This is a genomic window from Streptomyces sp. NPDC012888, from assembly GCF_042900645.1.
GTDB lineage: Bacteria > Actinomycetota > Actinomycetes > Streptomycetales > Streptomycetaceae > Streptomyces.
The window spans coordinates 112175-169845 of sequence record NZ_JBIBBM010000010.1 but is presented as its reverse complement, the minus strand read 5'-3'; the positions used below and the strand labels follow the sequence as shown (position 1 = coordinate 169845).

Annotated in this window: 40 protein-coding genes and 3 pseudogenes (2 of these 43 running past the window's edge); 21 read left to right on the top strand and 22 right to left on the bottom strand. The window is 71.5% G+C overall.

Annotated features, from left to right (window positions below; translation table 11 throughout):
- On the top strand, positions 1-612 hold the 3' portion of the coding sequence (locus ACFY61_RS19445) for an alpha/beta fold hydrolase (RefSeq protein ID WP_389473484.1). The gene continues 321 nt to the left of window position 1, outside the view; only the last 612 of its 933 coding nucleotides appear in the window; its start codon lies off the left edge, out of view; its stop codon occupies positions 610-612.
- A 209-nt stretch (positions 613-821) separates the two neighbouring features.
- Here the strand turns inward: ACFY61_RS19445 and ACFY61_RS19440 are convergent, their stop codons facing one another.
- Positions 822-1262, bottom strand: a complete 441-nt coding sequence (locus tag ACFY61_RS19440) for a pyridoxamine 5'-phosphate oxidase family protein (protein ID WP_389473482.1) — start codon at positions 1260-1262, stop codon at positions 822-824.
- A 328-nt stretch (positions 1263-1590) separates the two neighbouring features.
- On the opposite strand from ACFY61_RS19440, the gene ACFY61_RS19435 reads away from it, so the two are divergent.
- The 4 genes from ACFY61_RS19435 (at position 1591) to ACFY61_RS19420 (ending at position 5415) form a co-directional block, all read left to right on the top strand.
- Positions 1591-2820: a DUF418 domain-containing protein gene (locus ACFY61_RS19435; RefSeq protein ID WP_389473480.1), complete on the top strand. Its 1230-nt coding sequence runs from the start codon at positions 1591-1593 to the stop codon at positions 2818-2820.
- A gap of 184 nt (positions 2821-3004) precedes the next feature.
- Positions 3005-3550, top strand: coding sequence for a YbhB/YbcL family Raf kinase inhibitor-like protein (locus ACFY61_RS19430; RefSeq protein ID WP_389473478.1), 546 nt, complete (start codon positions 3005-3007; stop codon positions 3548-3550).
- Between the two features lie 147 nt (positions 3551-3697).
- Positions 3698-4603, top strand: a complete 906-nt coding sequence (locus tag ACFY61_RS19425; RefSeq protein ID WP_389473477.1) for an AraC family transcriptional regulator N-terminal domain-containing protein — start codon at positions 3698-3700, stop codon at positions 4601-4603.
- Between the two features lie 239 nt (positions 4604-4842).
- The gene (locus ACFY61_RS19420; protein WP_389473475.1) at positions 4843-5415 is read left to right on the top strand and encodes a snapalysin family zinc-dependent metalloprotease; all 573 of its coding nucleotides are present in this window, start codon (positions 4843-4845) and stop codon (positions 5413-5415) included.
- 137 nt (positions 5416-5552) lie between these two features.
- Here ACFY61_RS19420 and ACFY61_RS19415 read toward each other — a convergent pair whose 3' ends face one another.
- From ACFY61_RS19415 to ACFY61_RS19405, 3 genes are read right to left on the bottom strand one after another with little or no spacing between them, the layout of a single operon-like run.
- Entirely contained in the window at positions 5553-6089 is a 537-nt protein-coding gene (locus ACFY61_RS19415) for an Imm21 family immunity protein (RefSeq protein WP_389473474.1), read from the bottom strand.
- 58 nt (positions 6090-6147) lie between these two features.
- The gene (locus ACFY61_RS19410; protein ID WP_389473473.1) at positions 6148-6816 is read right to left on the bottom strand and encodes a response regulator; all 669 of its coding nucleotides are present in this window, start codon (positions 6814-6816) and stop codon (positions 6148-6150) included.
- Positions 6813-8054, bottom strand: coding sequence for a sensor histidine kinase (locus tag ACFY61_RS19405; RefSeq protein WP_389473472.1), 1242 nt, complete (start codon positions 8052-8054; stop codon positions 6813-6815). The genes ACFY61_RS19410 and ACFY61_RS19405 overlap by 4 nt, the downstream gene beginning before the upstream one ends.
- A gap of 326 nt (positions 8055-8380) precedes the next feature.
- On the opposite strand from ACFY61_RS19405, the gene ACFY61_RS19400 reads away from it, so the two are divergent.
- From ACFY61_RS19400 to ACFY61_RS19390, 3 genes are all read left to right on the top strand, one after another.
- A complete protein-coding gene (locus tag ACFY61_RS19400) occupies positions 8381-10540 on the top strand; it encodes an MMPL family transporter (RefSeq protein WP_389473470.1) in 2160 nt (719 codons plus the stop codon).
- A gap of 238 nt (positions 10541-10778) precedes the next feature.
- Entirely contained in the window at positions 10779-11324 is a 546-nt protein-coding gene (locus ACFY61_RS19395; protein ID WP_389473468.1) for a hypothetical protein, read from the top strand.
- Positions 11321-15997, top strand: coding sequence for a hypothetical protein (locus ACFY61_RS19390; RefSeq protein WP_389473466.1), 4677 nt, complete (start codon positions 11321-11323; stop codon positions 15995-15997). The genes ACFY61_RS19395 and ACFY61_RS19390 overlap by 4 nt, the downstream gene beginning before the upstream one ends.
- A gap of 45 nt (positions 15998-16042) precedes the next feature.
- Here the strand turns inward: ACFY61_RS19390 and ACFY61_RS19385 are convergent, their stop codons facing one another.
- On the bottom strand, positions 16043-16216 hold the full coding sequence (locus tag ACFY61_RS19385; RefSeq protein WP_389473464.1) for a hypothetical protein: 174 nt from the start codon (positions 16214-16216) through the stop codon (positions 16043-16045).
- Between the two features lie 254 nt (positions 16217-16470).
- On the opposite strand from ACFY61_RS19385, the gene ACFY61_RS19380 reads away from it, so the two are divergent.
- Positions 16471-17643 carry a phosphatidylserine/phosphatidylglycerophosphate/cardiolipin synthase family protein gene (locus ACFY61_RS19380; RefSeq protein ID WP_389473463.1) on the top strand — a complete coding sequence of 391 codons (1173 nt, stop codon included), beginning with the start codon at positions 16471-16473 and terminating at the stop codon, positions 17641-17643.
- Between the two features lie 195 nt (positions 17644-17838).
- Here ACFY61_RS19380 and ACFY61_RS19375 read toward each other — a convergent pair whose 3' ends face one another.
- The 7 genes from ACFY61_RS19375 to ACFY61_RS19345 all read right to left on the bottom strand — a co-directional run bounded on the left by ACFY61_RS19375 (position 17839) and on the right by ACFY61_RS19345 (position 32959).
- The gene (locus ACFY61_RS19375; RefSeq protein WP_389473461.1) at positions 17839-20232 is read right to left on the bottom strand and encodes a bifunctional serine/threonine protein kinase/MFS transporter; all 2394 of its coding nucleotides are present in this window, start codon (positions 20230-20232) and stop codon (positions 17839-17841) included.
- Between the two features lie 726 nt (positions 20233-20958).
- Positions 20959-21828, bottom strand: coding sequence for an alpha/beta fold hydrolase (locus ACFY61_RS19370; RefSeq protein ID WP_389473459.1), 870 nt, complete (start codon positions 21826-21828; stop codon positions 20959-20961).
- Between the two features lie 829 nt (positions 21829-22657).
- The gene (locus tag ACFY61_RS19365; RefSeq protein WP_389473457.1) at positions 22658-22861 is read right to left on the bottom strand and encodes an EF-hand domain-containing protein; all 204 of its coding nucleotides are present in this window, start codon (positions 22859-22861) and stop codon (positions 22658-22660) included.
- A gap of 492 nt (positions 22862-23353) precedes the next feature.
- A complete protein-coding gene (locus ACFY61_RS19360; RefSeq protein ID WP_389473456.1) occupies positions 23354-23551 on the bottom strand; it encodes a hypothetical protein in 198 nt (65 codons plus the stop codon).
- 22 nt (positions 23552-23573) lie between these two features.
- Entirely contained in the window at positions 23574-24416 is an 843-nt protein-coding gene (locus ACFY61_RS19355; RefSeq protein ID WP_389473454.1) for a DUF4253 domain-containing protein, read from the bottom strand.
- Positions 24417-24441: 25 nt separating this feature from the next.
- Positions 24442-30423 carry an RHS repeat domain-containing protein gene (locus ACFY61_RS19350; RefSeq protein ID WP_389473452.1) on the bottom strand — a complete coding sequence of 1994 codons (5982 nt, stop codon included), beginning with the start codon at positions 30421-30423 and terminating at the stop codon, positions 24442-24444.
- 1606 nt (positions 30424-32029) lie between these two features.
- Positions 32030-32959: an AraC family transcriptional regulator gene (locus tag ACFY61_RS19345; protein WP_389473450.1), complete on the bottom strand. Its 930-nt coding sequence runs from the start codon at positions 32957-32959 to the stop codon at positions 32030-32032.
- 112 nt (positions 32960-33071) lie between these two features.
- Between ACFY61_RS19345 and ACFY61_RS19340 the strand changes: the two genes are divergently transcribed.
- A complete protein-coding gene (locus tag ACFY61_RS19340) occupies positions 33072-33749 on the top strand; it encodes an NAD(P)H oxidoreductase (RefSeq protein ID WP_389473449.1) in 678 nt (225 codons plus the stop codon).
- 365 nt (positions 33750-34114) lie between these two features.
- Here ACFY61_RS19340 and ACFY61_RS19335 read toward each other — a convergent pair whose 3' ends face one another.
- Positions 34115-34396 carry a hypothetical protein gene (locus ACFY61_RS19335; protein ID WP_389473447.1) on the bottom strand — a complete coding sequence of 94 codons (282 nt, stop codon included), beginning with the start codon at positions 34394-34396 and terminating at the stop codon, positions 34115-34117.
- A gap of 193 nt (positions 34397-34589) precedes the next feature.
- Here ACFY61_RS19335 and ACFY61_RS19330 point away from each other — a divergent pair, with 193 nt between their 5' ends.
- The 5 genes from ACFY61_RS19330 to ACFY61_RS19310 all read left to right on the top strand — a co-directional run bounded on the left by ACFY61_RS19330 (position 34590) and on the right by ACFY61_RS19310 (position 41216).
- A complete protein-coding gene (locus ACFY61_RS19330; RefSeq protein ID WP_389473445.1) occupies positions 34590-35837 on the top strand; it encodes a hypothetical protein in 1248 nt (415 codons plus the stop codon).
- 2 nt (positions 35838-35839) lie between these two features.
- Entirely contained in the window at positions 35840-37063 is a 1224-nt protein-coding gene (locus tag ACFY61_RS19325; protein WP_389473444.1) for a Dyp-type peroxidase, read from the top strand.
- Between the two features lie 323 nt (positions 37064-37386).
- Complete coding sequence (locus ACFY61_RS19320) at positions 37387-37833, top strand: hypothetical protein (protein WP_389473443.1); 447 nt, start codon at positions 37387-37389, stop codon at positions 37831-37833.
- 213 nt (positions 37834-38046) lie between these two features.
- Entirely contained in the window at positions 38047-40434 is a 2388-nt protein-coding gene (locus ACFY61_RS19315; protein ID WP_389473441.1) for a macro domain-containing protein, read from the top strand.
- Positions 40435-40664: 230 nt separating this feature from the next.
- A complete protein-coding gene (locus ACFY61_RS19310) occupies positions 40665-41216 on the top strand; it encodes a CAP domain-containing protein (RefSeq protein WP_389473440.1) in 552 nt (183 codons plus the stop codon).
- Between the two features lie 892 nt (positions 41217-42108).
- Here the strand turns inward: ACFY61_RS19310 and ACFY61_RS19305 are convergent.
- On the bottom strand, positions 42109-42858 hold the full coding sequence (locus ACFY61_RS19305) for a ZIP family metal transporter (protein WP_389473439.1): 750 nt from the start codon (positions 42856-42858) through the stop codon (positions 42109-42111).
- A gap of 438 nt (positions 42859-43296) precedes the next feature.
- Here ACFY61_RS19305 and ACFY61_RS19300 point away from each other — a divergent pair, with 438 nt between their 5' ends.
- Entirely contained in the window at positions 43297-45138 is a 1842-nt protein-coding gene (locus tag ACFY61_RS19300) for an FG-GAP-like repeat-containing protein (RefSeq protein ID WP_389473437.1), read from the top strand.
- A gap of 308 nt (positions 45139-45446) precedes the next feature.
- On the opposite strand, the gene ACFY61_RS19295 is transcribed toward ACFY61_RS19300, so the two are convergent.
- Both ACFY61_RS19295 and ACFY61_RS19290 read right to left on the bottom strand, forming a co-directional pair.
- Complete coding sequence (locus ACFY61_RS19295; protein WP_389473435.1) at positions 45447-46445, bottom strand: endonuclease/exonuclease/phosphatase family protein; 999 nt, start codon at positions 46443-46445, stop codon at positions 45447-45449.
- Between the two features lie 503 nt (positions 46446-46948).
- Positions 46949-47905, bottom strand: a complete 957-nt coding sequence (locus ACFY61_RS19290) for a hypothetical protein (protein ID WP_389473433.1) — start codon at positions 47903-47905, stop codon at positions 46949-46951.
- Between the two features lie 270 nt (positions 47906-48175).
- Between ACFY61_RS19290 and ACFY61_RS19285 the strand changes: the two genes are divergently transcribed.
- From ACFY61_RS19285 to ACFY61_RS19275, 3 genes and pseudogenes are all read left to right on the top strand, one after another.
- On the top strand, positions 48176-48682 hold the full coding sequence (locus ACFY61_RS19285) for a hypothetical protein (protein WP_389473431.1): 507 nt from the start codon (positions 48176-48178) through the stop codon (positions 48680-48682).
- 21 nt (positions 48683-48703) lie between these two features.
- Complete coding sequence (locus ACFY61_RS19280) at positions 48704-49429, top strand: HU family DNA-binding protein (protein ID WP_389473429.1); 726 nt, start codon at positions 48704-48706, stop codon at positions 49427-49429.
- An 888-nt stretch (positions 49430-50317) separates the two neighbouring features.
- Positions 50318-51007: pseudogene (locus tag ACFY61_RS19275) on the top strand (IS5 family transposase); the annotation flags it as partial.
- Positions 51008-51307: 300 nt separating this feature from the next.
- On the opposite strand, the gene ACFY61_RS19270 reads toward ACFY61_RS19275, so the two are convergent.
- A complete protein-coding gene (locus tag ACFY61_RS19270; RefSeq protein WP_389473675.1) occupies positions 51308-51739 on the bottom strand; it encodes a hypothetical protein in 432 nt (143 codons plus the stop codon).
- 203 nt (positions 51740-51942) lie between these two features.
- On the opposite strand from ACFY61_RS19270, the pseudogene ACFY61_RS19265 reads away from it, so the two are divergent.
- A pseudogene (locus ACFY61_RS19265) lies at positions 51943-52649 on the top strand (glycosyltransferase family 2 protein); the annotation flags it as partial.
- A 304-nt stretch (positions 52650-52953) separates the two neighbouring features.
- Here the strand turns inward: ACFY61_RS19265 and ACFY61_RS19260 are convergent.
- Positions 52954-53112, bottom strand: a complete 159-nt coding sequence (locus tag ACFY61_RS19260) for a hypothetical protein (protein WP_389473673.1) — start codon at positions 53110-53112, stop codon at positions 52954-52956.
- A 743-nt stretch (positions 53113-53855) separates the two neighbouring features.
- Between ACFY61_RS19260 and ACFY61_RS19255 the strand changes: the two genes are divergently transcribed.
- Positions 53856-54197, top strand: coding sequence for a VOC family protein (locus ACFY61_RS19255; RefSeq protein ID WP_389473658.1), 342 nt, complete (start codon positions 53856-53858; stop codon positions 54195-54197).
- Positions 54198-54300: 103 nt separating this feature from the next.
- Here the strand turns inward: ACFY61_RS19255 and ACFY61_RS19250 are convergent.
- The 4 genes and pseudogenes from ACFY61_RS19250 to ACFY61_RS19235 form a co-directional block, all read right to left on the bottom strand.
- A pseudogene (locus tag ACFY61_RS19250) lies at positions 54301-54771 on the bottom strand (ATP-binding protein); the annotation flags it as partial.
- 131 nt (positions 54772-54902) lie between these two features.
- Positions 54903-55430 carry a GNAT family N-acetyltransferase gene (locus ACFY61_RS19245; RefSeq protein ID WP_389473427.1) on the bottom strand — a complete coding sequence of 176 codons (528 nt, stop codon included), beginning with the start codon at positions 55428-55430 and terminating at the stop codon, positions 54903-54905.
- 290 nt (positions 55431-55720) lie between these two features.
- Positions 55721-56545 (bottom strand): hypothetical protein, encoded by an 825-nt coding sequence (locus ACFY61_RS19240; protein ID WP_389473425.1) that lies wholly within the window; start codon positions 56543-56545, stop codon positions 55721-55723.
- 15 nt (positions 56546-56560) lie between these two features.
- Positions 56561-57671: the 3' portion of an Hsp70 family protein gene (locus tag ACFY61_RS19235; protein WP_389473423.1), read on the bottom strand. The gene runs 677 nt beyond the window's last position; only the last 1111 of its 1788 coding nucleotides appear in the window; the start codon falls outside the window, past its right edge; its stop codon occupies positions 56561-56563.

Here is a 57671-nt window from a genome sequence, read left to right as displayed (position 1 = left end):
CAGCTGCTCATGGCCGACCACCCCGACCGGGTGGCCAGCGCCGTCCTGATCGGAACCTGCGCCCTGAGCACCCGCCCGCTGACCGGCCCCGACGGCAGCAGCACCCCCGCCGACCAACTCCCGGGCATCGCCCCGGAGATCCTCGACATGTGGGCGCAGCCCTGGGAGGACCACGGCCTCGAAGCGGAACTCGACCGCAGGGTCGAGCACTGGCGGGCGCTCAACGGACCCCGGACCCCCTTCGACCCCGAGGAGTTCCGTGCGCTGGAACGCCGGATCATCGAGCACGCCGGACGGTACGACTCGCCGATGGCCCACGGGCGCGCCGACCACTCCGGCATGGACCGCACCGAGCAGCTGGCCCGCAACCAGGTGCCCACGCTGATCACATCCGCCCCCGCCGAACCCGTGTTCCCCTCGGCGCACGCCCGCCACCTCGGCCAGGCCATCGCCAACTCCCGCATCGTCGACATGCCCGGAATGGGCCACGCCCTCCCGCGGACACTGCTGCCCGGGCTGGCCGACGCGATCCTCACGCACACCGCCCGGGCCGCCGGAGCGGCACACCTCGGCAACCCGCCTGTCGTACCCGGCGACCACCCGCCCCGCTGAGCACGAGCTCGGCCGCCCACCCCCGCCCCAGGTCGGGAGAAGGCGGAAACGGGAACCGCCGCAGCCGCGTGGGGCGGGTCACCGTGGCGCGCGCCGAGGAGATCCCCAAGGCGGTCGTCGGCCACCGTCTGGTCGACGGCTACCAGAGCGGCCCGTTCCAGGAGGAGTCGAGCGGTCGTGCCCCGGCCGGGGTGCTGCTCCGCTCCTGCTCAGCCTTCCTCGACGAGGCTGCCCAGATCGGTCGAGAACCAGTGCTCGGGGCGCATCCGCACGGTGATCTGGGGACCGATGTCCTTCTCCGCGGCCTCCAGGTACGTCCGGACCGCCGCCGGAGGCAGATAGCGCTCGGCCATGGCCCGGTGTTCCTCGTCCGTCGTGGCCCGCGTGGAAAGGATCGGGCCCTCCACGGACACGTAGCGCACGGTCGGGCTGACGCGCTCGGCGAGCAGGGAGAAGCGCCCCGCGGTGGCCATCAGCCGGGCCTTGACCGAGTCAGGACCGGTCAGCACCCACAGGTCACCGCCCGGTTGGTATCCGTACCAGATCGGCACGACGAGCGGCGCCCGGTGCTGCTCGGGGCGGGCGATCGCCAGTGATCCGATGTGCGGTTCGGCGAGGAACGCCTCGCGCTCCGGGGTCGACAGCGGCACGGTGTCTCCAACGGGTCGGTGGGGAAGGGGCCTCTTCGCTCGTCGCCCTTCCCCGACAGCGCCTGCCGTAATCCGCCCGCCCCCGTCCGGCCCAGCGGTCACCCGTCGACGGTGATCAGCACCGCCGGCGCCCGGGAGCCGGCCGCGGGAATGACCGTCGATCCGTCGGCGCCGACCCGTCGGCGCGGGCCGTGGCAGCGCCCGCGCCAGCGGCGTGGACCAGGCATCGCCCGCAGATGAAAGGATGTTGACGGACCGCACGACCGCACGACCGCACGACCGCACGACGGCGCGATGACTGCATGCGCACACACACGGGGGAACCACGATGACACCGCACCCGGCCGGACCACAGACCGGGATACGCCCACCGCAGCACGCGCGCGTCCAGGAGGTCGACGCGCTCCGCGGATTCGCCCTGGCCGGGATCCTGCTGGTCAACGTACTCACCATGTCGGGGCCCGTGGGCCTCGTCGGGGGACGCCCGGACGGGGGCGCCGACACGGTGGCGCTGTGGCTGGTGAACTTCCTCGCCCAGAGCAAGTTCTACCCGATCTTCTCGTTCCTCTTCGGATACAGCTTCACCCTCCAGATGGCCTCGGCCGAACGCGTGGGCGCCCGCGTCGGACCGCGTACCCTGCGCCGACTGTTCGGCCTGTTCCTCCTCGGCGCCCTGCACGCGGTGTTCCTGTACGTCGGCGACATACTCACCACCTACGCCCTGTGCGGCCTGATCCTCCTCGCGTCCCGCGGCGCCGCGCCGCGCACGGCGTTCCGCGCCGCACTCTGGCTCTGGGGCTGCTTCGGCGGCCTCCTCCTGGTCACCGCGGCCGCCGCGGCCCTCCTGGACCCCGCCCCCGACACCGGCGTCGGCAGCGCCGAGAAGACCACCGCGCTCGTCGACGCCTACCGGGGCGGATTCGCCGACGTCGTCGGGGCGAACGTGGACGCGCTCCCCGAGGCGGCCGCCGCGACCCTGCTGATGAGCGGCTTCGTGATCGCCGCGTTCCTCGTCGGCCTCGCCGCCGGCAAGCAGCACTGGCTGACCACGGCCGAAGGGCCGACGCTGCGCCGCCTCCTGGTGACCGGCCTGTGCGTCGGCGTCCCGACCGCGCTCTTCGCGGCCGCGGGTACGGCCGGTCCGCTGTCGGCCCGCTGGGAGCTGCTCGCCGCGATGGTCAGCGTCGTCGCCGCCCCGGCGCTCTCCGTCGCCTACGCGAGCGGCCTGCTGCTCTGGTTCCGTACGGGCGGCGGTGCGCGGGCCGTATCCGTCCTGGCCCCCGCCGGACGGATGGCACTCACCAACTACCTGACCCAGTCGCTGGTGATGGCGCTGCTCTTCACCGGCTACGGCCTGGCCCTCTACGGGCGCCTCGGCATCGCCGTCCCGCTCGCCATGGCCCTGCTGCTGTACGCGGCACAGCTGGCACTCAGCGCGCGGCTGATGCGCCGATACCGTCTCGGCCCGGTTGAGTGGCTGCTGCGCAAGCTGACCCGCTTCGGCGAGCCCGGGTATCGCGCGGAGCCCGCCGACCAGGGCCGGCCCGGCACTCCCTGACGTGTGACGTGCGACGTGTGACGTGCCCTCGATGCCGCACGGGCCCCGTGCCGGGTAATGGTCGCGGGTTCTTGCACGATCCTCCCGGCGGCACCCGCCCCCCGCCGGATCCGTGCTCCGATGAGGACGTGCCCCCGGGACCCCGGGAGGACACCCCTTGCAAACACGGAGAAGGACCAAGAAGTTGAGTGATCAGGTGCAACGTCGACCGCTGCCGCACGACTTCCACCCGCAGGTGCCCGAGCTGTCGGTGAGCAGCACGGACCTGATTGACGGCGGGACCCTCCCGGACACCCATGTGTACGCGAAGGGCAACTCCTCCCCGCAGATCGGCTGGTCCGCCGGACCCGAGGGCACCGGCAGCTACGCGGTCACGTGCTACGACCCGGACGCACCGACCGGCAGCGGATTCTGGCACTGGACGGTCTTCGACATCCCGGCGGACGTCACCGAGCTGCCGGCGGGGGCCGGAACCGGGAGCTTCGAAGGATTGCCGCCCGGTGCCGTGCAGGTACGGAACGACTACGGCAGCCGGGACTTCGGCGGGGCCGCCCCTCCCGCGGGGGACGGCCCGCACCGGTACGTGTTCACGGTGTACGCCGTCGACCGGGAGGAGCTGGGGCCGGATGCGGACGCGACGCCGGCCCTGGTGGGGTTCCACCTGCGGTTCCACACCATCGCCCGCGGCCGGCTGATAGCCCATTACGAGGAGCCGGGCACCGGGGCGTAGCCGCATACGCCCGACCGCACGCCCCCGCCACCCGCCCCCGCCACCCGCCCCCGGCCAAGCCCGCGGACTCGCCCGATCTCCGCGCGTCCTTGCACGATCCTGCCCCTGGCCGGGGATCCTGGCGGAGTCCCGTGGTGGGATGGGGGCATGTCCCTCGACGAGCTCCGCGACCTGCTGGGACGCCATGCGCGGCCCGACCTCACCACGGCCATCGACGGCGTCCGGATCTGCCGGGCCGAACCGGGCGCCGAGCCGGAGTACGCGATGTCCGGCGTGATGCTCGCGGTCATCGCCCAGGGGTCCAAGCGGCTCGCGCTCGGAGACGAGGTGTACGAATACGGCGTCGGTCAGTACCTGGTCGCCTCGGCCGACCTGCCGGTGGTCGGACGCGTCGCCCAGGGACCCGAACTCGGCTTCGGCATGACGCTGGAGCCCGCCGTCATCGCGGAACTGATGCTGCAGGCGGGGCCGGGCGACCTGCCGCCTCCGACCCGGTCGGCCCGGCCCGGGATCACGGTCAGCGACGCACCGGCGGAGCTGATCGACGCGATCGTGCGCCTGCTGCGCCTGCTGGACCGGCCGCGCGACCGCCGGGTGCTGGTCCCGTTGGCCAAGCGGGAGATCCTGTGGCGGCTGATGACGGGGGAGCAGGGCGAAGCCGTCCGCCAGCTCGGCCTGGCGGACAGCGGCCTGACCCACATCACCCGGGCAGTGGGCTGGATCCGCGACAACTACGCCGAGGCCTTCCGCGTCGAGGACCTGGCCCGGTCCTCCGGGATGAGCGTCTCCGCGTTCCACCGGAACTTCCAGTCGGTCACGGCGATGAGCCCGATCCAGTTCCAGAAGCAGATCCGGCTGCAGGCGGCACGGCTGCTGCTGGCCCGTCGCCCGCACGACGTGACCGGCGTCGCCTCCCGCGTGGGATACGACAGCCCCTCGCAGTTCAGCCGCGAGTACAAACGGCAGTTCGGCGCGCCGCCGCGCGCGGACGCGGCCCGCATGCGTGCCCGTACCGATCACGCCGCGCCCGCGCCCGCGCCTGCGAGGGCTTGACCGCGTCCGGGGGGCGCCTCCCGGATGTGCCGTGCAACCCGCTGACCGGGCACCGGCCGGAGAGCCCCCGGGAATTGGCTGGCAGGTGCATGACGGGTTTATGGGGTACGGGGCTACCTTCTTAGGGCTCCGGAGGGGCGGCTGTCCGAACGTCCGGGCCACCGGCGGGCGGTGGCGGCGTCTCCAGCGCCCCGGCTCCGCCGAGGGGCCGGGTCCCCCACACATGAAGGAACACGACCATGCCTCTGGGTACCTGGCTGAAAGCCGGCACCTCCGCCGCCGCGCTGGTCCTCGTGTCGGCAACCGCCGCGACCGCGGCCCCCGCACCACAACCCGGCGCCTCCGCAGCGGTGGTGACGCTCCGTTACGACGACAGCAGGGCCGGCGGCTGGGAAGCCGCCATCGCCGCCGGAGTCGCTTCCTGGAACGCGAACGTCAGCAACGTACGGCTGGTGGAGGCCGCCCCCGGTGTCCGGGCCGAGATCGTCATCGTCGCCACCACCGGATGGCCCCAGGCCACCCTCGGCCCGGTCCGGCCGGGGCGCCAGGTACGCGTCGAACTCGGCGCCCAGGCCGTGAGCCTGGGATACGACAAGACGCGCATCGCCGCGCACGAGCTGGGCCACAGCCTGGGCCTCCCGGACACCAAGCCGGGGCCGTGCTCCCAGTTGATGTCCGGGTCCAGCGCCGGGACGGCCTGCACCAACGCCGTGCCCGACGCGGCCGAGCGGTCCCGCGTGCAGAACGCGTACGCGAACGGGCTCGCGGCCACCGTGCCGACCGACGGCCGGGTCCTCATCGACGCCCCCTGACCGGCGCGGACCGCCCGGGGAGCCGGGCACGACTGGTCGACGGCGAACACCGCCGCCCCGTCGTCACGTCGAACCGCTCGCCCCACCGCGGAGGTGGCCCCCGCCGCCTCCGCGGCCCGGCGCACCTGCCGGGAGGGTCAGCCGGGCACGACGAGGGCGGCCGTTCCGGCCGCCGGCGCGGGGACCGCGCGCAGCCGGTGCAGGTAGAACTCCCCCATCGGGGGAGCGATGAACAGTGACTGCACCCGGTAGCGGCCGGGGGGAACGTCGACGCGGATCGAGTACTCCTCGCCCGCCTCCGCGCCGGGCGCCATGGAGTCGATCAGGAAGTAGCACCCGCCCAGGCAGATCTCGACGTCGTCCCGCCATCCCGCCGCGCCCTCGCTCCGCTCGACCGCGTCGTGGAGGCCGGATTCGTCGTCGTGGCCGATGGTCCGGACGAAGGTCATGGTCTGCGGGAAGTACGCCACGGGCAGGGCTTCCCCGCCGAGCGTGAGGACCTCCCCGTGGTCGGGGAGCCGGATCTTGCCGACGTGTTCCGAGACCGTGTCCAACGCTTCCGTACCGTCCCAGTCGTCCACATAGCCGGCGGGACACAGGGCGTAGACGCCGAAGTCGGTTCGGTCGAGCCAGCTGATCGGAGTCGACAGTTTTCCTCCCAAGTCGGTGGTCACCCCAGGGGCTGCCTGACGCCCGCATTCTCCACCAGCCCGGCTCGCCGCCGCCAACCGGTCAACCGCCCCGTCGCTCGGCCTGCACCAGCCCCGACTCGTACGCCGCGATCACCGCCTGGGCCCGGTCGCGTACGCCGAGCTTGCCGAAGAGCGCGGTGATGTGGTTCTTGACCGTGGACACGCTGATGTCCAGGTCCGCGGCGATGCCGGCGTTGTCCAGGCCGCGGGCCAGCAGCCGCCAGATCTCCACCTCCCGCGGGGTGAGGCCGGCAGGCGCCGCCGGGGCGGGCCGGGGCTCGCGCGGAGCAGACCGTACGTAGGTCGAGATCAGCCGGGTCAACAGCCTCGGCGCGACGACCGCTTCGCCGGTGTGGACGGTACGCACCGCCGTGATCAGCTCTTCGGGGGAGACGTCCTTGGGCAGGAAGCCGTAGGCGCCGGCCCGCAGGGCCGCGACGACGTACTCGTCCATGTCGAAGGTGCTCAGGGCGAGCACCCGGGACCGGGGCTGGACCTCGGCCAGGCGCCCGGTGGCGGCCACTCCGTCGAGCACGGGCATCCGGATGTCCATGACCACCACGTCGGGGAGGAGCCGCTGGGCCAGCGCCACGGCCTCCGCTCCGTCCGGGGCCTCGCCGACCACCTCGATGCCCGGGTCGGGCGCCAGGATCAGGGCCAGGCCGCGCCGTACCAGCGGCTGGTCGTCGGCGATGAGCACGCGGATCACCGGCGGTGTTCCCCTCGTGACGGCCGGACCGGGTGCAGCGGCTGCCGCAGGCCCTCGCCGGGCCCGGCGGGCTCGGTGGGCTCGGTGGGCCGGGTGGGCTCGGCGGCCGCCGGCACCGGGAGGCGGGCCGCGACCAGGAAACCGCCGTCCTCGCGGTGGGCCGCCTCCAGGGTGCCGCCGTGCAGGGCGACGCGTTCCCGCATGCCGATCAGGCCGTACCCCCCGTGCCGTGAGGGCGCGCGCCGCCCGGCGCCGTCCCCCGGGCACTCGTTGCGGACCTCGACGGCGACCTCGTCCGGACGGTACGTCAGCCGTACCCGCGAGGGCGCGTTCCCGGCGTGCTTCCGGGCGTTCGTCAGGGCCTCCTGCACCACCCGGAACACCGTCAGGCCGACGGTGGGCGGCAGCGGCCGGGGCGGGCCGCTGACCGAGAACTCCGTGTCCATCCCGGCGAGCCGGGACTCCGCGACGATCCGCTCCAGGTCCCCGGCACCCGGCTGCGGCGCCGGCGGGGCCGTCTCCGGTTCCTCCCCGGCCCGCAGCACGTCGAGCAGTTGCCGCATCTCGCCGAGGGCCAGCCGGCCCGAGTCCTCGAGGGTGACCAGGGCCTCGCGGGCGGCCCCGGGGTCGTGGGCGAGGTTGGCCCGGGCACCGCCGGCCATGAGCTGCATGGTGGTGATGTGGTGGGCGACGATGTCGTGCAGTTCCCGCGCGATGCGGCGGCGCTCCTCGGCCACCGCCCGCTCGGCGAGCAGGACCCTCGTGGCCTCGGTCTCCCGCTGCCAGCGCCTGGCGACGAGGCCCGTGATGACGACGAGCAGGGTGGCGCCCGCGTTGGCGAGGAGCGCGAAGCCGGAGCCGAAGGGAAGTCCGCCCTGGCCCAGGCTGTTCAGCGGCGCCGTCACGAGCGCGGCTCCCACCAGTGCGGGCGTCCGGCAGGCCACGGCGACCGAGTACAGGGCGATGGCCGGGGTGAGGCCGAAATGCGGGGACACCGCCGTGCTCAGGTTCACCACCACACCCAGCAGCAGGACCACCGCGAGCGTGACGACCGGATGACGGCGGCGGGCCAGCAGCGCGAGTGAGGAGGCCAGTACGAGGAAGGACGCCGCGACCTCCAGGGGAACGCCCTCGAACTGGGTGTCGAGGGCGAAGCCCGTGAGGTCCACGGCCGCCGCCCCGACCGCCACCAGCGCGTCGTTGCGCGTCCACGTCAGCCTCTCGGCGCGCGTGCCCATCGTTTCGGCCCCTCTCCCACGGACCGCCGTCGGGCCGCCCTCGTGACCCCATTCTCACATCGGCCCGCACCCCGGACACCGGCCCTGAGGGCGGGTCCCGACCAGGACCAGGGTCCTGGTCGGGACCGGACCCCGGACCGTGGTCCCGGCCGCGGAATCCTCCTCCACCAGGACGTTTTCCCGTCCGGCCGCTGATGGTCTGGATACGGGCCAGGTCGACCGGCCCGGTCACCCACCGATGACCCCACCCGATGACCCCACCGACCCACCGGAGGAGAACAGTGATCCGCGCCCTGACGCGATGCTCGACGAGGAACCCATGGAAGGTGATCGCCCTCTGGGCGGTGCTGGGCATCGGTCTGGCGCTCCTCGGCCAGATGTTCGTCTTCCGCGCCACCCAGCCCGGCAACGACGGCTTCCTGCCCCCCTCCTACGATTCGGCGGCAGCGCACCGGATCGCCGAGGAGAGCTTCGGCGCCCGGCCGGACTCGGACCCCCTGACGGTCCTGGTGGCGCGTGAGGACGGGGCCGCACTCTCCGCGTCCGACGAGCGCGGGATCGAGGAGGTGTCCGGGCGGCTGGCCCGCCAGGAGATCGCCATGCCCAGGACCGAGGACGACCTGCCGTTCATGGAGGACCACTCCCAGACCCCCCGGGTGGCCCTCGGCATGACGGCCCCGGACCGGTCCTTCCGGCTGCTGTCCGTGGAACTCAAGGGCAACCCGCAGGACCCGGGCGTGCAGGCCACGTACAAGGAGTTCCGTGAGCGGGCGAAGGCCGGGTTCCGGGAGGTGGGCCTCCGCACCGGGTTCACGGGCGGCCTCGCCGCCACGGTGGACACCGCCGACGCCGAGGAGACCCGGTCGGCGGTCGTCGGCGGGGTCGTGCTCGGTCTCATCGTCCTGCTCCACGTCCTGGTGTTCCGCAGCGTGTTCGCCGCCCTGCTTCCGCTCCTCGCGGTGACGGTCATCGGCGGTGCGGCGGCCGGCGCGGTCGTCCTCGCCTCGATCGCCGGCGGGATCCGCCTGGCCCCCTCCACCCCCGGGCTGATCAACGTGGTGCTGATGGGCATCGGGATCGACTACTTCCTCTTCCTGCTCTTCCGCTACCGCGAACAGCTGCGGCGCCACCCCGGGCAGTGCGCACGCCGGGCGGCCACCGAGGTCGCCGGCCGGGTGGGCACGGCGGTCACCTCGGCGGCGCTGACGATCGTCGCCGCCTTCGCCACCCTCGGGATCGCCACCTTCGGGCAGTTCCGGGTCCTGGGCCCGGCGATAGCGGTGTCGGTCCTGGTGATGCTCCTGGGAAGCCTCACGCTGATGCCGGCGCTGCTGGCCGTGACCGGACGGAAGATGTTCTGGCCGTCGCGCGCCCTCGGGCACGAGCCGCGCGAGGGCCTGGCCGGCCGCCTCGGCCGGCTCACGGCCCGGCGCCCGGCGGCGCTCGTCCTCGCCTCGCTGGTCATGCTCGGGGCCCTCACGGCGGGACTGGCCGGGATGCGCATGGACTACGGCCAGTCCGGCGCGGACGGTGAGCGGACCGCCGCAGTGGAGACCGCCGCGGAGATCACCAGGGCCCTGCCCGCCGGCGCCGCGGACCCGACGAGCGTGTTCGTCACCACGAAGGACGGCGCTCCGCTCGACGCGGAGCGCGTGGCCGGGCTGGCGGCGGCACTGGCCCGGGTCCCCGGAGTGGGCGGGACCGCCCCGACCGTACTGAGCGGCGACGGGAAGGCGGCCAGGATCGACCTGCTGCTGACCATGGAGTCCGGCGGACAGCAGGCCCGCGACCTGGTCTCCGGGCCCCTCCGCGAAACGGTACGGGTCAACCAGCCTGCCGGGACGGAGGCCCATGTCGGCGGAACGGCATCGGTGTTCGCGGACATCGCGGTGGCCGTCGACAAGGACCTCAAGGTCATCTTCCCGGTCGCGGCGGCGCTGATCGCCGTCATCCTGCTGGTGCTGCTGCGCAGCGTCCTCGCACCGGTCGTGCTGATGCTCGCCGTCGGACTCGGCTTCACCGCCACCCTGGGCGCCTCGGCCCTGGTCTTCCAGCACCTGCTGGAGCGGCCGGGCGTGGACTTCACGCTCCCGCTGGTGCTGTTCCTCTTCGTGGTCGCGCTGGGCACCGACTACAACATCCTCATCAGCGACCGGCTGCGGGAGGAGATGGAACGCCCCGGCCCGGCCCGCGCGGCGGTGGCCCGCGCCGTACGGCACACCACCCCGGCGATCGCCACGGCCGGACTGGTGCTCGCCGCCTCCTTCGGCAGCCTGGCGGTGAGCCCGCACGCCGGAACCCAGCAGACCGGTTTCGCCACGGCGCTCGGGATCCTGCTGTCCGCCCTGCTCCTGTCCGTGGTCCTGGTCCCGGCCCTGGCCGCGCTGCTCGGCCGCTCGCTGTGGTGGCCGCTCCGCCCCCGGCTCCACGCCGACCGGCCCGAGGCGGCCGCCCCCACCGAGTCCTGGAAGGTACCGGTGGGGTGAACCGAACCGAACCGGCCCGCCCACCCGCACGCAAGGCCAGCAGTGACGAACCAGCCGTGCCGAGCCGGCCCCTGACGAACCACCAGCCGGAGGCCAACCGAAGTCCGCCGCGGTCGGCGGCAGCCCCGTACGCCTCGGGCGGGACGGGCCGCTTCGGCCGAAAGTGGGCGCTACCGGGCGGCGATCTTCAGTACAGTGAGGGGCAGTTGACCTTCGTACTGCTGCAGGCGGGAGAACCATGCAGATCGCCATCACGGCGCGGGACGACGGCGGGCGGGCCGGTACGGACGACCTCAGGGGCTGGCTCGGGAAGCAGCGGGAGCTGCGCGGTCGCGTGCAGCGCGGGACCGGTGAGCCGCCGGCGCCCGGGACGATGGGGACGGCCACCGAGTTCGTCACCGTGCTGCTGGAGCCGGGCGGCATCGTCACCGTGCTGGTGGCTGCGGTGGTCACCTGGGTGCAGAACCGCAGCGGCAGCCAGACCGTCACCATCACGCGGCCCGACGGCACCGAAGTGACCGTGACGACCGACCGGGTGAAGGGCCTCGACGCCCAGCAGGCCGGCGCACTCGCCCAGGAGATCGCGGGCCGGCTGGACGTCCCGATGCGGCGCCGGCAGCCTGCCGAGCGCGCCGAGCCCGAGGCCCAGGCCGAGCCGTCCGCCGCCCCGGCGGACGCCGGGGCGGCGGACGGAACCGCCCGGGCGCCCGGTGACGGACGTGAAGAACTCCGGCCCGAGCCCGGCGCCGATCCCGAGCCCGGGGTTGACGGCCGCCGTCCGTGACCGCTCCGCCGCGCCGTACCAGCGACCTCGCGGGCCCCGGCGTCCGCGCAGTGGTCGTCGGCACGAGCGTCCACAGCGCCGGGTCCCGACTCCCCGACCTGCCCAGCGTCGAAACGTCCGCCCGCGACCTCGCCCGCGCCCTCCACGAGGTCTGCGGCATGGAGCCCACGCAGATCGAGCTGCTCCTCGACCCCACCGACGGTGCCACCGTGGTCGAGGCCGTCGAGCAGGCCGTCGCCGACGCCCGCGGCCTGGTCCTCTTCGCGTTCATCGGCCACGGGCTGCTGGGTCCGCAGGACCAGCTCTACCTCGCCACCGCCACCAGCTCCGCCCACGGCATCGCGCGCTCCATCCCGTACCAGGTCATCAGGGACACGCTCGGCAACAGCGGCGCCCGCGTCGTCGTCCTGCTCGACTGCTGCTTCTCCGGCATGGCGCAGGCCGCCTCCCGCGGATCCGTCCGCGACCCCTACGTCACCGCACGGCCCGACGGCAGCTTCCTGCTGACCTCCGCCTCGAACTACGCCGTCTCCTTCGCCCCCGAGGGCGAGCCCCACACGCTCTTCACCGGGAGACTGCTCGGCCTCCTCCACGACGGCGACCCCTCCGCACCGGCCTGGCTGACCCTCGACGGCGTGTACGCCCACCTCGACCGCCGCTTCCAGGACGGGCCCGTACGTCCCCACCGGCAGAGCGAGGACCGCGCGGGCGAACTCGTCGTCGCCGCCAACAGGGCCTACCCCGCCGCCCCGGTACCGGCGCCCGGGCCCGCGCACCCCGCCGACGGCACCGCCTGCCCCTACCCCGGCATGGAACCCTTCCGGGCCGAGGACCACGCGCGGTTCTTCGGCCGCGAGGTGCTAGCCGCCGATCTGATCGCCGAAGTCGTACGGCCCGCACGGCCGACGGGCGCACCGGAGGCGGCGGCCCCCGCGCCTGCGGCGGCCCGTGCCCCGGTCGTCCTCGTCGGCGCCTCCGGCGTCGGCAAATCCTCCATCCTGCGCGCAGGCCTCCTCGCCGGCCTCGAACGCCGCTACGAGTCCGACCCCACCACTCCCTGGCCCGCGCTCCTGCTCGCGTCCCCCGGACCGCACCCCCTGCGTACCCTCGCGGATTTGTGGTCCCGCGCCTCCGGCACACCGCAGGCGGAGGTCGAGCGACAGCTCGGCGACGGCCGCCTGCCCGCCGACGGGGCCTGCCGGGTGCTGGTCGTGGACCAGTTCGAGGAGGTCTTCACCGCCTGCAAGGACGCCGACGAGCGCACCCGGTTCATCCGCGCCCTGTGCCGCGGCGCGACCACCGCCACCGACGGCGACAGCCCCCGCGTCGTCCTCGGCCTGCGGGCCGACCACTACGGCAGCTGCCTCGAACACCCCGAACTCCGCCCCGCCCTCAGGAGGCAGTGGAACGTCTGGCCCATGGACCAGGACGCCCTGCGCGCCGCCATCGAGCACCCGGCCCACGACGCCGGACTCCACCTGGAGACCGGGCTCGTCGACCTCCTCCTCCGCGACACCCGCGAGGGCGGCGGCCGCGACCTCGGCTCGGCACTGCCGTTCCTCGCCCACGCCCTCCGCGAGACCTGGACGCGCCGCAGCGGCGCGACCCTCACCCTCTCCGGATACGCGGCGACCGGCGGGATCTGGGAATCCGTGGCCCGTACGGCAGAGGACATCCACGAGGGCCTCGACGAGCCGGGCCGCGAAGCCGTCCGCGAACTGATCCTCGCCATGGTCACCCTCACCGGCACCGGCGACGAGGCCGTCCGCCGCCGCATCCGCCTCGACGAACTGCTCGATGACCGCTCCGAAGCCCGGCGGCGCACGCTCACCGGCGTCCGCGACCGGCTCGCCCGCGCCCGCCTCGTCACCGTCGACCAGAACACGGCCCAGATCTCCCACGAAGCACTCCTGCGCGCCTGGCCCCGGCTCCGGCGCTGGATCGAAGAGGACCGGGCCGGGCTCGTCACCCGCCAGCAGCTGACCGACGCCGCCGACGCCTGGAACCGCGCCGGGCGTTCCCCCGAGTACTGCTACCGCGGTACGCGCCTGGTGGCGGCCGTCGACTGGCTGGGCGACGAGCGGCACGCAAGGCTGGTACGCCCCCTCGACCGGGAGTTCGTCGCCGCGAGCCAGGACCTCGACCACGCCGAACAACTGCGCGAGCGGCGCCAGCTGGAGGAGGAGAAGCGCCGTACGCGCGAGCTCAGCCGAACGCTGGCACGGGAGCAGGCGCAAGCGGTGGAGCTCCGTCAGGCGGGCTTGCGACTGCAGCGCCAGGCACGCCGGCTGAGGCAGTTCGCCGCGGTGATCGGCGGGATCCTGTGCCTGGCCCTGGTCGCCGCGGGAATCGCCCTCCAACAGCGGTCGAACGCCCGGGCCAACGGCGAACAGGCACAGAACCGCCAGCTCCAGGCAGCCGCCCGCGCCGGCATCGGCACCGATCCGCGCGCGGCCCTGCTGCTCGCGGTCGCCGCCTATCGCGAAGCCCCGTCGCCGCAGACCCGCGACACTCTGATGGACGTTCTGAGCGGAACGCAGTACGCGGGCTCCCTCGACATCAAGGGCGCGGTCGAGACGATGGCGTACAGCGGCGACGGCCGGACCCTGGCCGTAGGCCGATACGACGGGATCGTCGGCCTGTGGGACGCCTCGCGGGCCGGTGGGGAGCCGCGCAAGCTCGCCGAGGTCGTCGCGAAGGAGCCGGGCATCCTCGGGCAGACCGCGCTCTGGATCGGCGACGGCACGTCCCTGCTGCTCGCCGGGGCGGACGACGAGAAGTCCGTGGGCGCGTTCTCGCTCGCCGCCGGCCCGGGCCGCCCGCAGCCCCGCGGCAGGGGCACGCTGCCGGTGGACGGCGCCGTGGAACAGGTGGAGTTCAGCCCCGACGGCCGGCTTCTGATGACCTCCTCCTCCTACACGACGAGGCTCTGGTCGGTGGACCCGGGAAACGGTGCCGTCCGCGCCCGGGCGACCTTCCCGCAGCGCGAGAGCAACGTCCAGGCCGCCGCCTTCGGCCCGGGCGGGGCCTCCCTCGCGCTGGCCTGGCAGGACGGCACGGTGGAACTGTGGGACCTCGGCGACCCCGGCCGGCCGCGCAGCCTCGGCACGCTGGAGGGCACCGGCGGCCCGGCCCGCGCCATGGCCGTCAGCTCGACCGGGAACACCCTCGCCGTCGGCTCCGGCGACGCCCAGGTCCGCCTGTGGGACATCTCCGCGGCCACCGGCCGAGGCCTTGCCCCCACGGACCGCCGCCCCACCGCCGTGGTCAGCGGCCACGGCGGCCCCGTCGAAGCCGTCGCACTCAGCCGGGACGGCCGCCACCTCGCCCTCGGCAGCACCGACCAGTCGGCGACGGTATGGGACCTCTCCGGGTCCCGCCCGGTCCGTTCGGCCGTCCTGTCCGGTCACGCCACCACCATCTCGGCCCTGGCGTTCGCGCCGGACGGCCGTACGCTCGCCACCGGCGACCGCGACGGGGACGTACGGTTCTGGTCGCTGACGGACCGGCTGCTCCCCACCGTCGCGGCGCGGCCGTTCACCCTCCCCGCCCCGAACCCCTTCCGGTGGTTGGAATCGGTGGATCCGCACGTCCTCTCCCAAGACGGGAGCCTGCTGGCCCTGGCCACCGCCGACGGTCAGCTCGGTCTGATCCCGCTGACGGGGCTGTCCGCGGGCCACCGGGCGGGCGCCGTCCGCCTGGACGCGGGCGGTGAATTCCGGAACGGGGCGATGTGGTTCTCGACGGACGGCGGTCGGCTGGCGGCCGAAGGCCCGGCGGGCGTCCTGACGGTGTGGGACGTACGGGATCCCGCCCGACCGAAGCAGGAGTTCCGGTTCCGGGCCGGAGCGGCGGGCGACACGTACGATCTGGAGGTCTCCTTCCGGGACGGCCTCATGGCGATCGGCTCCGAGGCCGGAGCGACCCTGTGGGACCTCTCCCGGCCCGGCCGCCCGGAGCGGCTCGGCTCCGTCGAACGGGACCGGAAGCACCCCCCGGAAGTGCTGCTCGCCCCCGACGACCCCGTCCTGGCCGTCGCCGACGCACTGTACGACGTCCGCGACCCGCGCAAACCCGGCCGGCTGTCCGTCCTGCCCTCCACCGACGGCATCCCTACCAGGCCGCGCGCGTTCTCCCCCGACGGCACCCGGCTGGTGGTGACGACATTCGGTCGCAGGGGAGGCTTCCTCTACGACGTCTCCGACCCGGCCCGGCCCCGGTTCCGGAGCAACCTCTCCCAGGGCGGCGATACGGGACCGTACGCGTTCAGCGCGGACGGCCGACTGCTCACGGGCGCCGGCCCCGGCACCCGCCTGCTGGCCTGGGACGTGTGGGACCCCACCGCTCCGCACCCCGTCGCCTCCCTCACCCTGGACGACGAGGCGCGCGCTCTCGGCATCTCCTCCGACGGCGCCACGCTGACCACCTACAACTACCCCGGCCAGGCCGTCCGCTGGAACATCGCCCAGCTCGGCGCCACCCTGCGCGACCCGGTCGCCCGCGCCTGCCGCCTCGCCGCCGCCAACCCCACCGGGGCCGAGTGGGAGCGGATGGCCCCGGGCATCCCCTTCCGCCGCGTCTGCCCCACCCTCACCCCCGCCCCCTCCCCACCCCCCACGAAGCTCTTCCCCAGCCTCCTCTCCCGCCCGACTCCGCTCCCCGCCGGGAACTGAGGCCGACCCGGCGTACGTGCCGGATGCGACACCGCGGAGGGCTGATCACGGCGCGGTACCGTCGTCGGTCTCGGGCACCACGGCGCCGTTCGGGCCGCAGCGGACGGTCCAGGGGCTGGCGGACGGGGTGAGGCGTTCGTGGATGCGGATGCCGACCTCGGGGGCGGGACGGTTGCCGGGGACGTCCGCCGCCGCCCTGGCCGCCCTCTGCGCACTCATACCTCGCCCCCACAGCGGCACCGGGTCGGTCGACATCACCCAGCTGCCGTCAGCGTCAGTAGCCGCACCACGGGCCGGGGCCCGTCCGACAGCAGGTGTACCCATCCGTCGTACGACGGTCTACGCTGTCGCACCGCGCACGGAGTTGATCTTCGCTCGTGCCGACCCCGACCCCGACCCCGACCCCGACCCCGACCCCACCCCGACCCCGACCCCGAGGAGTGATTCCGATCTTCGCAACCACCCGCCGTCGCATGGGCGCGGCCGTTCTGCTGGCCTGTGCCCTGCTGCTGCCGGGCACCGGCACCGCCGTCGCGGAGGGAACCGTCCCCGTCCGTACCGGAGCGGTGTTCAACAACCCCAAGGGCACCGTGACGGAACAGAACGCCGTCAAGGACCACATCATCAACGCGATCCGCCGGACGGAGCCGGAACGGGTCATCCGCGCCGCCCTGTACGCGCTGACCGACCAGGACTACGCGAACGCCCTGGTGGACGCCCACCGGAAGAACGTCAGCGTCCGTGTCGTCCTGGACGTGAAGTACGCCGACTCGGCCGCCGCGAAGAGCCTCATCGCGGGCCTCGGCCAGGACCAGGCCGCCCGCTCCTGGGTGTACGTGTGCAAGAAGTACCCCTCCGACCCGACGAGCACCATCGGCGGCTGCATCGCCACCGCCCCCGACAGCGCGAACCCGCGGAACCACAACAAGTTCTTCACGTTCTCCCGCACCGGCACGGTGGCGGGGGCCGAGGAGGACGTGGTCATCCAGACCTCCGCCAACCAGACCGCGCCCAACACCGCGAAGTACTGGAACAACGCGTACACCGTCGTCGGCAACACCGAGCTGTACACGGCCTACGTGAACTACTTCAACGACTTGGCCTCGGGCGTGAAGAACGGCAACTACTACACCACCGCCAAGGTCGGCACCGAGAAGTACTACTTCTTCCCGCAAGCAAGCGGTGATGTCGTCGTAGACGTCCTCGACAACGTCACCTGCACCGGCAACACCACGGTCGGCACGCCCACCGGCCACCGCTCCGTCGTCCGCGTGGCGGCCTTCGCGCTGCACCGCGCCGCGGTCGCGAACGCCCTGGTCACGCTGGCGAACCAGGGCTGCAAGATCGAGGTCGTCTACGCCGAGAGCAATGTCGCCGCGACCCTCGCGGGCCGCACCAACATCACGCTCAAGCAGCTGAACACCGCCGACGGCTACCTCGTCCACTCCAAGTACCTGACGGTCGAGGGCAACTACGCGGGCCACCCCGACACCAAGTGGACCTTCACCGGCTCCCACAACCTGGACCAGTCCTCCCTGACGGAGCAGGACGAGGCCATGCTGCGCCTGGAGGGCCCGGCCCCGCACGACGCGTACGCGAGCAACTTCACGGCGCTGCTCACGCACGCGTCGACGCCGGCGGCCTGATCGTTTCCGCCCCGGGAAGGTCACCCCGCACGGCCGTCCCCAGGCACTTCCGGGAGCGCCCCGTGCGGCAGGGGCGGCGGTACGGGGTGATCCGGCCAGGTGCGCGACGCCTGGCCGGGCGCGGGCGACGCCGGCGCGGCCAGGCGCACGGGCCAGGGTCGAGCCACTCACCCAGCGACGCCCGCGCAGCGACCCCTACCGCACCGAGTCCTCCGGTGTCCTCGACGGCAGGCACGTGACCGCGAGCACTGCCGCGAGCACCAGGGAGCCCGCACCCCACCAGTGGTGCTCGCTCTCGAACCAGGGGGGCAGCAGCGCGGCACCCGCCGAATCACCCAGCTGCTGGGCCGCGAGCGCCGCCGCCGCCGCGCCGCCGGCCCGGAGCGGTGTCGCGTCCGCCGTGACCGCCGCGAAGAGCGGGGTGAGGCCGAGGCCGGCACCGAGGCCGAAGACCAGGGCCGCGAGGGCGATCGCGTACGCGTCGTCGGCGTCGGCAGCGCCGAGGGCGAGCACCGCCACGCCCGAGGCCGCGACCAGCAGGCCCACCGCGCCCGGCGTCCGCGGGCCGGTCCGGCGCGTCAGCACCGGCGCGAGCACGAGGGCACCGATCGCCGCGCCTCCGGCCAGGGGCAGTTGGAGCAGACCGGCTGTCGCCGGGGCGAGGCCGAGGACCCAGAACAGGTAGTGGCTCAGGGGCCACAGCAGCGACACCATCCCGACGCCCGCCGCCACCAGGGCGAGCATGCCGACGAGATGCCGGGGGGAGAACGGACCGTCCGCCGTGGTCTGCCGTCGCAGGTAGCCCACGAGCAACACCGAGCCGGCGACGCACGTCAAGAGCGTCATCGGGGACCAGGTCAGGCCCGCGCCGCCACGGAGGACGTCGGGGACCAGCGCGAAGGCGAACGCGAGCAGGCCCCCGGTGCCGAGCAGTACGGAAGCCGTGTCGAAGCGCCGGGCCGGCCCGGGGACGTCCGCCGGCAGCCGGAGCGTACAGATCAGCGCGGCCACGGCGCACGGGACGACGCCGACCAATCCGGCGACACGCCAGCTCAGGAACTCGGCGGTCAGCCCGCTGACGCACGCCCCCACTCCCACGCCGCCGACGAGTACCGTCACCCACGCCCCGAACGCCCGGCGACGCTCGCCCGTATCCGTGAAGCCACCGGTCACCAGGGACAGCGCGGCCGACAACACCAGCCCGGCGCAGGCGCCCTGCAGGGCGCGGCTCCCGGCCAGCAGGCCGAAGGACGTCGCCAGAGCACCGACGACAGAGGCGGCCGTGAACCCGCTCAGCCCGATCGTCAGGATCCGCCGGGCGCCGACGGAGTCCGCGAGGTGCCCCCCGAGCAGCAGCGTCCCCGCGGTGCCGAGCGAGTACAGGCCCACGAGCGAGCCGATGTCCTCGCCGTGCAGCCCCAGGTCCGCCTGGACGGCCCCGATCGACAGGGCGAAGGACGACACGGCGAACACCACCGCCAACTGCGCCAGCACCGCCACCACCCCCGGCCACCGCTTGGGCCGCGGCCCCGCCGCCGCCTGCGCCTGCGGGTACGGGGCCGAAGCCCGCGGGGCCGGCCCGAAGCCCTGGGGCGGTACGTGATGCGCGGGCGTCGTCGGCGTGTACGCGGGCGCCGGCGCAACCGGCACCCGAGCCCCTGCCCCCGCCGACCGGGCGGGGCGCCGCTCCTGCGGCGCGTAGTCCAGCAACTGGGCCGCATGCCGCCCGAGCTGGGCCAGCACGACGCCCGGCAGCCACTCCTCGGCCCCGTCCGAGACCGTGCCCTCGGCTATCTGCTGCAGCGTGGGCCGCAACGCCGGGTCCTTCTGGAGGCAGGCCCCAACGAGCGGCAACAGCGACTCCGGTACGCCGGTCAGGTCGGGCTCCTCCTCCGCCACGCGGAAGAGGTGGGCGTTCAGCCCGGTGTCGGTCGCGCCGAAGAGGAGACGCCCGGTCGCCGCGTACACGAGCACCGCCCCCAGGCAGAACACGTCGCTCGCCGGGGTGAGGTCGAGCCCGCGGACCTGCTCCGGGGACATGAAGCCGGGCGAGCCGATCAGCATCCCGGTGCGGGTGTGCAGGCTGTCCCCGGCCAGGCTGTCCATCGCCCTGGCGATACCGAAGTCGATGACGCGCGGGCCGTCGACCGTGACCAGCACGTTCGACGGCTTGAGGTCCCGGTGGATCAGGCCTGCCGCGTGCACGGCCTGCAGCGCGAGAGCGAGACGGTTGGCGAGGGTGCGCACCGAGTGCTCGGGCAGCGGCCCGTAGTCGCGGGCGACGACGGAGGTGAGGTCGGGGCCGGGGATGTACTGCGTCGCCACCCACGGCACCACCGCCTCGGGGTCCGCGTCCAGCACCGCAGCCGTCCAGTCACCCCCGACCCGCCGCGCGGCGGCGACCTCACGGGCGAAACGCCGGCGGAACTCCGGGTGCCCGGCGTGCTCGGCCTGGACGACCTTCACGGCCACCGTGCGGCCGCCCTCGGAGCGGCCGAGGTAGACCAGCCCCATGCCGCCCGCGCCCAGCCGGGCGATCAGGCGGTACGCGCCGATGTGAGTAGGGTCCTCGCCGGTCAACTGATCCACCCGAGGTAAGGTAGTGCAACTCTCCATCCCCTGCGGCAGATTGCCCAACCCGCCCGCAAACGCCGCGAACACACACGGTGGGCGTGCGCGCCGACCGCGCCCCGCAGGTACGAAGATCCGCCGGTGCGTCCCGGCCTTCCCCCAGCGCCCCTGACGCACCCCCGCGCGCCCCTTCGCCGCCCTTGATCGTCCCTGGAGCAGCGCGGTGAGGTGTGCTGGGATGGCGGCCCGACCGGGCCTCCCCGGCCCGACGATCGGGGACGGGCATGACGGACGCTGGCAAGGGCAGCGAACGGATCGTCAGCTACCGCCCCGTCCTCACTCCTGACGCGCCCTCCGGTCCTCGCCAAGATCGCCAAACAGGCCGTCACCCCCCGCCCGGAACCCGTCGGCTGACGGCGGCCCGCACCTTGCCCTGCGTGAGGGCCCGGCGAGCCACCTCTGTCAGCCCTCGCGGGAGCCCGGGACCGGGGCCTGCGTGGACGGCAGGCCAGCGGGAAGCCTGCGCCTCTCACGGCGGAGTGCGACCGGCAGCGGCAGATCACCCCGCGGGCGGCTTGAGGGCGCTGGGCAAGCGAGGACTCCGGCAGAAGCTGTCGGCCGGTTCCAACCACGTACCGGTGCGGTGCACAGGCAAGCCACAGAAACGCGCAGGGCGGGAAGGCCGGCCGGGCCGCGGTAGGGACTGGCGCGGCCCGGCCGCCCTACGGGGGACGACGGCCCGGGTCAGGCGGGCTCCCCGGGCTCGACACCCGCCGGCTCCGCTCCCGTGTCCGCCAGGAACCCCAGGAGGACGTCCGCGAGCCGCTCGGGCTGGTCCTCCGGCACCAGCGTGGAGGAGTCCTCGATCTCCACCAGCCGCCCCTGCGGGTACAACTCGGCCAGTCGGCGCCCGTGCTCACGCGGCATCAGCCGGTCCTGGGTGGCCCACACGACCAGGACCGGACGGTCGAACTCCCGCAGCCGCTCGCTCCAGGCCAGCAGCGTCCGCCGCCCGGGCGCCCCGGTGGCGAACTTGGCGAAGTCCCGGCGGATCGCCCGGCTGCGGGTGGCGGGCGCGAACCAGTCGTCCAGGACGTCGTCGGGGATCCCGCGTACGCTCATCCCGCCGTACCCGCCGGGGTGGTGGCGTACGGCGGGCAGGCGCATCAGGCGGGTCAGGAGCCAGACGGTGCCGGGGATCCGGGTGACCCGGGCCATCGCCTTCGCCGGTCCCGGCGGAAAGTTGTCGAAGGCCTCGCAGGCCACCAGCACCAGGCGGGCGATCCGCTGGGCACGCCCCTGGGAGATGAGGAACTGGCCGCCGCCCCAGTCGTTCAGGACCAGGGTGACGTCGTCCAGGCCGAGCGCCTCGATGAACTCGCCCAGGAGCCGGGCCATGCCGGCCTGGGAGAGGTCGGCGTCGGGCTTCATCGGGCTGCGGTGGCCGCCGAGGGGCAGCGTGGGCAGCACGCAGCGGTAGCCGCCGAGCAGCGGGACGACCTTTCGCCACTGGGTCCCGCTCATGGGCATGCCGTGGGTGAAGACCAGTACGGGCCCCTCGCCCCCGGTGTCCTGGTAGTCGACCGGTCCGGACGAAAGCTCCACACGCAACATCGTGCCCCCCAGTGTCGGATCGTCTCACCGCATCCGTGGTGCTCAAGTGTGGCAGGCAGGCACTCGCAGGCAGGCCCCTGCCGGACGGCACCATTACGCGGGTCACCCCGCCCCGCCCCGCGGCCGACCTGTCGGGCGTCCCGCCGATGGGAGCCGCCGCGGGACCGGACAGACGCCGCGGCGCCGCCGAAGCGATTACCGGCACGATCAGGGGCACCTTCGTCCAACCGCAGCCGTCCGTCCTCGGCCGCCACGAAGCGCGCGCGGCGGCGCGGCTCTGCCCGAAGGCGGCATCGGTGGTGCCCCACACGATCCCCAGCTCCTCCAACACAGCGCGGAGGCTGCCCGGCCCCCGGCACCTCGAAGGACCTCCACCCCGTACCGATGAAGCGATACGACTTCGACGAACCGGCTACGCGTCCCGCGGCCCGCGATACCCTCCGATGCCCCACTCCGGCCCGACGAAGACCGAGGCAGACGGCAAGCCGAAGGGGCCCGCCACCGCCCCGGCCACGCCGGCGGCGTCACCGAGCCCTCCGGCCCGCCGAATTCCGGGGGCGGCCAGAACCCTCAAGAGCGCCCAGTCAGCGGCCCTCGCGGCCGGGTTCGACTGGATCTCACATGACGCCGGTCCCGGCGAGTCCGGCCGCTGGGCGGACGCGCCACCCGGTGCGCGGGGCCTTCCTCGCGCCCTCACCCGAACGGCCGGCACGGGCGGGAACACCCTGGCGGGGGAGGCGTGCTGGCCGGCGCGTGCGCGGAACGCCGACAACCAGCGCCGACGTCCTGCGCCCCCGGCGGGAGAGCCCGTAGCAGGGTGGGCAAGCCGCTACTTCAGCAGGGTGCGGAACTCCTCGAAGTCGAGGACCCCGTCGCGGTTCACGTCGGCCACCATGGCCTTCTTGACCTCTTCGGCAAGGTGCCCCTGGGCACCCTCGGCCTTGAACCCCTCCGCCAGTTCGACGATGCTGATCCGCCCGTCGCCGTCCGTGTCGATCTCGGCGAACAGCGCCCTGAGCTCGGCCTCGTTCATGACATGCCCCTCTCGTGTTCACAGGCCCCGCAGGCCCACATGCCCCACCACCCTGCCACACCAGCAACACACCCCATCCGCCAAGGCCTGGGCCAAGGCCTGGGCCTGGGCCTGCCGCCAGGCTCCGGCCTGGGCGGCCAAGCCGCCCCTTGCAGGTGGCTTGCCCGGGCTCGCCTTGGGACCGGAGGTGGACGACGACACGCGTCCGGCAGCGGTGAGGGCTTCGTCCAGGCCTGCACGGCGTCGACCCGGGTCACTGCGCCCACAGTGCTTCCGCGCGCGTGGGGGGCGCCCCGCCGAAGGAGTGAAGGCGGTCCACGCCACTGGGACGACCATGGCCGAATTGGATCAAGGAAACTCCTCATTCCCAAGTGGCTGGTCGACCAGTCCGAGGACGTCTTCGACTCCGACATCGCCCACGGGAACCCCGTCCACGACGCCCTGATGAGGCCGTGACCGACCACCGCGAGGCCTGGGCGAGCCGGCGCTGCGTCAGCGCAGCCGCACGCGCGGCAGGCCAGGGTCGATCCGCCGCGCGACCACCCAGTGCGCGAACTCGGTGGCGCGCACCTGCGGTACCGCCTCCCACCAGCCCGGGGAGGCAACCGCCGCACCGGGCTTCATGCCCCGGGGGAGCGGCCCGGACGCACCGGCGCCCCGGCGGGAGTCCCGCCGGGGCGCCGGCTTCATGCGAGGTGTGGTGCGTCGCCCGTCAGTCCCACCAGAACGTCCACACGGGTCGCCGGGCCTGATCGCCGGCGATCACGGGGTCGCCGAGGTCGGGGCAGTACACGTACTGCTCCACGGCTGCCCGGGCGATCTCCAGCGGGCTCCGGGGAGGACGGCTGACGGCCAGCTCCAGGGTCGACGAGTCCGCGAAGCAGAACTCCGCTCCGTACCGGTCGCTCCAGTGGCGGAGCACCGCGACGTGGTCGCCGGGGAGCAGACCCCGGTCCTGGTAGCCGGACCAGTTGGGCGTCCGCACGAGGCCCGGGAAGAGCGCCGGGATCTCGTAGCCGGCCTTCGCCTCGACGAAGTTCAGCCACAGCGGCTCGTCCGCGGCCCCCTTCCGCTCGGGGGCCTCCGGTCCGGGCTCGGGGCGGGCGACGATCTCCGCCGCGACGGCTTCGGGGTCGAAGAGCCTTTCGCACTCCTCGATCTCCTTGCGGTCGTCCTCGTTCTGCGGGGGGAGGTAGACGTCGGTCATCTCCCGCAGGAGCGAGGCCTGCAGTTCGGCCATCACCGCGGACGGTTCGGCTCGCAGGGCGGAGTCCAGGAGGGCCCGGCTCCCCCCCGACCACGCGTCCTGACCGCGGTCGTGCTCGACGAGGGCGTGCGGCCCGAGGGTGGTGCCGAAGGGAACCAGTCCCGTCCGGTCCTTCCGCTCCTGCCACCACGTCCACGCCGTCCGGACGGACCGGCGCTCCACGCGGAAGCCGTGCACGGCGATGCCGGATGCGGAGACCGCGGACTCCACGATCACGGGGCCGGGCACGAGGAGGTTCGCCTCGCTCTCGCGCGCCAGCAGTCCGGCCGCGTCCGCACGCTCTTCCATCGTGTTCCTCCGGGTTCCTCTCCTGCTACTTGAAATCGATCTGTTCGATTCCGTCTTCGTGTACGTAGAAGATGCTGCTCAACTTGACGGTCCGCCGCGAGTCCTCGCTCCACTTCTTGATCATCGCCCTCCCCTCGTCCTCGTCGATGTTCTCCAGCTTGATGTACAGCCGGTCCGCGCCCTTCTTGTTCGCGTCGGACAGCTGCTGGTGCACACCCTTCTCCTTCTCGGTGGGAAGGATCTTGAACTCGGAGCGGACGCCGTCGACCCAGGCGTCGAACCTCTTGTCGCCCTCGGCGCCCGGCGCCCTGATGTTCTCCCCGCGGGACACCACGGTGTGCCCGTCGCGGGCCAGTTGGAGTGCCAGATCGAACTCCTTCTCGTTGAAGGCGGCCTCGCTGCCGTCCTTCCAGCCCTCGTCGATCCGGTCGAGGGCGTCACCGAAGATGGTCTCCGCGTGCATCTCGCGCTGCGCCTGGGTGACGATCCCGCAGAAGGCCCTGCCGAGCCCGCGCATCTTGGCGCATTCCTTCTGCTGCAACCGGATGATCGCATCGACCTCGTCGCTCTGGGCCAGGTACGCCACACGCTTCTTCCGTGTCTGGTCGCGGACCTTCTTGACCCAGTAGGTCTTGCGCTCCTCGTGGTCCTCCCGGGCGTACTGCTTCGTGTACCCGTTGTACTCCTTGGTGTAGTCCTTCTCCTCGACGTCCCAGCCGACGCCGTTGTACTTGCAGGTGTAGCCGTGCTCGACGCACTCGATCGGCTTCAGACCGGAGGGGTCCGAGAGGCTGACCGGGTTGTTGTTGGAGTAGGTGTACCCGTGCGTCTGCTGCGGGTCCGACAGGTCCATCAGCGGGTCGACGGAGACGAACCGGCCGAGGGCCGGGTCGTACTCGCGGGCCCCGAGGTGGGTGAGGCCGGTGTCCGTGTCCTTCGTGCCGCCCACGAACCCCTTGTCGCCCGCCCAGCCGGCCGGCTGGGCACCGCGCTCCTCGCCGAAGATGCCCGTCTTGCGGCGGACCACGGTCTGGGCGGCGTCGGCGGACACCTGGGTGGTGCCGGTGCCGTGGTGGTCGCCGATCACGAAGGTCAGCTTGCCGCCGGTGCGCATCGCGACCGTCTGCCCGGCGACGCTGTAGTAGCGGGTGCCGGTGACGGTGGTGCCGGTCTTGTCGAGCTTGAGCTCGTTGCCTCCCGGCAGGGTGAGGGTGGTGCCGGTGGAGTCGCGGCGGATGAGCCGTTCGCCCGCCGTGTCGTACAGGTACGAGCTGGTCTGGGTGCCCTGGACCACGGAGCCGAGGTGTCCCTCGTCGTCCCACACCAGGGTCTGCTGGGCGGCCGACCCGATCTTGCGGGTGCTGACGTTGCCGGAGGCGTCGTAGGTGAAGACCTCGTCGCGGGGGCTGGTGCCCGTCTGGGTGACCTTGGGCAGGTTGTGCTTGCCCGCCGCGGGGGCCGCGTACGTACGGAGCGTGTCGGCGGAGGGACCGGAGGCCGTCTTGTGCTTGGTCTCGGTCTTGCGGTTGCCGACCGCGTCGTAGGTGTACGAGGTCCAGTACGCGTCCTCACCGCCCACCACGGACGCGGAGGGAGCGGCGGCACAGGACGTACCGGTGTTCGTCCAGGCCTCGGTGACCCGGCGCAGCCCGTCCAGGGCGAAGCACTGGGTGTCGGTGACCCGGGCCGCGTCCTGGCCGAACGCCGAAGCGATGGAGGTGATGTTGCCGAGCGCGTCGTAGGAGTAGGAGACGTCCTCGATCCGCTGTGGTGCTGTCTCGCGGTCGAGGTAGCTCCGCTTGAGCGCGCCGGTGTGCTCGTCGTATTCCTTGCTCACCCACAGGTGTTGGCCGAACGCACCGAACTCCTGGCGGACGTTGCGGCCGTAGTGGTCGTAGGTGTTCGCGGAGATGATGGTGTCGGTGCCGGCGCCGACCGTGTTCAGCAGGCCCGCTCCGGCGGTGTAGGTGTTGGCGACCTTCTCCTGCGGCAGCCCGCCCGCGGCTGGGTGCTGCACCCACATGACCTGGCCGGTGTGGACGTTGTACGAGTTGATCCACTTGTACGTGCCCGCCAGCGCGCCCTCGCTGTCGGGGATGGTCACCTGCTGGCCGACGGGCTGGTAGCGGCTGTTGTACGAGGTGATCGCGTTCTCGTACGCCTTGCCGTTCACCCAGCGGGTCGACTTCGAGGCCTGGCCCTTGGCGACGGTGTCGTACTCCCACGTCGCGAGGGTGGTGGCGCCCTTCTTCAGCGCGGTGCGCCGCCCCAGCTCGTCGTAGTCCGAGTGCAGGGTGACCTGGCGGGCGTCGGTGATGTCGGTGAGTCGGTCGCCCTGGTCGAAGACGGACTTGGTGGTCCCCTCGTCCGGGTCGTCGACCTGGACCTGGCGGCCCCGGACGTCGTAGGTGTACGTCCACTTCGCGTTCGACGGGTCCGTGACCTGCGCCAGCCTGCCCACCTTGTTGTACGTGTACAGGGTGGACTGGAACGTGGTCCGGGCCGCGTCGGTGTACTGCCGCTGCTCGACCGTACGGCCCAGGGCGTCCGCCACGGCGGTGGTCGCGGTGCCGCCCTGCGGCGGGATCACCGTGGTGCTGTCACCGGTGTACTGGGTGGTGGTGCGCTTGGTCTCGTCACCGAACTTCTTGGAGATGACGGCCGTCACCCGGCCGGCTCCGTCGTACTCGGTGTCGGTCGAAGCCGGGTAGTTCAGCTCCTGGCCGGTGACGAGCACGGGCTCGGCGGCACCGGTCGCGAAGTACGAGCCGGACGTGCGCCAGGCCTGGCCCCGGGTGTCGTAGAACGTCTCTGAGACGATCCGCCCCGCCCCGTCCTGGGAGGGCTCCTGGGTCTGGCGCGTGCGCAGCAGGCCGTCAGCGAAGGAGTACGCGGACTTGTAGGTGGCGTCGTGCGTCAGGACCTTGGTGGTGGTGACGATCGGGCCGTCGTTGCGGACCAGGTAGTCGAACACGTAGTTCGGCGAGTCGGGGTAGGTGGCGGCCGAGCGGGCCGGCAGCCACACCTTGGAGACCCGGCCCAGGGCGTCGTACGCGCTGGTGGTGATCTTGTTGTTCGGGTCGGTGGTCTGGGTGGCCTGGCCGCGCAGCGGTTCCAGCACCGTGGTCGTCGCGTGGCCGCGGGGGTTCGTGGCGACCTTGCTCGTCGGGACCTCGCCGGTGGCGGGGGTGTACGTGGTGGTCGTGACCTTCCCGTAGGCATCGGACGCCTTCAGGACCCGGCCGTGGAGGTCGGCGCAGAGCTGCAGGCCGTCGGCGCCGCAGGTGCTGGGGACCTCGGCCTGGACGTCGTAGCCGTCGCCCTTGCCGTTGATCCGCTCGGTCCTGGTGACCAGGCCCCGGCCGGGCACGGTGCCCAGGGCGCCCTTGTCGTAGTACGTACGGACGTCGTCGATGATGTCACCGGGACGGCTGACGGCCGCACCGCAGGCCGCGGCGACGCTCTCGATCCGGGCGACCTTGTTCAGGATTCCGGTGGTGGTGTTGCGGGCGTACTGGGTCGTGGTGCACGACTCATCGCCGGCCTTGTCCTTGTCACCGGTGGACGACTCGCTGGTGACCATGCCGTAGCCGTCGAAGGTACGGGTCTTCTCGACGGTCCGGGTGCCCCCGGCCCCGGGAGTGCGGGCCGACTCCCGCTCCGTGCCCGTCTGGTAGGAGACGAGATCGGGCAGGCCCGCACGGGTGCGGGTGGCGACGGCGGCCGAGCGCCACGGGGTATAGGAAGTGGCGCTGACCAGCTTGGAGGTGTCGTCGCCGTTGTACGTGGCGGTCTCGCGGGTCATGCCCGCGAACTGCTCGCGGTCGGTCACGGAGGCGCCGGCCGAGTCCAGGACGGGCTGGCCGTCCAGACCGCGGAAGTACCGGGTCTCGGTGAGGGTCCTCGGGTCGCTCGCGGCGCCGGTGCGCGTCTGCACGCGCGCGTATCCGCGTGCGACGGAGTGGACGCGGTCCTCGGCCTTGGTGAACTCGTCCGTGCTCTTCGCCCAGGCGGCCCCGCCCAGGTAGGAGTAGGAGATCACCTTGTCCGGGGACTCGACCAGGTTGTCGCCCTCGACGACCTGGTCGACGGTGTAGGTGTTGAACCAGTCGAGCTTGGCGGTCTCACCCTCGTACGCCCACTTCACGGGGAAGCAGCGCGTCTGGTTCGTCGCGTCGGCCGCAGGCAGTGTGGTGTTCGTGCACCCCGGCTGCGAGTAGGTCACGCCGATGGTGCCGCCGGTCTCGGTGGTGATCTGGTACATGCGCAGGCGGACGAAGGGTGCGAGGCCGTCACCCAGCTTGTCCACGCGGTTGGCGCGCTGCTCGCCCGCGAAGGTCACCGCGGGAGTGGCCAGCGTGCCACCCACCAGGCCCGTGTGCTGGACGGACTTCAGCCACATGGGTGTGGAGATGCCGTCACCGGAGGGCGGGAAGTCCTGGGCGAGCGTCCAGGAGTCGACGTCCTTGTACGCCCCGCCGGTCAGCAACTTCGTCGTGATCTTGGCGAGGCGCTTGCGGGACCAGAAGCTCGGCGAGTACTGGTCCTTGCACTCGGTGGCGCCGTCCTTGCAGTACAGGTCGAAGGGGACGTCCGGCCAGTTCTTGGCGTTGGTCTCGTCGAAGGTGCCGCAGTTGGCCAGGCAGCGCTCGCTGACGTCGAACTTGACCTGGCCCATGGCCTTGCCCGCGTACACGGCGTCGGCGCGCAGACCGTACTCGATCCGGTCCAGCCAGCCGCCGCGGACGTACCGGGTGACGGTCGCCTTGCCGGTCGTCTCGGAGACGTTGCGGCCGTAGTTGTTGGACTCGGTGTTCCAGTAGTAGGCCATGGCCGCGCCGCCGGGGGCGACCACGTAGTCGAGCTGCCAGCGCCAGGCCTGCTGGCACCAACCGCTGGCGAAGCTCGCGTTGTAGCAGGGCTCGCCGGACTGGTTGCCGAACACCGACGTGGTCCAAGCGGAGTTGGTCACCGGGTCGTCGGCCGCGGTGCCGTTGTCCTTCCAGCCGGGCAGGCGGTTCAGCCCGAAGAAGTACTGGGTGCCGTCGGGCGTGGTGACCTTCCAGTGCTCACCGACGCCGTCGACCCCTGCCGTGCCCTGGTCGCCGTTGGACGCACCGGTCAGCTTCTCGATCTTCTCGGCGCCGTTGCCCTCGGCGTGCCAGCCCTTGCCCGCCTGGTAGACCAGCTCGGTGGACTTGCCGCCGAGGTGCAGTGTGGCGTTGTCGTTGAACCAGCACTGGTCGCCGACCTTGGTGGTGTTGGTGCCGCCGGTCTTGTCGTCGTTGCAGGCCTTGTACCTGCGCTCGACGAAGCCCGGCTCGTAGGACCATCCGTCACCGACCCAGGACGGCTGGTTGTTCGATGCGGCGGTGAGCCCGTCGACTGACTGGGAGCTGTAGCTGAGGGCGACGCCGGGCTTGAGCTCCTCGGGCACGGCCGGGACGTCGATGGGGTAGGACCAGTTGAAGGAACCGGTGACCCCGCCCGCGCTCCACGAGCCGGAGGTCTTCAGCGGCGTCGCCTTGTAGTCGCCCGATTGACCGGAGGCCCCGGCCGTCGCGGCGAGTACGGTCGCACCGGCCGGCGCCGCTGCGGCGAAGGCCGACTTCGCCGGCGCGCCGCCCGGGGCGGCCGCGGGCGAGACCGTCCCGGCCATGCTCACTTCGGCCGACAGCGTGCTCGTGCGCGTGTCGTTGCGCGTGGCGAGGGGCTTCTGGGTACGGCACTCGGGGCGCTCCGGCTGCGTCAGCGCGCACGCCGGGAGTTCCACGAGGCGTAGCCGGGAGGCGTAGTCGCCGCCGTACGCGCCGCGGAAGGAGTTGTAATCCACCTCCACGCGGGCGGCTGCGCGACGCTGTCCGCCGTCCGAGCGGCCCACCGACAGCAGGACGCCGTCGACGCCGGCCTTGCGGGCCGCGTCCTTGGCGGCGAGCGTGACCGCCACCTTCGTCGGCGCTTCTGGTGCGGGGGAGGCCCTGGCGGCCTTCGCCTCGAGCGGGTACACCGAGACGGGAAGCCTTCCCGCCCGGCCCGATCCCGCACCGGGCGCCGGAACGTCGGCCTTGGCCGAGCCCGAAAGGGCGGCCTTCGAGCCAGTCGCCGGGGCGAGGTCGACCTGTGCCGATCCTGCCTCCGGCCAGACGACCGGCCGCGCATTCCAGCCGGGTGCGGCTGCGTCGGCCTTCTTCGCCCCGCCGATGCGGACCGGCGACACCGGAACCGCCTTCGGCTGTTTCAGTCCGGGCAGCCGAGGCTGCCCCTTGTCTGCCGCTGCAGCCGCAGCCCCCGGCAGTATGCCTGTGAGAACCGCTGCGGCCAGCGCCGCAGAAAGTCCTCGCATGCGAAATCTTCTCACACGCACTCCACTTATTCGTGCAAATTCAACCGGCGCAGGGTAACAGCCGGATTTCACTGATTCGGAATCCGGCGATGCTTGCGGTTCCCGCATGCTTCGTGATGGCGCGACAAAGATGATCTTGTCGCTCAAATGGGGCGTGCTGCTCGGGTCCGTTGGTGTGGCCGCCACGCCCGGCCGGGAATGGATGCAGGTTGACGACCTGTTGGGGGCGACCTGCCGGAATTCGTTATTCCTCTTGCTGTCCGCGCTGGATAAGGCCAGAAATGTCCGGTAGGGGAAAATCAAGTCGGCTGACCAACAGTTAGAGGGCGGCGGCAAAAAAACGGCAGCAGGGGTCACGAGAGTGTTGAATGCGAAAATCCGCAAGGGATGGGGGCTTCTCTCCGGAGGGCCGTCGCCCTTGCCGTCGTCGCCGGCGTGGCGTCGGGCGGCATGGTGGCGTCTGCGCAACGGCGTCTGGGTGGACACGGACCCGACCTCCGTCTTCGCCGCTGACGCGGTTCGGTGAAGCCGAAGGCCATCTCCGTGTCGGTCACCTTCTCCGGCGGCGGCACGGGACCGGGACGCTTCCGGCTCCCTCACCATGTACGCCGGACAGCGGAGGGCCAAGTTCACCGCCTCGAACGGCGGACTGAGCATCGACACCACACCCAGCATCACCACCTCCGGCGAATGGGGCGCGGACGGGTACAACGACCTGCTCACCCTCGAAGCCGACCCCGTCGACAAGACAGACGAGCTCTGGGCAAGCGGATGTGGGTCTACTTCGGCGGCAAGGGCGTCCTCGACGCGGGTCGGGGGACCAGTTCACCGCCGTCCTCCCCGGCGACGGCGCACACGACCTGTTGCCGCGCAAGGACTCCAACGTCGAAGGCCCCGCACACCGCCCCGGTGCGCGGGGTCCTCCTCGTGTTCTCACCCGAACGGCTGGTAAGGGGAGAACCCTGGCGGGGCGGAGTGCTGGCCGGTGCGTGCGCGGACGCTGACAACCTGCGCCAGATGGCCTGCAAGAACGGCGCCTTGCCGCCCGAGCGGCCGCGAGCGGTGGCCGGGGCCCGCCGACCCCGAGCGGTGCGCGCGGCCCCATGCGGGGCCCGCGGGTGCGGGTGGCGCGGATTGGTTCCCGGAAGCGGTGGGATTTCCCCGCGATCGGCGAGCAACTGGTGACCTGGCTGGATGCCAGGCCTGGTCGACGGGGCCGGGCCGAAGGCGTTGTCGGACGCGGCGGCGGGATGCGTGCGCGTGCCGTGACTCACGCCGCCGTGGTGCGGAACCTGCTGGGGCTGAGGCCCTTGTGGCGTTTGAAGGCGGCGCTGAAGCCGAAGGCGTCGGCGTAGCCGACGGTCTTGGCGATCTGGGCGAGGCTCAGGTCGGTGTCGGCCAGCAATGCCTCGGCGTCGTCCATGCGGCATTCGGTGAGGTAGGCGAGGGGCGGACGGCCCATCACCTTGGTGAAGCGCCGGGCGAACAGTGCTCTGGAGACGCCGGCGCGAGCGGCCAGCGACGCGACCGTCCAACTCTCGGCGGGCCGCTCATGGAAGGCGTGCAGAGCCGCGGCGAGGACCGGGTCGGCGAGGCCGCGGTACCAGCTGGGCGCGTCGGCGCCCGCCCGGTCGAACCAGGTGCGCAGCGTGCAGACGAGAGCCCAGTCGAGGAGCCGGTCCATCAGCGCTTGCGAACCGGCGGAGAGCCGGGCGGCGTCGGCGGCGGCGTTCTCCAGCCAGGCACAGACCTCGGCGTCCTCGGTGATGACCACGACGGGCGGCAGAGCGCGCAGGAGCCGTTCGTGGCGGTGCCCCGAGGCGCGGTAGGCGCCCACGATCAGCGCGGTCGCTCCCTCCGGGCCATTGCCCCAGTGGATACCGTCGAGTTCCTTGCCGGTGCACGCGGCGTCTGCGGTGAAGCAGTTGATCTCGTACGCGGTGTGGGGGAGGTGGACGGTGGCAGGCTCGTCCGCGAGGCGGAACCGTGCGGGGCCCTGCACGACGGCCGTGTCACCCGCGCCGATCGCCCGCTCGGTGCCGTCGGACAGCAGCAACGTGCCGCCCCCGCGCAGCACGCTGACCAGGGTGAGCGGAGCGGCGTCGGCGAAGGTGATGCTCCACGGCGCCTCCAGGACGGCATGGCTGACGACCGAGCCCTCGGCCCGGATGCCGCTCAGCAGTGAACTCAGAGGATCCACAGTGCAATCGTAGACGATCTCCTATGTCCTGGAGAGTCTCTCCCATGGATCATCTACGGTGCCGCGGTTGTACTGGACCCACTGCAGAGATCGAGCCCTCGGAGACACCGTGATGCAGCACAGCACTGACACCAGGACAGCCCTCGTGGTCGTCGCGCACCACCGCAGCGATTCCCTCACCGCCCACACCGCCCGCCGCACGGCTGCCCAGTTCGAGGCCGCCGGATACCGCGTCGACCTGCTCGACCTGCACGCCGAGGGCTTCGACCCGCGGATGAACGTGGAGGATCAGCCGGACTGGGGCAACCGGGAGAAGCCGTACTCGGCCGAGACGCAGGCCCACATGCGGCGGATCCTAGACGCCGATGTCGTCGTCGCGGTCTTCCCGGTGTACTGGCAGAGCGTGCCCGCCGTCCTCAAGGGATGGATCGACCGCGTATGGAACTACGGGTTCGCCTACGGCCGCAGCAAGCCCCGCCTGGCGGGCAAGCGCATGCTGTGGCTGGCCCTGGCCGGCGCCACCGCCGACGACCCCATCGTGGAGTCGATGCAGTCCGCCCTCGAGGCCAGCCTGAGTGATGGCATCGCCTACTACTGCGGCTTCTCCCGCTCCACCGTAGGCCTGCTCCTGGACGCGGAGGAGCGACCGCAGCGCATCGACGCCGAGGGCAACCTGCTGGTCGGAGAAGCGGTCGCCGGCGCCGAGCGGGAGGCGCAGTACACCGATTTCGACCGTCGGGCAGGGAAGTTCGTCGAGAATTTCCTCGCGGAGGAACTCGTTGCGGTCTGACGACTTCAAGGCCCTGTGGGCTGACACTGCGGCAGTACGCGCGGGGCCTGACAGCCCGGCTCGCACGACGGACGCCTCGGGCCGGCCGAACACCGGATGACGACGTTCTAGGGCGGACGGGCCGCTCGCCGAGCCGTACGTCACCTTGATGTGGCCGGCACCGCCGCGTGCCAACGGGTCGGCGGCCACGACGTCGTCGAAGCCGTCGCCGTCGAAGTCACCGGGGCGGCAACCATGCCCCACGCGTTCCTCGCGCCGGGCTCGCCGGGGACGCCGGGGTTCGACTCGTCGAGTTGTCCCGCGGCTGACCGGTCCCGGTGCCCCTGCGGTGAACCCGCAGGGGCACCGCTGCGTCCCTCCCGCGCTCACCAGCCGCCGCCGGGCAGCCCCGCGAGCCCGCGGGCCGGGTCCACCGTGTTCGTGACGTGCGGCGTACGCGGCGACGAGGGCGGCCACCGCCCGGCCCGCCAGGCCGGCGGTGCGGAGCCGAGCGGCACGCCCGGTGGGCGTTCGGACGCGCGTTCCACGCGGTCCACGGCGCCGGGCCCCCGGCGCCCGTATGGACGGTGGTCCCCGGCACCCGCGACCACCACCATCACCGCCGTACGGGCGGCGTCCGGCACGCCCGTACCGGCTCGGGCGATCAACCGGGACACCCGGCTGCCGCAGGCCCCCACCGGATCCCGGTGAGCCCCGCGTGCGCTCCCGCAGTCGGGCGAGGGCGCGAGCGCGTCACGCGGCGGCGCACGGCCGCTTCGATACGGTCGGTGACCATCGACTTCCGGCCGCACGTGCCTCCGCCGCGTCCCGGGCCGGACCATGCCGTCGAAAGGTGCCGCCATGCCCTTCTCCGCCCCTGGACTGGCCGACGACCTGACCCCGGACCTGCTGGACCGATGGAACGAGGAAGTCCTGGCCCGGTTCGAACAGCTGGACCCGAGCCTCTCCAGCCGGTTCTTCCGCCTGGAGGCCGCCGACCCCGCGGCCCAACGGGTGCCGGTCACCTGGTTCGGCGACCCCGCCGAGCCGGGGTTCTGCCTCGACGCCACCGCGGCACGACAACTATCCGACTGGGGCGTCCGCGGACGGCGCGCCCTGCACAACGAGTACTGCGAGTACGCCGTCGTGACGGCTTCCGACGGTCAGGGCCGGCTCCGGCCGAAGCGCGTACAGATCACCACGGAACTGCCCGAGTACCACCTCATGCTTGCCACCCACGCCCCGACCCGGCTGCGCGAGATCCTCACGGGGATCCTCGGCACCGAGCCCCGGTGGGAGGAGCTGTACGGACCGGGCACGACGAACCCGGCACAGCTCGGCCCGATGCAGCGCCGGGTGCGGTTCGCCCGCCAGCTGACCGGCCACTGCGGGGACCCGGAGCTCGCCTCGGCGGGCGTCCCGGGCTCGCCCGTCGGCTCGCTCAACGCGGTGAACGCCCTGTTCATGGCGCACCCCATCAACGGCCTGGACGACCTGATCTACATCGTGCTGTTCGGCGCGTGCCCGTACGCCCGCCGAACCGCTTCGGGGGGCCTGGAGCCGGCCGGCCGGGACCAGATCTTCCGGGTGAACGGGACGGAGGCGCTCGCCTGCCGGCACGCCGACCCGGCGGCCGCGCTGGCGGCCGCCGGGGCCGCGTTCCAGGGGCGGACCGTGTCGTTCGCCGACCCGCTCGGGGTGTACATCCACCGGTTCGCCTCGGACGTCTTCCAGTTCGAGGGCGGACCGGTGCCCGACCCGTGGATCCGCTGGGGGCGCGGAGCGGAGGGACTGCGCCAGCGGCTGGAGTTCGGACCCGGGGACGACGACCCGCACTTCCTGGACGAGATCACGGTCGCCTCCGGCGCCGTGGACGAACCGCTGACCGGCGGCTACGAGGTGGCCCGCCGGGTGGAGGTCGGTCCGATCGCGGCCGTCGGCGGGCCCACCGCCGTGCCCGAGGACGAGTTCGTCGTCCTGCCCGATCCGCCCGGGCCCATCCGCTGCCGGGACGCGCAGATCTGCGACAGCATCAAGCAGATGAAGAAGGACTTCGACCTGGCGACCGAACGGATCCTGCCCGTGGCCGGCCCCCGGGGCAGGCAGTGACCGTGCTGCAGAACGGGATCTACCACGGCCCCGGTTCCAGCCCGCCCGGACATTTCGCCCTGGTGTTCCTGCGCGCCGACCCGGCCGCCGACGCCGCCGCCGTGGACGGGCAGCTGCGGGAGGCGACGGCGATGCTCAGGGCGCTCATCGCGGGGACCGTGGCCGACCTGCCGGGCCACCCCGTTCCGAGCGGCAACCTGGCGTTCCTACTGGGCTTCGGCCCGAAGGCGTTCGACATCCCCGACGCCAAACTGCCCTGCCCGGCGGCGCTCGCGCCACGCTTCCGCTTCCGCTCGCCGCGGCCGACCGGTGGCGGGCCGCTGCTGGTCGGCGCCGGCCTGTCGTACGCGGCGGACGTCACCCGCAACGACGCCACCGAGGAGTTCTGTCTCCAGTTCACCGCCGACACCTCGCTCGCGGTTTCCCGGGCGGTGGTGGAGCTGTGGAAGCTGCTGCGCCGCGGGCGGGACACGGCGACCCGGACCGCACCACTGGAGATCGCGGGCATCCACACCGGTTTCCAACGGGACGACAGGCGCAGCTGGATCGGCTTCCACGACGGCGTGTCGAACCTGCACAGTGCCGACCGGGAGCGGGTCATCGGCGTCGGCGAGGGCGAGGCGGGCCTGGACTCGTGGACCATCGGCGGCACCTACCTGGTGTTCCTGCGCCTCGCCTTGGACCTGGAGCAGTGGGAGGTCCTGTCGCGCCCACAGCAGGAGCTGCTGGTCGGCCGCGACAAGCTCACCGGGGCCCCGCTGGCCGGCCGGGACGCCGAGGGCCGCCCGCTGCCCGCGACCGGATGCCCGGTCACGGGCACCACGGAGGTGACGGAGCCGGGCAACGAGGCGTTCCGGGAGCACGGCGTCGCCACCGATCCTGTGGTGCTCGCCTCCCACGTCCACCGGGCGAACCTCGTCCACACCACCGATCCGGGCCAGTCCGGTTCACTGCGGGTGTTCCGGCAGGGCTACGAGTTCTTCGAGCCGGTCGCCGCAGCGCCCGGATTCCGGGTCGGTCTGAACTTCGTGAGCTTCCAGGACAGTCCGGACCGGTTGCTCCGCGTCCTCACCCAGGCCGGCTGGCTCGGCGGCGTCAACTTCGGCGGACGGCCCGGCCCCGACGGACCGGCGGGCCGGCTGCTGTCGGTCCGGGCCGCCGGGACGTACCTGGTCCCACCCGTCCAGGACGGCGCCCCCTACCCCGGCGCCGAGGTCTTCGGCTGACCCCACACCCCGGGACGGCCCGCCTGCGGCGGGCCGTCCCGGAAGTCCCTCGGCCCCGCCGGCGCGGCCGCATGCCGGGCAGAGCGAACACGCCCGCCAGGTCGATCTGCACGACGCGGCGGGCACTCGGAGGGGACGCCCGGTCACCGGTCCCGATCTCCGCGCACGTCAGGGTCAGGACGACCGCTGCCAAGCACCTACCCCCGTGGGGGTAGCCGGCCGTACCCCATGGGGAGTGGACCGGAACACACCACTGGTTGGTGGTCCGCCGCGCCGGTCTGCTCGTAGTTTTTCCTCCTCGGATCGATCAGGGAGGCAGAGAGATGAAGCTCGCCGGATGTGGCGCCAAGGCCGGACTGGGAGCGGCCGCGGCGGCCGTTCTCCTGCTCGGGGCGGGCCCCGCGCACGCTGCGGACACGGGTCGATGGGACCTCACGAACCAGTACTCCGGGGACCTGAAGGGCGTCTGGGCGCACGGCTCGCTCTGGCAGACGCCGGACCGCCGGTACCATCTGAACGGCGAGGTCAAGGACACCCTCGGCGACGGCAAGGGCGCCGCGTTGCGCATCGACGCGTACTACAACGACGGCGGACACCGCCCGGAGGTGGTCATGAACATGCTGGGCTCCGGCAAGGTCGTCACGTTCGACTTCAACTTCGCTTCCAACGTCGACTTCTTCGTCCTCAAGGAGTGCTTCCTCGTCAGGAACAGCAGTGGTGCCATCGTCATGGGCGACTGCGCGGACCCCGGCCGCATCTACTTCATGTGATCGTCCGGACCCCGTGGGGCACCGGCTTGCCCGCGAGCCCGGTGCACGGCGTCTACTCGGCCATCAGGTGCACAGCCGCGTGCGACGCCGGTTGGGCGGATCGGCTCCGCATGCGCATGACGCCCAGTCATCAACCTCCTGCTCCCGCGGCGTTGTCAGTGGCGGGGGATACGTTCGCGGCCTTGGAAGCGCTGTGCACGACAGGAGTGGACGATGACCGAGAGCAGTGTGCTGCCCGCGCTCAGGGTGGTGCTGACCGACGTCAACGAGCGAGTGGTCGAGGCGTGGCGTGCCGCGTTCGCCGACACCCCCGGCATCGAGATCCGTAAGGGCTCGATCCTCGACGAGGACGTCGACGCCTGGGTCACCCCCACGAACTCCCGGGGCCGGATGGACGGCGGGGTCGACGCCGTCATCAAGCGGTACCTGGGATCCGGCATCCAGGTGCGCGTCCAGCGGGCGATCCGCGACCGGTTCGCCGGACCCATGCGGGTGGGCAGCGCGGTCTGCGTTCCGTCCGGCGCGGCCGTCCCCCGCTATCTGATATCGACGCCCACGATGGTGCGGTCCTCGCAGAACGTGAGTGCCACGCTGAACGTGGCGCTGGCGTGCGCGGCCGCCTTCCAGGCCATCCACCGGCAGAACCGGAAGGAGCCGGGCAGCATCCGGTCCGTGGCGCTGGTCGGACTGGGCGCGCAGACCGGTCAGGTGCCGGCCCGGGTGTGCGCCAATCTGATGTGGACCGGCTACACGCTCTTCCAGGAGCACTGGTTCGAGGAGGACGACGAGCTGCGTTCCACGATCGTCTCCCAGCTCCACGGCATCGAGGACGTGCCCGTCGACCAGCGGGTGCGCATCGTGCCGCCGACGCCCGTCACGCCGGTCGACCCCGCACCCGGGGACGCCGCGACCGCCATGACCGCACCGGCGAAGGGCGTTCCGGTTCCCGGCCGCCCACCGCAGCCCGAGCCCGAGGCCGAGCCCGAGCCCGGACCCGTGTCCAAGCCGGAGGCCGGGGACCCCCTCGCCCTGACCGAACTCTTCGACGGCGGCGGCCAGGCCTGGCTCCCCCTGCTGAAGCCGGTCATCGAGGCGCAGCCGGACGCCGCCCGGTTCATCGGGAAGGGCCGCAGCCACGAAGTCGTCCCTGTCCGCGGGTTGACCTTCCAGGCGCTCAAGCCGAACCCGCCGCACCAGTGGAAGGTCGTGGTCTTCGGCCAGAACCCGTACCCGCGGCCGGAGAGCGCCACCGGCATCGCCATGTTCGACAACACCTTCAGCGACTGGAAGGACAGCCAGTTCGGCCGCGTCGTCAGCATCCGCTGCCTCATCAAGGCGGCCGCGATGTGGAAGTACGGCATCCCCAAGAAGACCCCCATCGCCGACGTACGCGCGCTGCTGAAGGAGCGGGAGACGGTCCAGCCGCCGGAGTGGTTCCAGGCGATGCTCACGCAGGGCGTGCTCCTGCTGAACGCCTCCCTGACCGCCAGCGGCGACGGGGCCATGGGCGCCGACCAGCACACGGCGTTCTGGCGGCCGGTCGCCGAGCGGATCGTCGAGGAGATCCTCAGGGCCAAGCAGGACGCGCCCGAGGAGCACCGCGGAGTCGTCTTCGCCTGGTGGGGTGCGCATGCCCGCAACCTGAAACGAGTCGTCCTGCGGCTCCAGCAGAAGTACCCGGACGTCGAGGTCCGGCACCTCGACCACGCCAACCCGGCGGCACAGGGCGACATCTTCTGCGACGGCGACCACTTCTCGCAGGTCAACGACGCTCTGACCTCGCTGGGCGCCGACAGCATCGACTGGCTGCCGAGCAAGGGATGGAACGCGACGGCGGTCGGCGCGGGCGGTGCGGACGACGGTGTCGCGGCACGCATGGGCGCCTTCATCGAGTCGACCATGAACCTGCACCAGCTGTACCTGGAACGCCTCACCAGCGTCAAGGACGAGGGCCTGGTCCTGCCCGCGATCACCGGCGTCTTCGACACCCCGCTGATGGACTTCCAGGACGCCGTCGCCCCCGTCTCCGCGACCCTGTCCGGGCTCGCCGGCCACATCCGCCGCTCCCGCGACTTCGGCAAGCTGCGGGCGGACGAGGCGGCCGCCGGCGGCCTGTCCGCCGACGCCATCGCCGCGCTCCACCTCTACACCTGTGAGTCGGCCTTCTACCGCGAGATCAACAGCGTCCTGCGCGACCCCGACCGCGCCAGGGTCACGCCCTACCTGCCCTACCTGCGGCTGCTGTTCTCGGCCGTCTCGGAGCTGCCGGCCTACACGCAACCCCTGTGGCGCGGCGTGTCGCTGGACCTGCGGTCGCAGTACCCGGTGGGCCGGACGGTGACCTGGTGGGGCGTCTCCTCGTGCACCTCCGAGCTGCAGGTGGCCAAGGCGTTCCTGGGCAGCCGCGGCAAGCGCACCCTCTTCGAGGTGACGCCGGCCCGTGCGGTCGGGATCAGGAGCTTCTCCGCCTTCACCGGCGAGGAGGAGTACATCCTCACGCCCGGTACCCAGCTCGAGGTGACGGAGGTGAAGAGCGAGCCCCGCGGCCTCTGCACGGTCAGGCTGCGCGAGGTCACCGACGCCACTCCCGTGCTCTCCTGAACCACACGGCACCGCCGCCCCACGGAGAGCAGGGTGACGAGCCCGCCGGATCCCCGTGGGGCAGTGCGGCGGAGCCAGGCCCGCGACGCGATCCCGACCTCCCCGTGCCCGACCGGCCCGGATGGCGACGGGGTGTTCCGGATGGCAGCCTGGAAACGACGTCGAAGCGACCGGCCGCCTCACCCCAACCGCCCGATCCCCACGGTTCGTGATCGCCGGAGGTGTACCTCGTGAAACGCCTTGCTTCACGCACCCAGAAGCTCATCGGTCCGGCCGTTGCCGCCGTCCTGGCGGTGACGCTCGTACCCGCCGCCGCAGCCCCGGACGCAGCTGCCCAGCCCGGGGACGTCGTCGGCCTGATCAACGCCCAGCGCACGCAGCGCGGGCTGCCGCCCCTCACCGTCAACTCGGCCCTGAACACCGCGGCCCGGCAGCACGCGGCCGCGGCCGTGCAGCTGAAGTGGTGGGGTCCGGGCAAGGACTCGCACACCAACCCGCGGACCGGCTCGACACCGCAGAGCCGGATCATGGCGGCCGGCTACTGCCCGAACCCCCGGTCCTGGCAGGTCGCCGAGATCACGTACACCGGCTGGGGCACCTCGGGCACGCCGAGTGCCGCCGTCAAATGGTGGATGAACAGCCCGGGCCACCGCGCGCACATCCTCAACGGGGCACTGCGTGACATCGGCAGCGCGGCGCTGGCCGGAGCCGCCGACCGGGCCGGAGCCGGCGCGAGCGGCGCCGCGACCTACGTGGTGACGTTCGGGCGCTGCCAGCGCTGACGCCGTCTCTCCGGCCGGCAGCAAAGTCCCTCCCCGGCGGGGAGGACGTCGAGGTCGCGGCCGTATCCCGGCCCACCTCACCACCCACCCCGACGCCCTGGTCAGCGGCGCATCCGCCGCACCCCGTTCTGTACAGGCCTCATCACCACGCACCGGCCCGTTGCGGTGATCCGCTGCACGGGCGACATCGATCACGACTCTGCCGGCCGGCAGGCGCTCACGCAGCCCATGGGAAGTACCCCACTTCCGCACACCACGGGCCGCACGCCATCGCCGCCGCTCTCACCATCGCCATGCGGCTCACCCGTTGGTGGGCCACGCCGCGTGGTCCGAGACCCACGCGACGCCTGCACCGCCCGGACACCCTGGCGAACCACAGCGGCCCACCCCGCTCCTGCCCAGCACGCCGGCGACCGCGTGGCCGAGCTCCACGCCTCGTTCTTGGATCCGGCTCTGCGGGAAACCCACGCCTACCTGGAGCAGTACTGGAACAAGCTCGAGTCTCTCCACCCCGACCGCGACAGCCGACGCAGGTGAGACGCCACCTCGCCGTCGGCCTCGTGCCGCGCAAGCCATGCACCGGCGCGGGTATCCGTGGGCGGCCTGGGAACACTCGAGCCTGCACGTGGAGGACGGCGCTGGCGTGCTGCTGGGGTGGCGGCCGCACGGCATCGTGCGCGCCCTCTCACGTGTCGGGCACGAGGACGGTCTGGAGCGGCGTACGGTGCTGCCCGGCCTGCACCAGGCACTGGACAGCGCACTGGCAGCGACTCGGAAGCGGCCGACTTTCAGACCAGGGTCGTCGAACCCGGCTGGTCGCCGGTGTCCCGACGCGGCCAGAGCGCTGGAGAACCGAGGCCGCAGCGCCGCCCTGCCTACCGCTCCCCACTGCTCACAGTTGAGCCAGGGCGAACGCCGACAAGAACCCGACCACGGTGACCAGACCCGTCAACAGGTGCACCCTGCTGTACGCCTCGGGGATCATCGTGTCTGCGATCATCGCCAGGATCGCCCCGCCCGCCACCGCGGTGATCGTCGCCATCACCGTCCCGGACGCCCCGCCCAGCAGCGCGTACCCGGCCAGCGCAGCCAAACCGCTGATGACGGCGATGCTTCCCCACAGCGCGAACACGTACCTGCGGCTGCGCCCGGCGCTGCGCATCCCGGCGGCGCTCGCAAGGCCCTCGGGCAGGTTGCTGACGAACACCGCACCCACCGTCGCCGCCCCCAGCTGCCCGCCTCCCAGCAAACTGGTGCCGATGACGACGGACTCCGGAATCCCGTCCAGCAGCGCCCCCAACGCGATGGCGTTCCCCGACCCCGGCGCCTCCGCCTCGGACGGCTGCTGCTCCCCGGAGCGCTTACGGTGCCGCGCACCACGCCGCGCCAGCAGGGCGTTGGCCCCCGAGTACACGGCCGCACCACCGATCGCCCCGGCCACCACAGGCACCATGCCGGAACGTTCGTAAGCCTCCGCTATCAGTTCGAACGACACCGCGGCCATCAGCACACCGCTGCCGAACGCCATGACCAGCGCGATCAGCCGGGGCGGGACCCGCACCAGCGAACCGAGCGCCGCCCCCACCAGCAGAGCCGCACCCGCGAACAGCCCCCACCCGCCCGCAACCAACGCCCCACTCACAACCGCCCCTTCCCTTGCCACTGACAGATGCAGCCCCTCCTACCCGCCAAGTCGAAGAACAACGAGGGACCTGGTGGACGACGCTGCCCGGCAGCAGCTTCCCCGCCCGGGTTGGTCCTCGACGGCGGACTACTGGGGGGCGGGCCGGCGTGTTGGCGTTCGTGGCGTGACCCCGGCAGACACCGCTGCTGCGGGTCCGTGAGCGCCGTGGTTGTACGGACGTGCTGATCGGCCGGCGTTGCACGGCTACCGCACGGCTACCGGTGCGGCTCCCCGCCGCCCAGGAGGACCTCACAACGGCACCTGCCACCGCCTCGGCGCCGGCGGGACGCCCTGGCCAGGACGGGGAATGGACCTGGTTATGCTCCGGGTGATGCCGAGGACACCTTGATCGGCCGGAGATGGCCGAACGCGCGTGTGCCGTTTTCTGGGGGGAACTTGAAGAGTCTGAAGAGGGTGCTGGCCGGTTTGTCCGCGGCAGCGGCCCTGGTAGTCGTCACGCCCGGCCCGGCACAGGCCGTGGAGGGCGACGGTGAGCCGGTCAGGCGCGAGCTCAAGGTGCTGACCTGGAACATCTGCGGTGAGAACCTCGTACTGCGCGGCAGTGCGCCGGGGTACTGCCCGCACCGGCCCGACGTCGAAGGCAAGGCGAAGAAGGTCGCGGAACTGGCGGCGACGCACGGGGCCGACGTGATCATGCTGCAGGAGGTCTGCGGGTACCAGGGCGATGTCAACGCGATGGCGGTACGCAAGGCGCCGCGTGAACCAGTTGGTACGTCACCGTTCCCGGGCCTGAACAGCAAGAGCCACATGGCGTACCTGCAGCAGCAGCTCCCCGGATGGACGTTCGCGCACGCCCCCGGCCTGCGGTCGACGGACAAGGAGTCCTACTGCCGTAACTCCACTTCGCCCGGATACGGCGAGATCGGCGGAGAACGCGGCGTACTCATCGCGGTCAAGGGCGCGCTGCAGGACGTCCGGCGGATCGAGACGCTGCCCGGAGACCCCGCGGGCAACTCCCAGCAGGCGGTCTGCGGGCGTCTCACCGGATGGCCGGACCTGCTGTGCACCGCGCACCTGTCGGCCTCCAGCAACTCGGACCAGGCGAAGCAGGTGGCCGAACTCAGGAAGCAGCTCGGCGGAGACTCCTGGGCACCCGACCTGGTGATCGGCGGGGACCTCAACGGCAGCCTGACGGACCCCGACCTGGCCGGGCTGACCGGAGCACTGGACGCCTGCGAGACGGACGAGCACACCGCACAGACCTGGGCGCCCACCGCCTCGGCACCGAGTACGTGGTCCCTCGACCACTTCTTCACGAACAAGCCGAACGCGGGTACGCGCTGGCTCGGCTCCTCCTGCGAGGTGGACCACACGGCGCTGGACCGCACCCACAACCTGGCCGGCACCGAGCCCGACGGATGGTCGGACCACGCGCCGGTCATCGCCACCCTGCGTCAGGCCCCCGTGCCGGGCGCCCTCGTTCCAGGGGACATGACCGGGGACGGCAATCCCGACCTCGTCGCCGTCGACAGCGACGGAGCCCTGCGTCTCTACCCGGGCCGCGGGGACGGCAGCATCGCCACCCCGCCCCAGAAGATCGGAACGGGCGGATGGACAGGCGCTTCCGTCGCGCACCGGGGCGACTGGAACGGTGACGGCCGGGAAGACCTGCTCGCCCGAGTCGGCAGCGAGCTGCGCGTCTACCCCAACGTCGGCGCCGGCTTCCTCGGAAGTCCGGTGCGGATCGCTTCGGGGCTTCCCTGGAACGCCACGGTCGCCGGAGTCGGAGACCTGACCCTCGACGGCGTCCCCGATGCGGTCGTCTCCAACTCCGGCAAGCTGTACCGGTACAACGGCAAGCGCAGCACCGGACCCGCCGTCGAGGCTCCCGCCGAGATCGGCAGTGGCGGCTGGGGGGTCATGGACATCAGCGGCGCGGGTGACGCCGACCGGGACGGCCTGCCGGACCTCCTGGCCCGGCAGCGCAGCGGGACCGACGAGGGCAAGGTGTGGCTCTACCCCGGCCGAGCCGGCGGCGGCTTCGGCGCCCGTACCCAGTACGGCTACGGCTACACGACGGACATCCGCCCGCTGATGGCCGGCGCGGCCGACGCGGACGGCAACGGCATCGCGGACATGTGGACCACGACAGCGGACGGAACGGGCCGGCTGCTCTTCTACAAGGGCGCCACGAACGGCTCCGGCCACCCGGTCGACGGCTCCGCCGAGGAAGTCGGCGCCACCAGCTGGCACACCGCGATCAAATCCATCAGCTGAGCGTTCTGCCCCTCACGGATACGCCGTACACAGCGGCGTACCGCCACATCCTGGCAACACCCCCTGCAAGGGCCCGGCGGATTCTCATCCGCCGGGCCTTCGCCGACCGGCTGGACGGCGCAGCTACCCACGCCGCACCGGACAGCCGCAGCTCCGCCGGCCCCGCCCGGGCGCGGACCGCCCTTCACCGGGGGAGGGGTCCGCCACCACTCGATCGACGACAGGGGCGAGCGGCTCGCTCGACAGGCAGCCGGGCTTGCTGTTCAGGGCGCTACGCCCGTCACAGGCCAGGGCCTTGTGCGCCGGGGTCAGCCGGTCGCGTCGCTCACACGAAGGTGAGCGGAGCCGATCAGCACGCGGTGGTCCGAGCAGGGCCGGAGGGACTCGACCACGCCGGTCACCTTGTTCTTGACCTCGCAGGTCTCCGGGATCACTTTGGCGTCCGCGGTGAAGGTGCCGTCCATCTGACCGGTCCGGGCCAGTATGAAGTCGATCTTCGGGTTCGTGCCGTTGGTGACGCAGCCCTTCCCGGTGGTGCCGACCGCGGTCCACTCACCGTAGCCCGGACAGTGCGCATCGTCGGCGCTGTCGAGTTCGGTATGGGCCTCCATGAGCTTGTCCAGGCGGACGTAGTCGGGGTGCGGCTGGGCATTGAGGTCGCCGGCCAGGAGGTAGGACTGACCCGCCTGCGCGAAGCCGTCGAGTATCCCGCTGACGGCGTCCAGCTGCTGCTTGTTGATCTTGGCCGAACTCTCGGTCGGCATGGGCCTGTTCGAGCCAGTGATGTGCGTGGTGCAGAACTTCATCTTGGGCCGGGCCTTCAGCGGAGCGCACAGCAGCGTCCGATCCTCCACAGGGCCCTGCAGGGCTTCCTCGGGCGTGTAGTCGGGAGGGAGCACGTAGGTCTGCGAGACGCCGAGCTCGTGCCTGCTGAAGATGGCGTTGCCGAACGCCTCACCCTGGCAGATGCCCGTGTTCGCCTGGCGGCTGGTGGCGAAGCGCGCGTAGCTCACCGCCCCCCTGGTCCAGGGCCCGCTGTCACCGTAAGGCGCGGCCAGGCGTCTGAGGATCTCGTCGTACTGGGTACGGCATATCTCGTTGAACGACACGAAGTCGGGGTCCTGAGCCCTGATCGAACCAACGGCCGCGGTGACCATACCGTTCTGCGTGGACCCTCCGTGGAACGTGCTGCCCGCGACGTTCCAGTGCCATGCGCGGTACTCGGCCACCGGCATCGACTCGCCGGCAGCCTGGGCCGGCCCGGCCGCCTGCGTGGCGCACACGGCGGCGAACGCCGCCGCCAGCACGCCCAAAGTTTTCCTGATTGATCGCATTTATGTCTCTCTTTCACTCATGCGGAGGTGCAGACCGAAACGCCTGCCTTCTCCCCCCCCGTAAGCGGACTGTACATAGTGTGAGTTGGGCGTGTGATGGTGGGCCCTGGGCGCTATCGGTGCGTCGTGATGGGTGCTGACCTGACGAAACGCCCTGGATGCGGCGGCGGGACGCTGCACCAGCCTGAGAACTCCGGGGGCGGCACGCGATTGGCTGCGGCAGCAATGCCGCAAGCGGCACTGGGTCGCGGGCACAAGGTACGACAAGGTTGTGGTCCGCCATGCAGCGACCGTCCTCGTCGCGGCCTGAACTCAGCGGCGCTCCCCGTAGCGCGCGGCGGGCACAGGGCAACGGGGGGCTCGCTGAGGGCGGGGACCGGGGGACGGTGCGTCCGGCTCCGGGGCCGCTCCTGTCCGGGCCCTCGACACCCCTGTCGGGCCGGCGGTGGCGGGATCCCTGCCGGCCCGACGGGGGCCTACTCGGCCGTTGGCTTTGAAGGTGCTCCATCCGGCGTCGTTGGAGGTGGTGCTCGGCCCGTGCTTGGCTGTCCCGCCCTGGTAGAAGCGCTGGGTTCCGTCCGGGCGTACGGCCCAGAAGTCCGGGATTCCGTCCCCCGTGGCGTCGGGGGTTCCGTGGTGCCGCCGCTGGTGGATTCGTATCCCACCCGCGCCTCGTTGGTGCCGCCCGCGTTGAAGTTCTGCCCGTTGTAGAAGCTTGAGTTCCCCTCGGTCTTATAGAGCAGGCTCCAGCTGTATTTGCGCCCCTTGAAAGACGGGTCGACGAAGACCGGGTACACCGTGTCCGGGGACTCGAGGAGCCCGCGGTCGGGCTTCAGGGCAAGCGTCCCATCGGCGAGTTCGGCCTCGGTGACGGCCAGGCGGGCGCCCTCGGCGCCGGCCAGGCCGGGCAGCCTCAGCGTGGCATGACGTGCAGCCGCCGCGCTCGGCCGCCAGGCGGGTAGGCCGTCGGTGGTGGCGACCTTTCCGGAGGAGTCCCACATGAGAGGGGAGGGCGCGCCGGCTATCTCCTGGCCGTCGGCGTCGCGGGCGCTGAGCGCGCCGGAGGCGGCGTCGAGCTGGAAGGAGAGATTCGGGGAGGCCAGACGGTAGTTGATCTTTTTCAGCAGCGGGTCGGCAGCGGCCTTCTTGTCCTTGACCACCAGGAGGTGGCCGTAGCCGCCGTCCTGAGCGGTCATCACGAGGTCGATGCCGGGGCGGACGTTCTCGTAGAGCGCGCGCGGGCCGTCGATGACGGGCTCGGGGAGCGGGCCGGGCCAGCTGACGGTCATGTCGTGGCCGTCGGTACCGAGGCGGACCAGTTCGGTCCATCCGGGTGCGGGGCCGGCCGTGGTCAGGGCGGTACGGGCCTCCGCGCGGGCGGCCCGTGGAGCGGTGTTGCCGCTGCACCCGCTGAAGACGAGCCGGCCGTTCACGGCCTTCGGAGGTCGGCCACCGGCGGCCTGAGGCTCTGTCCATCGGTTCACCCCCAGCGGACGCCGAGCGTGGCGAGCTGGCTGGGAGCGAGCCGGTCGCGCCGGCCTTGCTGTGCGCCTATTGGTCGACATATGGAGCTGGGTAGGCCCTCCTGACTCCTGCATCAGTGTGGTCAGTGCTTGTCTGGTGGTCGGGGGCCCGGGGAGAGGGGTACAGCAGACAACGTCCCTCCTGGGCACTTGGAGGTTCCGTCTGAATGGAGGGCACTCATGGGAGGCAACGGCGACACCGGAACCGATGCTGCGGCGGATGGCTCTGAACGCTACAAGCTCGCCTATGAGGCTGCTGTTCACGCACTAAACCAGCAAGACGGCACCCTGGGAAATTTGAGGAACCGTGGGACCGGGCTCGTCACGATCGCCACGGTGATCGGTTCCTTCGCTGGCTACTTCGGCTTGGGCACGAAGGACAAGCTCCTGCCAGCCGGCTATGCCATTGGCCTGATCATCTTCATCGTGCTCATTGTGGCAATTTGCATGTTCGTGCTGATGCCCAAGAGGGACTGGACATTCGGTCCTGACGCTCAGGACATCATGGAAAGTAAATACAGTGCCCCCAACGGTGAGTTGTATTGGTCGCAGGCGCTCGGGATGCAGAAGGCCATTTCCGAAAATGAATTGGCGATCCGGAAGAGAGCCAAGGCGTATGCGTGGGCGGTTGTCCTGCTCGGCCTCGAAGCCGTGTACGTCGTAACCGTGTCCCTGCTCTCAAGGTGATGTGCCGGAAAGGCGAGCAGAGTGAACCTGCCCCCTGAAGCGAATCCGGGAAAGCAGGCCCCGGAGCCGGCACGCCCTCTCACGGGCGTACATCTCTCTGAACCTGAGCCTGGCAGGCCGCGCGAGGGTTCGAACCTCATGCAAGCGGCGCCGAAAACGGGGAGCCCTCGGAAGGGGGCCAACCGTGCGCTCAAGGAACCGGACCCCGGAAACCCTCGCAAGGGAGTCAACAAGGCGGCGCTAGTCGAGGCCGTCGCGCTCAAGCTCGGCAGCCGTCAGAGCGCGGTCGATGCGGTCGATGCGGTTCTGGACGCGATCATCCGTGCTGTCGTGGCTGGGGACCGGGTTTCGATTACTGGTTTCGGCTCGTTCGAGAAGGTCGAGCGCTCGCCTCGGTACGGGCGCAATCCTCAAACCGGTGAACGTCTCCGGGTCAAAAAGACATCAGCACCCCGTTTCAGGCCAGGGCAGGGCTTCAAGGATCTGGTCAGTGGCGTGAAGAAGCTGCCCAAGGCCGGAGAGGTCGCCGTTCGTAAAACTCCGAAAGGATCCGTGGCGTCGCCACCAGATCTTGTAGAGAACTCCGCGAAGAAGACGGCGGCGAAGAAGGCAGCGGCGAAGAAGACGGCGTCTACGATCGAGAAGAGCGGGGCAAAGAAGGCAACGGCAAGGAAGTCCGCGCCAACGGCAGCCGAGCCGAATAAGAAGAAGGCGCCTGCAAAGAAGACGGCAGGCGGCGCCGGCTAAGGAGTGTCCGCGAAGTCATGGGAGCCATGACTTCGCAGCGGTCAGCCGTCCTCAAGCGGCGCCGACCTTGCGATATCCGACGGCGTACGCCGCGCCGCCCAACGACTGCGCCAGGACAAGGAGGAGCAATTCGCTGCCGCCGAGGAGAAGTTCGCAACTGGGCTGGGCCGCCGACGCGCTGCGCCCGCGACTTCGCGACCGGGTTTCGGCCGACCTGATGGCTGAGGATGACTGGCCCCGGATGGTGGGCAGACGGTCCTGCTTGGCTCCTCGACCGGCGCGGTGTCGACGTCGCGGGGTTCCTTGCGGCCGCGCTCGCCAAGGCCTCGGCACCGACCGGGCTGTTCCCTCTCTCCTGTCCGGGCAGGGCGCCGTACCGGCGGCCGCGGCCGGTTCCGCGGCCGCGGTCGAGGTGCCTGCCGCGCGGCCCGTGCCTGCCCCGATCCTGATCCATATGGTCGTGTCCGGTGCGGTGCTGTGGACGACATCGCCGATCGCCGATCGCCGGACGGCGCGGGTACTGGCGGCGCGGGCGCCAGCATCGAACTGACAGGCATGTCGAACACCTCAGGGCCCCGTATGCCGAGTGTGACATGTCTGACCTGGCCGGTGCCTTAGAACCCGTTGTTCTATCGATCGTGGGGTCGTTTGGGTTCGAACAGGGTTCTGGGCCGGGTGATGTTCTGATGGTCCGAGCATGAAGGCAGGGCCTCTTGGTAGCTCGGGGGTGCGACCCCATCCGGGCGGTTCCAGGAGACCCTGTTGCCACAGCTTTGCGTGTCCGAACTCGCCGCGTCCAACGCGGCTGCCCCATCGTGTGACTGCATCACGCACCTGTATGGAAACGCCGCTGATCACGGTGGCCGGGTGCGGCGCTATCCCTCGGACATGACGGCCGCGGAACGGGCGGCCGTCCGTCCGCTGCTGCCAGTTCCTGCCTGGCTGGAAGGCCGAGGAGGGCAGTCGGAGGGCTACTGCCACCGCGTCATGCTCGACGCGGTCCGCTACCTGCTGGACAACGGGATCAAGTGGCGGGCGGTCCCGGCCGATTTCCCTGCCTGGGACCGTGTCTATGCGTTCTTCCGCCGCTGGCGCCGACAGGGCTTGATCGCCGAGTTCCACCACCGGCTCCGCACCAGGGTGCGCGAAATGGAAGGACGCGCGGCAGAACCAACAGCCGCGGTGATCGACTCGCAGACCCTGCGGGCCGCCGACACCGTCGCAGCCGGATCACGGGGCTGGGACCAGGGAAAGAAGGTCGGCGGCCGCAAGCGCCACCTGGCGGTGGACTGCTCGGGCCTGCTCCTGACCGTCCACGTGACCCCGGCGTCCGTCCAGGACCGCGACGGAGCCGTCCCGGTGCTGAACCGGCTCCGTGAACTTCACTGCAAGATCACCCTCACGTGGGCTGATGCGGGTTACGCCGGCCGGCTTGTCGACTGGGCCAGGGACTCTCTCCGTCTCGCGCTCACGATCGTCAGACGAAGCGACACCCAGAAGGGATTCGTCGTCCTGCCCCGCCGCCGGGTTGTCGAGCGCACACTGGCCTGGCTGATGCACCGCCGCCGCCTGGTCCGCGACTACGAACGCCTGCCCGTCACGCATGAAGCGATGGTCATGTGGTCCATGACGATGGTCATGGGACGCCGCCTTGCACGGCGACCGGACTCAGCCGGCAGCCGCAGGTTCCCATGGCGTAGCCGTGGTCCAGGAGAGTACCTAGCGGCCCTGCGCCCGCTCGCCGGGCTCGTGCAGCGCCCGGACGTGCCGACTACGAGGACAACGACCCCGGCAAGGACGGCCAGACCGAAGAGCAGAGCACCCAGACCGAAACCGTGTCCCAGAGCTTGCGGCCCCAGGGATGGACGAGCCTGTGGGTCAGGCGCTCTGGACCTGTTGGGCGCGTGTGGCGACCATCGAGGCCAGCTGCTCGAACTCCCTCGACCAGGCCGAGTCGTCGGGCACCGGCTGGTATTCCATCTCGACGAGGACGGTGCCGACGCGGAGCAGGGCGACGGCTGTCGTCTCGTCAAGGTCGATGTTGTAGTGGGTGATCGCTGTGCGCTGATCGCCGAGCTGCGGGAGGGAGATCTCCCTCGCCTTGTTGTTGTTGGCGATGCCCGACCGGGTTTCCTCGAAACTCTTCGCGGCCAGCGCCGCGCTGGGGCAGGACCGCACCGTGAATTCGGCCCAGACCGTTTTCGTGCTGCCGTCGTTCCAGTTGTTCGTGTTGAAGCGCGCCTGAGCCCCTGAGCATCCGTTGTCCTCGCCGGCCTCGGGGGAGTGGGATCTCTCCCAGCCGAAGGGCATGCTCGTCAGGTCCCGGTACGACCTGCTTGACCTCGCTGACGTTCAGGGCTCGCACGGTCTGGCGGGCGCTGCCGTCCTGTGACGACTCAGGGGAGTCGTCGACCATGATCAGCCGTGTGCCCCCGTATAGCGCCAGCACGACCAAGGCCAGCAGCAGAGCGGCCACCAGCGCGATGACGGCCCGCCCGCCCCGGGTGTTGTTGATGGTCATCGGGCCAAGGGCGATGGAGCTGCGCGACACCTGTCTCGGCGCGTCGGTGCGCTCCGTGCTCGGGCAGACTCACGTCGATGTGGAGCTGCTGATCACCGATGACGCGTCCACCGACGAGTCCATGACCTTCTGAGGGACCTGGCCCACCAGGACGAGCGGGTGTTCCCGCAGGCGGCGCCCGAGCAGGACGGCGCGGCCAGGGCCCGCAATCTCGCAATGGCGCGGGCGCGAGGGGAGTACGTGGCGTTCCTGGACAGTGACGACACGTGGCTCCCGGCAAAGCTGGAGCGACAGCTCGCATTCGTCTCGGAGGGCGATGCTCCACTGACCTTCACCTCCTACTACAAGGTCGCCGGGGACTTCACGGGAGGGGCTTGCGACTTCACGCCGAACGGTCGGGTGGTCGCGGCCAGGGAGCATGTGACGTACCGGGACATGCTGGTGCGGGACCACATCGGGGCGCTGACCGCCATGTACGACCGGGCGGTGCTGGGTACGAGGCTGATGCCGGACATGCCGAAGCGGCAGGACTACGCGCTGTGGCTGGCGATCATGAGGGACGGGCATGCTGCCCGGGGGCTGCGGGAACCGCTGGCGGTCTACAGGGCCGGGCGGGCGGGGCCGCTGTCCTCGAACAACCTGTCGCTGGTGGAGCACAACTGGCGGCTCTACCGCGAGCACGAGCGCCTGTCGGCACCGACGACACCATGGTCACCGACGAGCTCGACCGGCTCCCCGCACCCCGCACAGGCCCGGCCCCAGCTACACCCCGTGGCACCAACACCCCCACGGCCACCTGCCCACACACCTCCTCCCAGCCCGAGCAGCCCAGGAAGACGCCGCAGCCCAACGCGCCGAGAACCTGGCCACCGACCACGAACAGCGTGCACAAGCCCAGCAGAACCGCCTCAACGCACCCACCACCCCAGGCAGCGCCCTCGCCGCCGAGGCCCGTTCCGTCCTCGCCAAGTCAGCCGCCTGGCAACGACGAGCGCAGGAAGAGTCACAGCGCCACACGGCAGCGCAACGCCACGCCGAATCGCTGCGCCAGGTCCTGGACCGAATCCGCCAGACCGCGCAGAAGAGCCGGATCGCTCTCCGCCTCGCCGGCACCAGCCGCAAGGAAACCCTGGCCCTCACCGCCCGCTACGAGCAGCAGCACACGGCCGCCACCACCGAAGCCCACCGCGCCTCCCACGCGTCGACGCAGGCACTACACGAGGCCTGGCAGGCCCTCGCCGACTACCCCCACACCGCACTACTCGCCCCGGAGTGGCCCGCGACCCCGCTCCACGACACACAGGCAATGGCAGCCACCCTGCAGTCGATGCAGCAACGCGTCCCCGTAGTCGCCGCCCGCCTCGACTCCAGCATTGCCGACGACGTCCAGCAGCTGAGGCACACAGCCACTGCCCAAAGGACGGCGGCCGCCCGCTACCGAGCGACCGCGGGCGAAATCCGGGAGGAGACAGCCCTCCGCCTGGCCATGCTCACCACAGCTCCCGCACGGCATGCCCACGAGACCGCCGAGCGCACCGCCGCACGCCACGCAGCGCGGCAAGAGCCGAGACAGCACACGGCGTCACCACAGCCCGCGGCGCCTTCCTCACTCCAGGCCTGGCTCAGGACGACGGACGCCGAAAGGCATCGCCTGGGCCAACCGCCACTTGTAGACGCCCGGATGCGGTACCAGTGGCTTTGTTCACGTTCACCAGCAACGTTTGTCTGCGGGTTTGGGCAGCAGTTGGTGATCACTGGGCCTCGGAATGTTCACGAGAGATAGCGTCGGCTCGTCGTTCAACGTCTGGCGTCGAACGGCATCTCGAACGTGACTGGCCACTTCGCGGTCTGCGGGACAGCAGGACGACCTTCGCAGGCACGTATGAAGATGTGATGATGTCGAGCATGGCTATCGATTCAGTGGTCGTGCGACAGCGTGTCGAGGATCTGGATGCGGCTGTGCCCTTCTACGAGAAGTTGACCGGAAGCGCCGCATCGCGGTTCTCCTTTGCCGGGGCCACGCTGGCAAGCGTCGGTCCCTTCCTCCTGTTCGCTGGGCCTGACGAGGCGGTGCAGCGGGTAGCGGGTGTGGCGGCGACTCTCGTTGTCGCCGACCTGGACGCCGCGGTCGAGGAGGCTGGGGGAGGCGGAGCCGAGATCGTGATGTCCATTCAGCCCACTCCGAACGGCCGCCGTGCGGTGCTGCGGCACCCGCACGGCGGGGTCTTCGAGTACGTCGGCCCCTGACCTTGTTGTTCAGCTGAGCTTGTCGTTTTTCGCCAGGCACAGTCCATGGGGACGGCCCGTTGCCCGGAGGGCAGCGAGCCGTCGAGGCAGGTAGCGGCAGAGATCAGCCGGCCTTGGCCGACTCCTCGGCGCGAGCGCGGGTGCTCGCGAGCCGGTAGGAGTCGGTTCCGGTCTCGATGATGGTGCCGTTGAAGGTGAGGCGGTCAACGATGGCCGCGCAGAGCCGGGGGTCGGTGAACGTCTTGGTCCAGCCGCCGAAGGACTCGTTGGAGGCGATGGCAACGCTGTTCTTCTCCTCGCGCTCGGTCAGGACCTGGAAGAGGAGTTCGGCGCCGCGGCGGTCGAGTTCCATGTAGCCGAGTTCGTCGATGCAGAGGAGGTCGACGCGGCCATAGCGGGCGATCGTCTTGGTCAGCTGCTTCTCGTCGGCTGCTTCGACGAGCTCGTTGACCAGCTTCGTCGCCAGCACGTACTTGACCCGGTAGCCGGCCATCGCAGCCTCGGTTCCCAGCGCGATCAGCATGTGCGACTTGCCCGTCCCGGAGTCGCCGATCAGGCAGAGCGGCTGGCTCTTCAAGCACCTGGCTTGCGGATCAGGGCCTCGAGGTAGTGGTCCAGATCCAGGCGGCAGCCACCCTTGGCGATCAGCCGCTCGCGCCGTGCCACTTCCACGTTCTGGTCATGAACCACCACGCCGATGGTTGCCTAGGAGCGCAGATCCCTCAGCATGACCGCGTAGACGGGGGAGTCGGCGAAGGGCTGGTTCTCGCCGATCTTCCGGTACCTCCAGCCCTCGTACATCGCCTGGAGGCGGGGCCGCTTGGTGTCGACCGTGAGGACCGCCCATGCCTCGCGGCGCCCACCGAGCAGTGCGTCGTGCAGGCGGGGCCCGAGCCCGGTCTTCCGCCACTTCACGCGGACCATCAGCTCGGAGACATGGAACGTCGCCGTCTCCTCGGGCGCTGTGTCGAGGTGCCCTTGCCACCACTCACGGCCAGGCGAGGCCGGGGCGCCGTAGGAGAACCCGACCGGCACGTCTCCCTCCCATGCGATCACGCAGGAGAATCCCTCGTTGCCGCCCCAGTGGTCGACGAACCACGGAAAGCGCTGTACGAACTCCTCGTGCCGGCGATCGGCGTACGCGTCTTCATGCACGTCGAAGAGGGTTTGCCGGATGTCGCCGAGGTGGTCGTGGGTGTAGCGCCTTATCTCGATGGTCACGCGGTGCTCCATTCGGTGCGGTATCGGTCTGCCCACTCTCGGGCCACCTGGGCGGAGGCGGCAACGGTGAACAAGGCCCGGTGGAAGTCTCCGACCATCGTGCGCAGCCGCCCCCGGAGGGGAGCACCCGCCATGAGTGCGAAGGCGTCTCCGGTCGTGGCGCACGCCCGGTCAACCTCGCCCTGGTGGAGCTGGGCGGAAGCAAGCCGGACCACGGTCACCGACCGATTCCTCCGCAGTTCCGCGGGCAGAGGAGCGCTGGAGGTGGAGCCGCTGCCGGGCGGCGGCGTACAGGTGCATCACTACGGGCACGGTGGCGCGGGCGTGGCGCTGGCCTGGGGCCGCGCGGAGGCGGCGCTGCTCGTGGGATGAGCGGCCTTCCCCGCGGCGCGATCCGGTGCGGCGGGGGTTTGGGGGGCGGTGAAGACGCGCTGCTTGGTGTGGCGGCGTAGCGTGTCCCCTTCGGTGACGACGTAGGCTGGGGCCACGACGAACGCGACGGGGTCGTGAGGGCTGCAGGGTTGCCAGACCACTTGCTGTCCCGGATCGAGCGGTTCCCCGACGGTGCATGTGAATTGCCACGCGTGCGCGTGTGACGTCGCCTCGGCCGTCGCCATGATGTCTTCGGCCTCGGAGCGCAGCGCCTCCCATTCGCCGGCCGGGAGGAAGACGCCGTGGCGGAGGAGCCAGTCCGACCCGTCTCCGTTGAACAGGGCCCTGGTGAGGTGGCCCACGATCTGCGCTTCGGCACGGACCACTTCATCGGCGGGCAGGAACACGCCTTCCTCCTCGCCGCGACGCCGCACGACGTCACCGGCGACCGACACCAGGTCTTGCTCGACCAGCCGGCTGAAGGACCTGGCAACGTCCTCATGGGCGAGGAACGCCTGGTCCGAGACGTCCGTCCGGTTGTCGACGTGCCGCCCGCGCAGGAAGTTCAGGACGTCCTCATGCACGCGCTCCCGCTTCTCCAGGTGGGCGACACGCCCGCGCAGAGCGGTGACCTCGTCCACGAGGGCGGTCAGCAGATCGTTCTGGGCCTGCTCGAAAGCCTTCCTGCGGTTGAGGAACCGGTTGATCAGCTCGGTCAGCTTCATGGCGTCCTCGTCGTCGGCGTGGCCGTTCATCCGCTCCGCTCCCGGTCAGTAGGCGCTGTCGAACCGCACGGTCGTGGCAATCGTGCGCTGGGTGGCGGGATCGACCGCCTCGGCCTTCACGTGGGTGTCCCCGAAGTGCATGCGCAGCAGGACGGACCGTTCCTCGAAGGGCAGGCGCAGGGACCGGGTGATATCGATCTCGACCTCCCCGATCCGCTTGCAGTGCGGATCGTCCACGTACCGGGGTGCCTCGTCCCGCGTGCGGTACAGCGCGAACGTGATGGACGACTGATCGGGTTCCACGGGGAAGAAGGTGTGGTCCACGACGCGATCCACCTCCACCTCTTCGTTTCGCGTGACGAAGACGCTGAACCTGTTCTTGCACCGCAGCCCTTTGGCGGTGCCGACACGCTTGTCGTCAGGGTCGACGCCCTCCTCGAAGGGCATGTACGTTTCGCAGCCGTAGGTGTACCGGGCCCTGCGGGCGCGGATGACGGACGGGTCGTAGGCGAAGTGGACGGCGCCGAAGAGCACCGCCACCGCGGCGTCGAACGGCGAGATCACCTCGGCACGGTCGCTCAGGTGCAGGGCGAGCCGGTGCCGCAGGTAGTCGGACCGCGCCATGCCACCGACGAGGAGCAGTTGCTCAGCGCCGGGTGCAGGCCCGCCGACGAGCCGGACCTGCTCCAGTTGGTCGTCCACCAGCCTGAGGATCTCGTCGATGACCTCGTCGAAGAGCCGAGCCACCTCGGCGGCGTCGACCACGATCCGGTGGGGGGCGCCGCCGGGATACTCCGCAAGCCGGCGCTTGGTCTCGTCGTCAAGCATGCCGTAGAGCTCCGCCGGCAAAGGGAAGTTCGCCCGGCGTTTGAACCGTGGTGCCCCCGACGCGGGGTCGATGTCGACCTGCGCCGCGACCTTCCACGCCTCCCACTGGTCGACGAGGTCGAAGAGCAGGTGCTCGGCCCGTTCCCGGACCAGCGCGATGGTGGGTGCCCCCAGCCTCTCCGTGAGCACGTCCGTGACGAAGGACCGGTTGATGTACTCCGAGCCCAGACGGCCGCCGAGGGGACGGGTGATCTCGCGGAGACGAACGGTGCCGTCGGGCCCCGCATCGGCCCGGTGCGCGGTGATGTCGACCGTTCCGCCACCGCAG

Excerpts from the sequence above, each read along its gene's own strand:
- ACFY61_RS19435 (WP_389473480.1), top strand. The coding sequence starts at position 1,591 with ATGACACCGCACCCGGCCGGACCACAGACCGGGATACGCCCACCGCAG.
- ACFY61_RS19425 (WP_389473477.1), top strand. The coding sequence starts at position 3,698 with ATGTCCCTCGACGAGCTCCGCGACCTGCTGGGACGCCATGCGCGGCCC.
- ACFY61_RS19420 (WP_389473475.1), top strand. The coding sequence starts at position 4,843 with ATGCCTCTGGGTACCTGGCTGAAAGCCGGCACCTCCGCCGCCGCGCTG.
- ACFY61_RS19405 (WP_389473472.1), bottom strand. The coding sequence starts at position 8,054 with ATGGGCACGCGCGCCGAGAGGCTGACGTGGACGCGCAACGACGCGCTG.
- ACFY61_RS19395 (WP_389473468.1), top strand. The coding sequence starts at position 10,779 with ATGCAGATCGCCATCACGGCGCGGGACGACGGCGGGCGGGCCGGTACG.
- ACFY61_RS19385 (WP_389473464.1), bottom strand. The coding sequence starts at position 16,216 with ATGAGTGCGCAGAGGGCGGCCAGGGCGGCGGCGGACGTCCCCGGCAAC.
- ACFY61_RS19380 (WP_389473463.1), top strand. The coding sequence starts at position 16,471 with ATGGGCGCGGCCGTTCTGCTGGCCTGTGCCCTGCTGCTGCCGGGCACC.
- ACFY61_RS19370 (WP_389473459.1), bottom strand. The coding sequence starts at position 21,828 with ATGTTGCGTGTGGAGCTTTCGTCCGGACCGGTCGACTACCAGGACACC.
- ACFY61_RS19365 (WP_389473457.1), bottom strand. The coding sequence starts at position 22,861 with ATGAACGAGGCCGAGCTCAGGGCGCTGTTCGCCGAGATCGACACGGAC.
- ACFY61_RS19360 (WP_389473456.1), bottom strand. The coding sequence starts at position 23,551 with ATGAAGCCGGCGCCCCGGCGGGACTCCCGCCGGGGCGCCGGTGCGTCC.
- ACFY61_RS19355 (WP_389473454.1), bottom strand. The coding sequence starts at position 24,416 with ATGGAAGAGCGTGCGGACGCGGCCGGACTGCTGGCGCGCGAGAGCGAG.
- ACFY61_RS19340 (WP_389473449.1), top strand. The coding sequence starts at position 33,072 with ATGCAGCACAGCACTGACACCAGGACAGCCCTCGTGGTCGTCGCGCAC.
- ACFY61_RS19330 (WP_389473445.1), top strand. The coding sequence starts at position 34,590 with ATGCCCTTCTCCGCCCCTGGACTGGCCGACGACCTGACCCCGGACCTG.
- ACFY61_RS19320 (WP_389473443.1), top strand. The coding sequence starts at position 37,387 with ATGAAGCTCGCCGGATGTGGCGCCAAGGCCGGACTGGGAGCGGCCGCG.
- ACFY61_RS19315 (WP_389473441.1), top strand. The coding sequence starts at position 38,047 with ATGACCGAGAGCAGTGTGCTGCCCGCGCTCAGGGTGGTGCTGACCGAC.
- ACFY61_RS19285 (WP_389473431.1), top strand. The coding sequence starts at position 48,176 with ATGGGAGGCAACGGCGACACCGGAACCGATGCTGCGGCGGATGGCTCT.
- ACFY61_RS19270 (WP_389473675.1), bottom strand. The coding sequence starts at position 51,739 with ATGCCCTTCGGCTGGGAGAGATCCCACTCCCCCGAGGCCGGCGAGGAC.
- ACFY61_RS19255 (WP_389473658.1), top strand. The coding sequence starts at position 53,856 with ATGGCTATCGATTCAGTGGTCGTGCGACAGCGTGTCGAGGATCTGGAT.
- ACFY61_RS19245 (WP_389473427.1), bottom strand. The coding sequence starts at position 55,430 with ATGGAGCACCGCGTGACCATCGAGATAAGGCGCTACACCCACGACCAC.
- ACFY61_RS19240 (WP_389473425.1), bottom strand. The coding sequence starts at position 56,545 with ATGAACGGCCACGCCGACGACGAGGACGCCATGAAGCTGACCGAGCTG.